This window comes from Variovorax sp. J2L1-78 (assembly GCF_030317205.1).
Lineage (GTDB): Bacteria > Pseudomonadota > Gammaproteobacteria > Burkholderiales > Burkholderiaceae_C > Variovorax > Variovorax arabinosiphilus.
In genome coordinates, this window is the sequence record NZ_JASZYB010000003.1 from 844,148 (window position 1) to 899,360 (window position 55,213).

The following is a 55,213-nucleotide window of genomic DNA, read 5'->3' on the forward strand; positions in this document are numbered from 1 at the left end:
TGTAAAGCGCCTGGGCGCAGACCTCGCCGACATGGTTCACGCGCATCAGGGCGCCGGCCTCCTTGCGATCGGCGTCACTTAGCCTGCCGGGAGGGCCGTTCGGCAATGGGGGCGGCCGATTGGCGTGCGGCTTGGCAAACAGGGTCCGCAAGGCGGCATCGGCGGCGATCAGCATCGAATCGGACGAGAAAGGCATGCCGTCATTTTGACCTGCGCGCGCCTGCCACCCGGGATGCATGGCTTTCCGCAGCGCCATGGGGCTGTCGCGGCGCTTGTTGCGACTCTGCAACGAAACCACCAGCCCTTTCGACATTTCAGGTGAATTCTTTTGCTCTGCTGCGACGGCTCTGGTGCAATAGCTACAACTTCCCAAAAGGAGGTTGGCCCGGGGTCCGGTGGGAGCACAAAGTGTCCAGCACAGTGCGCCCTCTGCACCGGAGCCCTATGTTTAACCTTGGAGAAACTTGCAATGAAAAAATCCCTAGTTGCTCTGGCTGCCCTGGCTCTCGCCGGTGCTGCCTCGGCTCAGTCGTCGGTGACCCTGTTCGGTATCGTTGACGCTGGCGTGAGCTACGTTGATGCAAAGACGAACACGGCCACTGGCAGCGTCAAGCAGAAGCAATACGGTCTGTCGAACTCGGGTTACAACTCGAGCCGTCTGGGCTTCCGTGGCACGGAAGACCTCGGTGGCGGTCTGGCTGCTGGTTTCTGGCTCGAAGCTCCCCTGGGCAACGACAACGGAACGATCTCCAGCTCTAACTACTTCAACCGCCGTTCGACGGTGAGCTTGTCGGGTGGCTTCGGTGAAGTCCGTCTGGGCCGTGACTTCACGCCGACCTTCTGGAACGACACCACGTTCGATCCGTTCGGCACCAATGGCGTTGGCACCAGCGTCATCAATGTCGCGCACAACACGCCTAGCGCCCTCGACCCGAACTACACGCGTTCGAGCAACAGCGTTGGCTACTTCCTGCCGCCGAACCTGGGTGGTTTCTACGGTCAAGTGATGTACGGTTTCGACGAAAACGTCAGCAGCAACACCGGCTTCCAATCGCAGCAAGGTCGTTACGCTGGCGGTCGCTTCGGCTATGCCAACGGCCCGCTGGACGTTGCACTGGCTTACGGTCAAAACAAGGCTGTTGATCGTGCGGCAGCTGCTGCTGTTGCGCCGACTCCCTTCGCATTGGGTATCCCGGCAGTGACCGCCCTCGAGAGCAAGGTTAAGACCTTCAACCTTGGCGCTTCGTATGACCTCGGCGTTGTGAAGCTGTTCGGCGAACTGTCGCAAGTTCGTGTCGAGAACGAAACCGCTGCTGGTACCACCAAGCCGAAGATCAACGGCTGGCTGCTGGGTGCCACTGCACCGGTCGGCCCTGGCCTGATCCGCGCTAGCGTTGGTCAAGCTCGTTACAGCTTCGAAGGCCCGGGCGACGACCCGCGCGCGACGAAGTTCGCACTGGGCTATGTGCACAACCTGTCGAAGCGCACCGCGCTGTACGCCACGGTTGCTCATACCTCGAACAAGGACGGTTCCGCTCTCGTTTCCGGTACCAACCTGAACCAAGGTAATGGTTCGCTCGGCTCCGCAGCTTCTGGTGCCTCCAGCGCGAATTTCGTGACTGGCGAAGCCAAGAGCTCCAACGGCTACGAATTCGGTATCCGTCACTCGTTCTAATGCCTGGCTGGCTTCGGCCAGCTTTGGTTGATGAACCCAAGGTCGCCCGGCGCAAGCCGGGCGACTTTTTTTATGTCTGCGCGCAGGTGACGGTGTGCTCCCACAATGGTGCATGCGCACCGCAACAGCTTGCGCTTGTCAACCGCGCTTGACCCGGGGGCGGGCATGGCGCTTGCTCGTTAGCATGCTTCTTTCTTCTCCTGCGACCACCCTTCTGAATGCTTGCTTTCGTTCTCCGTCGCCTGTTCCAGGCTGCGATCGTGCTGGTCGCGGTGGCATTCATCTCCTTCCTCCTGTTCCAGTACGTGGGCGATCCCGTGGTGTTCCTGCTGGGCCAGGACGCCCGACCTGAGCAGATCGCCCAACTGCGTGCCGATCTGGGGCTCGACCAGCCCTTCTTCGTGCAGTTTTGGCATTTCCTCTCGAACGCCGTGCAAGGCGAGTTCGGCCTGAGCCTGCGCCAGGGCGCCAAGGTGTCCCGGCTGATCGGGGAGCGCTTCCCGGCCACGCTCGAATTGGCGCTGGTGGCGGCCGTGCTGGCGCTGGCCGTCGGCGTCCCGATGGGCGTGTACACGGCGCTACGTCGCGGCACCTTCATGAGCCAGTTCTTCATGACGCTGTCGCTGTTGGGCGTGTCGTTGCCGACCTTCCTGATCGGCATCCTGCTGATCCTGGTGTTTGCCGTGCACCTGGGCTGGTTCCCCAGCTTCGGGCGCGGCGACACCGTGCAGCTGGGCTGGTGGAGCAGCGGGCTCTTCACGCGCGACGGCTGGCACCACCTGGTATTGCCGGCCGTGACGCTGGCCATCTTCCAGCTCACGCTGATCATGCGACTGGTGCGTGCCGAGATGCTCGAAGTGCTGCGCACGGACTACATCAAGTTCGCGCGCGCACGGGGTCTCAGCAACCGCGCCATCCACTTCGGCCATGCCTTGAAGAACACGCTCGTGCCGGTGATGACCATCACTGGGCTGCAGTTGGGCGGCCTGATCGCCTTTGCGATCATCACGGAGAGCGTCTTCCAGTGGCCGGGCATGGGCCTGCTCTTCATCCAGGCCGTGACCTTTGCCGACATCCCGGTGATGTCTGCCTACCTCTGTCTCATTGCGCTGATCTTCGTGGTGATCAATCTGGTGGTCGACCTGCTGTACTTTGTCGTCGACCCGCGGCTTCGCGTCGGCAAGGCCGGGGGGCACTGATGCAGGCCGCACGCATCCGACCGGCGGGCCGCGCGTTCGCCCATATCGCCGAGTTCCATTCCGAACTCACGGCCTTGCGGCGTGAGTTGCATGCACACCCCGAACTTGGCTTCGAAGAGGTCTACACCGCGGCGCGCGTGAAGGAGGCCTTGCGGGCCTGCGGCGTGGACGAGATCCACGAAGGCATCGGCAAGACCGGTTTCGTCGCCGTGATCCGCGGCCAGCGCGACACGCGGGGCGCCATGATCGGCCTGCGCGCTGACATGGACGCGCTGCCGATGACCGAGCACAACGACTTCACCTGGAAGTCGGCGAAACAGGGCCTGATGCACGGCTGCGGCCACGACGGCCACACGACCATGCTGGTCGGGGCCGCCCGCTACCTGGCCAAAACCCGCAACTTCGATGGCACCGCCGTGCTCATCTTCCAGCCCGGCGAGGAAGGCTTTGCCGGTGCCCGCGTGATGATCGAGGACGGGCTGTTCGACCGTTTCCCGGTGCAGTCGGTCTACGGCATGCACAACTGGCCATCGATGAAGCCCGGCACCGTCGGCATCAACATGGGCGCAATGATGGCGGCGGCTGACCGCGTCACCATCGACGTCACCGGCCGCGGCGGCCATGGCGCGCACGCCTACCAGACGGTCGATCCGGTGCTGGTGTCGGCGCACATCATCACGGCGGCGCAGAGCCTGGTGTCGCGCAACGTGCGGCCGATCGACAGCGCCGTGCTCAGCCTGGTCGCGATGCAGGCGGGCGACCTCGGCGCCTTCAGCGTGATTCCCGGCAAGGCGACCCTCGTGGGCACCGTGCGCACCTTCAACCCCGAAGTGCAGGACCTGATCGAACGCCGCCTGAGCGAGCTGTGCAGCGGCGTGGCGCTGGGCTTCGGCGCGAGTGCCAGCGTGCACTACGACCGCATCTATCCGGCCACCATCAACACGCCGCGCGAAGCGGCCTTCGCGGCCGACGTGGCCGAGCGCCTGGTGGGCGCCGAGCATGTCGATCGCGACATGGAGCCGAGCATGGGCGCAGAGGATTTCTCGTTCATGCTGCAGGTCAAGCCGGGCGCCTACCTGCGCATCGGGCAGGGCGGCGCCGGTGGCGTCGGCAGCACCTCGCTGCACAACAGCCGATACGATTTCAACGATGAGATCCTGCCGCTCGGCGCGGCCTTGCACGCTGGTCTGGCCGAGCAAGGCATGCCGCTCGAGGCGACTTGAATTTTCCTTTTTCCAACGCAGTCAGGAGTCTTTCCATGAAGTTCAAATCCACCGTGCTCGCCACCGCTGTCCTGTCTGCGCTGTGCGCGGCCAGCCTGTCGGTCGGTGCGCAGACCATCCGCATCGCCAACCAGGGCGACGCGCTGTCGCTCGATCCGCATTCGCTGCAGGAATCGCTGCAGCTGAGCACGACCAACAACGTGTACGAAACCCTGGTCGGCCGCAACAAGGATCTGTCCGTGGCGCCGGTGCTGGCCACGAGCTGGAAGCAGACTTCGCCAACCGTCTGGCGCTTCGAGCTGCGCAAGAACGTGCAGTTCCACGACGGCACGCCCTTCACCGCCGACGACGTGCTCTTCAGCTTCGCGCGCGCTGCCGGCGAAGGCTCGGACATGAAATCCAACACAACCGACATCAAGGAGGTGCGCAAGGTCGGCGACCATGTCGTGGAGATCGAGACCAAGGGCCCGTTCCCGATCCTGCCGGACGTCCTCACCAACCTCATGATCATGAGCAAGAAGTGGTGCGAAGAGAACAAGGCCACCATTCCGGTCGATCGCCGCAAGGGCATCGAGAACACGGCCTCGTTCAAGGCCAACGGCACGGGTCCGTTCCGCGTGCGAGAACGCCAACCGAACGTGCGCACCGTCTTCGTTCGCAACCCCACCTACTGGGGCAAGATCGAAGGCAATGCCCAGGAAATCATCTTCACGCCGATCGCCAATCCGGCCACGCGGGTCGCGGCTCTGGTGTCCGGCGAGATCGACGTGATGGAACCGGTGCCCGTGCAGGACATCGCCCGCATCAACGCGAGCCCCAATGCCCGCGTGATCGCCGGCCCCGAACTGCGCACCATCTTCCTGGGCATGGACCAGAAGCGCGACGAACTGCTGTACTCGAGCGTGAAGGGCAAGAACCCGTTCAAGGACAAGCGTGTTCGCCAGGCCTTCTACCAGGCCATCGACATCGTGGGCATCCAGCGCACCGTGATGCGCGGTGCATCGCGTCCGACCGCACTGATGGTCGGCCCCGGCATCAACGGCTGGAATGAAGCACAAGACAAGCGCCTGCCGCTGGACGTCGAAGGCGCGAAGAAGCTGCTGGCTGACGCAGGCTACCCGAGCGGCTTCGAAGTCACGATGAACTGCCCGAACGACCGCTATGTGAACGACGGCCAGATCTGCCAGGCCGTCGCGGGCAACCTCGCGCGCATCGGCGTGAAGATCAATCTCGCCACCGAGACCAAAGGCACCTACTTCCCGAAGATCCTGCGCCGCGACACGAGCTTCTACCTGCTGGGCTGGACGCCGGCCACCTACGACTCGCACAACGCGCTGACCGCGCTGATGGCCTGTCCGGACGACAAGACGGGTGCTGGTCAGTTCAACCTGGGTGCGTACTGCAACCCGAAGGTCGACGAACTGACCAAGAAGATCCAGTCGGAAACCGACAAGCCCAAGCGCGACGCGATGATCAAGGAGGCCTTCGATCTGCATACCGCGGATATCGGCCACCTGCCGTTGCACCAGCAGACGCTGGCCTGGGGCGTGAGCAAGAAGGTGTCGCTCACGCAGATGGCCGACAACTACATGCCCTTCAAGTGGATGAGCATCAAGTAACCACCTCCGATCCGGCTCACTGCGTGTAGCCGGTTCCCCCTCAAGGGGGCAACGCCAGCGGCCCGGCAGAGCCGGTTCCGCGGCGTTTCACGAACGGGCTTCGCTTCGCTTGCCACGAAGAAGCGGGCGCAAGCCCATCTTGTTTCTCACGATGATCAAAACACTCACGCGCTGGGCCGACAGCGACGTCGGTTACAGCTTCCGGACTTCGCCCGTCGCCATGGTGGCGGCGCTGATCGCGTTCGTCTGCATCTTCTGCGCGGCCTTCGCCGGATGGGTGTCGCCGCACAACCCGTTCGACCTGGCCAAGCTCGAGCTCATGGACGCCCGCCTGCCGCCCGCCTGGTACCCCGAAGGCACGCGCAAGTACCTGCTCGGCACCGACGACCAGGGGCGCGACATCCTCTCGGCCGTCATCTACGGCGCGCGCATCTCGCTGATCGTCGGCGTCGTGTCGGTGTTTCTCTCGGTCGCGGTCGGTACCTTGCTCGGGCTGATCGCCGGCTTTCGCGGCGGCTGGGTCGATTCGGCGCTCATGCGCCTGTGCGACGTGATGCTGTCCTTCCCGCCGATCCTGGTCGCACTGCTCATCTCGGGCGTCGGCCGGGCCCTGTTCCCGAACGCCGACACCACCGTCGCCTTCGGCGTGCTGATCTTCTCCATCTCCCTGACCAAGTGGGTCGACTACGCCCGCACGGTGCGCGGCTCCACCATGGTCGAGCGCAACAAGGAATACGTACAGGCCGCGCGCGTCACCGGCGTGGCGCCGATGCGCATCATGCTGCGCCACGTGCTGCCCAACGTGACCGGTCCGGTGATGGTGCTGGCGACCATCCAGGTGGCCACGGCGATCATCACCGAGGCGACGCTGTCCTTCCTGGGCGTCGGGGTGCCACCCACCTCGCCGTCGCTGGGGTCGCTGATCAGCACCGGCAACCAGTACCTCTTCTCCGGCGAATGGTGGATGACGGTGTTCCCCGGCCTGATGCTGGTGCTCATCGCGCTCAGCGTGAACCTGCTGGGCGACTGGCTGCGCGATGCGCTCAACCCGAGGCTCCGCTGATGACCCAACCCTTGCTCCAAGTCCAGAACCTGGTCGTCGAATTCCCCGGGCGCCGCGGCACGCTGCGCGCGCTCGACGACATCTCCTTCGACATCGCACCGGGCGAGATCCTCGGCGTGGTGGGCGAGTCCGGTGCCGGCAAGTCGCTGACCGGCGCGGCCATCATCGGCCTGCTCGAGCCGCCAGGGCGCGTCGCGGGTGGCGAGATCCGCCTCGAGGGCGAGCGCATCGACCAGCTCTCGCACGACAAGATGCGCCACATCCGCGGCCGCAAGATCGGCGCGATCTTCCAGGACCCGCTGACCTCGCTGAACCCGCTCTACACGGTGGGCCGCCAGTTGGTGGAAACCATCCAGGCCCACCTGCCGGTGAATGGGGCCGAGGCGCGACGCCGTGCCATCGGCCTGCTGCAGGACACCGGCATCCCGGCCGCCGAGCAGCGCATCGACCACTACCCGCACCAGTTCTCCGGCGGCATGCGCCAGCGCGTGGTGATCGCCCTGGCGCTGGCGGCCGAGCCCAAGCTGATCGTTGCCGACGAGCCGACCACCGCGCTCGACGTGTCGATCCAGGCGCAGATCATTCAGCTGCTCAAACGCATCTGCAAGGAGCGCGGCGCGGCGGTGATGCTCATCACCCACGACATGGGCGTGATCGCCGAAACCTGCGACCGTGTGGCCGTGCTCTATGCCGGCCGCATCGCCGAGATCGGCCCGGTGCAGGAGGTGATTCATCAACCGGCGCACCCGTACACGATGGGCCTGATGGCGTCGATCCCCGACATCGAGGTCGACCGCGAGCGCCTCAACCAGATCGACGGTGCCATGCCCCGCCTGAACGCCATTCCGCGCGGCTGCGCCTACAACCCGCGCTGCCCGCGCGTCTTCGAGCGCTGCACGCAGGAGCGGCCCGACCTGCTCAATGCCGGCGCCACGCGCGCGGCCTGCTGGCTGCACGATGCGCACGACCCGCACACGGCGCTGCACCGCACGGGAGCGCCCGTATGAGCACGACGACCTCGATGAACGCCGCGCAGGCCGGCGTGCCGCTGGTCGAAGTGCGCGACCTGGCCAAGACCTTCGACGTTTCGCCACCCTGGCTCAACCGCATGATCGAGCGCAAGCCGAAGCAACTGCTGAATGCGGTCGACGGCGTCAGCTTCGAGATCGAGCGTGGCAAGACGCTGGCGCTGGTCGGCGAATCGGGCTGCGGCAAGAGCACGGTCGCGCGCCTGATGGTCGGCCTGTACGGCCCCACGCGCGGTGGCATGCAATTCGACAACCAGGATGCGCACGCCGCCTTCAAGACGCCCGAAGGACGAACGCTGCGCCGCCGCATCCAGATGATCTTCCAGGACCCGTATGCGAGCCTGAACCCGCGCTGGATCGTGGAAGACATCATCGGCGAGCCGCTGCGCGAGCACGGCATCCTGCAGAAAGGCCCGGCGCTCAAGCAGCGCGTCGGCGAGCTGTTGCAGTCGGTCGGTCTGAGCCCGCTCGACATGTCGAAATACCCGCACCAGTTCTCGGGCGGCCAGCGCCAGCGCATCTCGATCGCGCGGGCGCTCGCCACGCAGCCGGAATTCCTGGTGTGCGACGAACCGACCTCGGCGCTCGACGTGAGCGTGCAGGCGCAGGTGCTCAACATCATGAAGGACCTGCAGCGCGAGCAGGGCCTGACCTACCTCTTCATCTCGCACAACCTCGCGGTGGTGCGGCATGTGGCCGACCAGGTCGGCGTGATGTACCTGGGCCGCCTGGTCGAGGTGGCCGACAAGCACATGCTGTTCGATTCGCCGCAACACCCGTACACGCGGATGCTGCTCGACGCCATCCCGCAGATGAAGCACACCGGCCGCTCGCGCACGCCGGTGCAGGGCGAGGTGCCCAACCCGCTCAACCCGCCGACCGGCTGCACCTTCCACCCGCGCTGCCCGCACGCCAATGCACGCTGCAAGGCCGAGCGGCCGCCGCTGCAGATGCTGCGCGGCGTGAAGGTGGCCTGCCACGCGGTGGAAGAAGGCCGGATCTAGCTCCGACCGCGCGGCGAGCTACTGCTCCTCGCTCCACGAGAAGCCGTCGCGCGCGATCATCGCGCTCGACGCGCTCGGCCCCCAGGTGCCGGCCGCGTACGGGCGCGGCGCGCCGTCGGACGACCAGCTGTCGATCAGCGGCTCGACCCAGCGCCAGGCCTCTTCCTGCTCGTCGCTGCGCACGAAGAGGTTGAGCCGGCCGTCGATCACGTCCAGCAGCAGCCGCTCGTACGCGCCGACGCGTTCGCTGCCGAAGCGCTTGTCGAAATCGAGGTCGAGCTGCACCGGCGCCAGCGGCTGCGTCGCATCGCCGTTGCTGCGCTTGCGGTTGTTCTGCGCCTGCGACAACAGGTGCAACTCGAGTCCGTCCTTGGGCTGCAGGTTGATCACCAGCCGGTTCGCGGCGCCGGTCGGCGCGCGGAAGATGGCGTGCGGTGTGGGGCGGAAGTTCACCTCGATGCGCGCGTCGCGCGAGGCCAGCCGCTTGCCGGTGCGGATGTAGAAGGGCACGCCGGCCCAGCGCCAGTTGGCGATCTCGGCGCGCAGCGCGACGAAGGTCTCGGTACGGCTCTGCGGGTCGATGCCCGCTTCCGACAGGTAGCCCGGCACCCGCTCGCCGTAGGCTGTGCCGGCCGTGTACTGGCCGCGGATGGCGTGCAGGCCCAGCGTCTCGGGCGTCCAGGGCTTGAGCGAGCGCAGCACCTTGAGCTTCTCGTCGCGCAGCGCGTCGGCATGCGCGTTGATCGGCGGCTCCATCGCGATCGCGCAGACCAGCTGCAGCGCGTGGTTCTGCACCATGTCGCGCAGCGCGCCGGTCTGGTCGTAGAAGGCGCCGCGCTTTTCCACACCCAGGTCTTCGGCGATCGTGATCTGGATGTTGGCGATGTGCTCGCGCCGCCAGATCGGCTCGAACAGCGCGTTGCCGAAGCGCAGCGCGAAGAGGTTCTGCACCGAGGGCTTGCCCAGGTAGTGGTCGATGCGGAAGACCTGCTTCTCGCTGAGCACCTTGCGCACCGCGTCGTTGATGGCGCGGTTCGATGCCAGGTCGTGCCCCAGCGGCTTCTCGAGCACGACGCGCGTGCGCGGCGTGTTGAGGTTGGCCGCCGCGATCTGCTCGACCACCTGCGTAAAGAGCGCCGGCGCCGTCGCCACGTACATCACCACCGTGTCGGCATTGCGGCGCTTGAGCATGTCGGCCAGCTGGGCGTAGTGGCCGGGCTTGGACAGGTCCATGCGTAGGAAGTACAGCATCGAGGCGAACTTCTTGAACTCCTCGGGGCTCGGGCGCTTGGCACCTTCGACCGCGGCGAAGCGCGACTCGATCAGCTCGCGGTACTGGTCGTCCGACAGGTCGTCGCGTGCCACGCCGATGATGCGCCCGCCCTCGGGCAGGCTGCCGTGGCGGAAGGCCTGGAACAGCGCGGGCATCAGCTTGCGCCATGCCAGGTCACCGGTGCCGCCGAACAGAACGAGGTCGAAGCTCATGGAAAAGGAATCCGTGGAGTTGGGGGAGGGCCGAGCACGAAGCTTGCCACCCGAATGGTACCGGCCGCCGGCCCATCGCACGGCGGCCCGACCCCCGCCGACGCGCCATGAAACAATCGCACCCATGAATGTCGTTTTCGATCTCGGTGCGGTGGTGGTGGCCTGGGAACCGGCCCGGCTCCTCCAGGCGCATTTCCCGGAGCGCGCGCCGACGGCGGAGGCTGCGCAGGCACTGGCCAGGGCCTTCTTCCACCACGAGGACTGGCTCGCCTTCGACTGCGGCATCCGCAGCGTCGACGAGGTGGTGACCCGCAGCGCGAGCCGTCTGGGCCTGTCGGAAACGGTGGTGCACGACATGATCGCGCCGCTGGGCGAACGGCTCGACCCGATCCCCGAAAGCATCGAACTGCTCGACCAGCTCCGCGCCCGGCGTGATGGTGGCGAGGACGTGCGCCTGTACTACCTGTCGAACATGCCGGTGCCGTATGCGCGGGCGCTGGAGCGGCGGCTGCCGTTCTTCCAGTGGTTCGACGGTGGCGTGTTTTCAGGCGACGTGAAGCTCGTCAAACCGAACAGCGAGATCTACGAACTGCTGGCCTGGCGCCATGGCTTCGATCCCGCGCAGACCCTCTTCATCGACGACACGGCCGCCAATGTCGAGGCGGCACGCGCGCTGGGGTGGCGGGCCATCCACTGCACGGCGCCCAAGGCATTGGGCGCGCAGGTGACGCGGCATCTGGCGCCGCCCGACCAGCCCTCCGTCTGAGCTCAGTTCGAGGTGCCGGTGCGCACCACCTTGTCGACGTCGAAACCCAGGCTGCGCGCATAGTCGAGGTAGGTGTCGAGCGTGGCCGCATCGAGCACCGGGTCACGTGACAAGACCCACAGGTAGTCGCGGTCCGGCGTGCCGACCAATGACACCTCGTAATCGCGGTCGAGCTTGAGGATCCAGTAGTCGCCCCAGGCCATGGGAAGCCAGCTGAGCCAGGATGGCGCGAAGCGCACCTCGAGCCGCCCGGCACCGGGCTGGCCCGCGACCGGCACCACGCGGGCGGTTCCCACCGCTTCCTCGAAATTGCCGTCGGCCAGGATGCAGCGGTTGCGCACTTCGATCGTCCCGTCGGGCAACGGCGTGTATTCCGCCGTGACCGGACCGGTGCATTGTTTCTGGAAGCGATTCGGCAGGCGCGCCTGCTCGTGCCACATGCCGGCGTAACGCTTGAGGTCGACCGGCGCGACCGCCTGCAACGGCGCCCGCATCAGTGGCGCACCGTCGGCCGGGCCGGCGAGGGCATGGGCACGCGCGCTGCGCGCCACCCCGAAGGCAGCCAGTGCCAGCACGCCACCCACGCAGAAGGCGGTGGCCAGCGTGCCGATCGAGGCGCTGAAGCGGCGGTCGTCGAACGGAGCGGGAGCGGGGGGCGTGCGGCGGCGATTCGGCATGGGGCTTCTCCAGAAATGCAGCCTCCGAGCGTAGGTGCCCCGGCTTGCCGCGCTCGTCAGCCATGGACCACACGGCCTGTAGTTTCCGGACGGGATAATGGCCGCATGAACCAACTCGATGCCCTCCGTCAATGGACCACCGTGGTCGCCGACACCGGTGACTTCCGCCAGCTCGCGCAGTTCAAGCCGCAGGACGCGACGACCAACCCGTCGCTCATCCTGAAGGCCGTGCAGAAACCGGACTACCGGCCGCTGCTTGACGACGCGGTGAAGACGCACCGCGGGCTCGCCGTCGACGAGGTCATCGATCGGCTGCTGGTGCGCTTCGGCACCGAGATCCTGTCGCTCATCCCCGGTCGCGTGTCGACCGAAGTGGACGCCCGCCTGAGCTTCGACACCGCCGCCACCGTGGCGCGGGCCGACCGCATCGTGGCGCTGTACCGCGCGGAAGGCATCGACCCCGAGCAGCGCCTGCTGATCAAGATCGCCGCCACCTGGGAAGGCATCGAGGCCGCGCGCATCCTGGAGCAAAAGGGCATCCACACCAACCTCACGCTGCTGTTCTCCTTCGCGCAGGCGGTGGCGTGCGGCGCGGCGGGTGTGAAGCTCATCTCGCCCTTCGTCGGGCGTATCTACGACTGGTACAAGAAGTCGGCCGGCAGCGCCTGGGACGAGGCCGCGCGCAGCGGTGCCAACGACCCCGGCGTGCAGTCGGTGCGGCAGATCTTCGACTACTACAAGCGCCACGGCATCGCCACGGAGGTGATGGGCGCGAGCTTCCGCAACACGGGGCAGATCGCCGCGCTGGCGGGCTGCGACCTGCTCACCATCAGCCCCGACCTGCTGGCGGAGCTGGCCGCCAGCGATGCGCCGCTGGTGCATGCGCTCGACGCCGAAGCGGCGAAATCGCGCGACATCCCGAAGGTCACGCTCGACGAGGCAGCCTTCCGCTTTGCGCTGAACGAGGACGCGATGGCCACGGAAAAGCTGGCCGAAGGCATCCGCGCCTTCGCCGCCGATGCCGTGAAGCTCGAGAAGCTGATGCAGGAGGTGCAATGAGCGCGCGCACCGGCGTGCGCTGCGACCGCACCGCGGGCTGGACGCAATTGCAGGCGCACTATGCCGAGTCCGGCCGAAGCTTCGACCTGCGCACCGCCTTCGAGACCGACGGTGATGCGCGCTTCGCCGCCTTCAGCGAGGCGGCGCCGCATGTCTTCGCCGACCTGTCGAAGAACTTGATCGATGCGCGCACCGAAGCGCTGCTGCTGGCGCTGGCGCGCGAATCGGGCCTGGAGGCGCACCGCGACGCGATGTTCGCCGGCCAGCCGATCAACCGCACCGAAGACCGCGCGGTGATGCATTTCCTGCTGCGCACACCGGTCGACGTCCCCGTGGCCGCGCACAACCAGGCCGCGCTGGCCGACGTGCATGCCACGCTCGACGCGATGCTGGCGTACGCGGAGCAGGTCCGTGGCGACCACACCATCACCGACGTGGTGAACATCGGCATCGGCGGCTCCGACCTCGGGCCGCAGATGGCGGTGCTGGCACTCGACGAATTCGTCGCGCCGGGCAAACGCTTCCACTTCGTCTCGAACGTCGACGGGCACGAGCTGGCCGGCGTGCTCAAGGGCCTGGCGCCCGAACACACGCTGTTCCTGATCGCCTCGAAGACCTTCACCACGGCCGAAACCATGGCCAATGCGCAGTCGGCCAAGCGCTGGTTCGCGCAGTCGGGCGGGGTCGACGTGGCGCGCCACTTCGCCGCGCTCACCACCAACGTCGAGGCCGCGCGCGCCTTCGGCATCGAGAAGACCTTCGGCTTCTGGGACTGGGTGGGCGGGCGCTATTCGTTGTGGTCGGCCATCGGGCTGCCGATCGCGCTGGCCATCGGCGCCGAGGGCTTTCGCGCATTGCTGGCCGGCGCGCACGCCATGGACGAGCACTTCCGCACTGCGCCGCTGGCGCAGAACCTCCCGGTGCGCCTCGGCCTGCTCGATGTCTGGTACCGCAACTTCCACGGTTTCACCAGCCGCAGCATCGCGCCGTACCACAGCGCGCTCAAGCGCCTGCCGGCCTACCTGCAGCAGCTCGAGATGGAAAGCAACGGCAAGCAGGTCGACGCCAGTGGCGAAGCGCTGACCTTCGGCACCTCGCCCGTGTTGTGGGGCGAGCCGGGCACCAACGGCCAGCATGCCTATTTCCAGATGCTGCACCAGGGCACCGACGTGACCCCGCTGGAATTCGTCGCGGTGCGCGATGCGGCGCACGAGCTGGAGGGCCACCACCCCAAGCTGCTGGCCAACGCGCTCGCGCAGGCGCAGGCACTGATGGTCGGCCAGGTGGATGCCGGCGGCCACAAGAACTTTCCCGGCAACCGGCCGAGCACCTTCTTCGTGCTGGAGAAGCTCACGCCCGAAGCCCTCGGTGCCTTCCTTGCGATGTACGAACACCGCGTGTTCACCAGCGGTGCGCTGTGGGGCATCAACAGCTTCGACCAGTGGGGCGTGGAACTCGGCAAGGTGCTCGCCAGGGACATCGAGCCGCGGCTGGCCTCGGGCGATACGACCGGGCTGGACGCGTCGACGGCCGGGTTGCTCACGCGCCTGCGCTGAGCGCAGGGAGCTCTTCGGGGCCGCCTGTCATCGGCGACCCGATCCCCGCCGATATGATGGCCCGGGGTCTTCCCGTGGGAACGAAAAAGAGGAGTTGTCATGAATTTTCAACAGGCCGTTGCGACCTGCTTTGCCAAGTACGTGGACTTTTCGGGCCGCGCGTCGCGCGCCGAGTATTGGTGGTTCTTCCTGGCCTATCTCGTGCTCGCGGTGGTGGGCAGCTTCATCCACCAGTACCTGTACTTCATCGTCGTGCTGGCGTTCATCCTGCCGATGCTCTCGGCCGGCGCGCGCCGGCTGCACGACATCGGCAAGAGCGGCTGGTGGCTGCTGATCGGGATCATCCCGCTGGTGAACCTCGTGCTGCTGTACTTCGCGGTGCAGCCGAGCGCACCCGAATCCAACGAGTACGGCCCGCCGCCGACGGTCTGAGGCGTTCTCCTGCCACCGAAGGGCCGCCGACGCGGCCCTTTTTCATGCGATTTGCCCTTAGACGCCGGTGCCGACCAGCGCGGGCTGGGCGCGGTACACCGCGGGGAACATGCGCTTGAGGTTGTCGACCTTCGGGATGTCGTTGATCACGATGTACGGATGGTCCGGATGCCGCGTCAGGAAGTCCTGGTGGTACGCCTCGGCGGGATAGAAGCGCTTCTGCAGTTCGATGGTGGTGACGACCGGACGGTTGCCGAAGGTCTTGGCCTGCGTCAGCTGCGCGATGTAGGCCTGCGCGATGCGCGCCTGCTCGAGGTTCTGCGCAAAGATGGTCGAGCGATACTGGGTGCCGGTGTCCGGCCCCTGGCGATTGAGCTGCGTGGGATCGTGCGCCACCGAGAAGAAGATCTGCAGCAGGCGTGCGTAGCTGATCTGCCGCGGGTCGTAGCTGATGCGCACCGCTTCCGCGTGGCCGGTGTTGCCTAGGCCCACGTCATCGTAGCGGGCCGTTTGCTCGGACCCGCCGGCATAACCCGACACCGCGCCGCTCACGCCCTTGACGTGCTGAAAGACCCCCTGCACGCCCCAGAAGCAGCCACCAGCGATGACGGCCACCTCGCTGGTGCTGCCAGGCGCCACCGCCGGGTCCGTGCCGGGTGCCGGCACCACCACCGCCGCTTCGGCCGCGGCCGATGGTCGTGCGGCCAGCCACACCCCGCCGCCGGTCGCCAGCGCCAGGGCCGCCAGCAGCGAACGGCGGCGTTGCAGTGCAGGAATCGGTGTGGCTTTCATGAGGTGTCTCCGTCGATGGGAAAGCGGCAGTGTCGTTCAACCGGAAGCGCCGTTCTCGCACGCATGAAAAAAGCCCTGCAGCTCGCGCTGCAGGGCTTCGGTTCGGATGCGTGATGCAGCCGCAGGGGCAATTACATGCCCATGCCGCCCATGCCACCCATGCCGCCCATGTCAGGCATGCCGCCGCCGGCGCCCGCTTCGTCCTTCGGTGCTTCGGCGACCATGGCTTCGGTCGTCAACAGCAGCGAGGACACCGAAGCGGCGTTCTGCAGCGCGGTGCGCGTGACCTTCGTCGGGTCCAGGATGCCCAGTTCGAGCATGTCGCCGTACGTGTCGTTCGCAGCGTTGAAGCCGTAGTTGCCCTTGCCGGCCAGCACAGCGTTCACCACCACCGAGGCTTCGCCGCCGGCGTTGTTCACGATTTCACGCAGGGGTGCTTCGATGGCCTTGAGCACCAGCTTGATGCCGGCTTCCTGGTCGGCGTTGTCGCCCTTGATCGAGTCGCCCACGGCTTGCTTGGCACGCAGCAGTGCCACGCCGCCGCCAGCCACGACGCCTTCTTCCACTGCAGCGCGGGTGGCGTGCAGGGCGTCTTCGACGCGAGCCTTCTTTTCCTTCATTTCGACTTCGGTGGCAGCGCCGACCTTGATCACGGCCACACCGCCGGCCAGCTTGGCCACGCGCTCTTGCAGCTTTTCACGGTCGTAGTCGCTGGTCGCTTCTTCGATCTGAACGCGCACTTGCTTGACGCGGGCTTCGATGTCACCAGCAGCGCCGGAACCGTCGATGATGATCGTGTTTTCCTTGCCCACTTCGATGCGCTTGGCTTGGCCGAGGTCGGCCAGCGTCACCTTCTCGAGCGTCAGGCCCACTTCTTCAGCGATGACCTTGCCGCCCGTCAGGATGGCGATGTCTTCCAGCATGGCCTTGCGGCGGTCGCCGAAGCCAGGGGCCTTCACAGCCACGACCTTCAGGATGCCGCGGATCGTGTTCACGACCAGGGTCGCCAGGGCTTCGCCTTCGACTTCTTCGGCAATGATCAGCAGCGGACGACCGGCCTTGGCGACTTGTTCCAGCGTCGGGAGCAGGTCACGGATGTTGCTGATCTTCTTGTCGAAGAGCAGAACGAAGGGGTTGTCCAGAATCGCGGATTGCTTTTCGGGGTTGTTGATGAAGTAGGGCGACAGGTAGCCGCGGTCGAACTGCATGCCTTCGACGACGTCGAGTTCGCTGTCGAGCGACTTGCCGTCTTCGACGGTGATCACGCCTTCCTTGCCGACCTTGTCCATCGCGTCAGCGATGAGCTTGCCGATGGTTTCGTCGCTGTTGGCCGAGATCGAGCCGACTTGCGCGATTTCCTTGGACGTGGTGGTGGGCTTCGATGCCTTCTTCAGCTCGGCGACCAGGGCCGTGACAGCCTTGTCGATGCCGCGCTTGAGGTCCATCGGGTTCATGCCGGCAGCCACCAGCTTGAAACCTTCGCGAACGATGGCTTGGGCCAGGACCGTGGCGGTCGTGGTGCCGTCACCAGCGTTGTCGCTGGTCTTGGAGGCCACTTCCTTCACGAGCTGGGCGCCCATGTTCTGCAGCTTGTCCTTGAGTTCGATTTCCTTGGCGACGGACACACCGTCCTTGGTCACCGTGGGGGCGCCGAACGAACGCTCGAGCACCACGTTGCGGCCCTTGGGGCCCAGGGTCACTTTGACTGCGTTGGCCAGGATGTTGACACCCTCGACCATGCGTGCGCGGGCTTCGCCGCCGAAGACTACGTCTTTTGCTGCCATGTTGAATTACTCCGAATGATTGATGGAATGAGCGGGAAGAAGGAGAAGACTTACTTCTCGACGACTGCGAACAGGTCGTCTTCCTTCATGACCAGCAGCTCGTCGCCGTCGACCTTGACGGTCTGGCCCGAGTACTTGCCGAACAGGACGCGGTCGCCGACCTTGACGGTCAGCGCGGTCAGTTCGCCCTTGTCCGTGCGCTTGCCCGGGCCGACGGCCAGGACTTCGCCTTGATCGGGCTTTTCGGCGGCTGCGTCGGGGATGACGATGCCAGAGGCGGTCTTGGTTTCGCTGTCAACACGCTTGACGATCACGCGATCGGCCAAAGGACGAAGTTTCATTGCATCTCCTGAATAGAAACGGGGGTTGGGTTCGGGCGCAGGCCAGGGGCCGGCAGCCCATCGACCGAAAACCGGGTTGTTAGCACTCGAGTTCGGTGAGTGCTAATGATACGGGCATTTGGGTGGGTTTCAAGGGGGGGTGGGAGATAGATCGGCTTCGTTGCTGCGCAATCTGAGTTTGGACGGAGTCATGCGGATCATCTATGCGCTGGCTACGGCAGCGATGTACGACGCCGAGGTCAAAGCAGAGAAACGGGCGCGTGGGGCGCTGATCAAGGCCCGTCAAACGATCGCCCTTGCAGCAGCATTCGGCGCCAAGATCGCGAGGTTGGAGTCGCCAGATCTTCAAACTAGACGCCCCTCTGTGCTGATTGACCTGCTTAGCGATGTCGCCAGCTCATCACACGCGACATCGAGCGATGCGAGCCTTGCCCAGTCGATGCTTGGCTGGCTGCTGGTCAACTCGCCGAGATCAACCTTGGCGTCGCGGCATGCTTCCCTGTCGCAAATGGAGCTGTTCTAGCGGGCGCCGACGATGCGATGAGAAATCTGGCTCTTCAAATCACCGGCCGAACGTGCACTACCTATGGAGAGTGATATGAAAAGAGAATTTTCAGGCATCAAGGCCGTGGCGTTCGATGTGTACGGGACGCTGGTCCAGATCAAGGATCCGAGGCGGCCCTACCGGAGGCTTCTGTCGACGCTGAGCGACATGGGCCGCCCGCCGCGGGCGGACGATGGTGCTCGGGTGATGTCCGCGGACGTGGGATTGGCCGAGGCCGCTGAACTGCTGGGCATGGTCTTGCCCAGTGATGTGCTCGGCAAGCTGCAGGCCGACCTGGATGCAGAACTTGCGAGCGTGAGCCTTTTTGAGGATGTGCTTCCCGCCATACGCTGGCTGAGAGCCTGTGGCATCCGGGTCGGCGTTTGCTCCAATCTGGCTGGCCCATATGCCGCCCCGGTCAAAGCGTTGTTGCCGAAGCTCGATGCGTACGCATGGAGCTTCCAAGTTGGGGCGGTGAAACCAGAACCTCGCATGTACGCTCATCTGTGTGAAGCCTTGGGCGCGCGACCCGAGCAGGTCGTGATGATCGGTGACACCTTGTTGGCAGACTACGAGGGACCGATCGCTTATGGGATGCACGCTTGCCACCTCGCCAGGACGCATGTTTCCGCAGCCAAAGTTCGGATTTTCACGTTGGCGGACGTAAAGCGTTTTGTATTCGCCACATGACTAGAAGGAAGCGGCACTGACCGCAAGATCCCCCGTCGACTTTTGGCCGAATTTCTGGGCGCCGCGCCGTATTCGAGTTGGCGTTGATGGGGCGTGTTCTATAGGCATGTCTACCGCGCTGAGCGAGCTTCTCCTTCCTTTTGAGTATGACGGCAGCCATGGCCCGTATCCGCGTGGGAATGCGTCGTGACGATGAACATCACCTGGCCGGCCAGTGCAGCGGCGCACTTTGCCGCGTGGACTCGCGAGCTGCTGCAGTGATCCGGGTGAACGCGATCTGGCTGGCCTGCGACGCTGGACATGCGTGCCGGCGGCGCGGCGGCGCTGGGCCGCGTGGTCAACCTATTTGATCAACCCCGAGACAGCCGCCACCGCAAATGTGGCGAACAGCCATCCGGCGGCGATGTGCAATTTCAGGTAGGCCGTCGTGCGAGGAGTCTTGGGCGTCCAGGCGCCGGCCACGCCGAAGTCGATAATGGGCACCAAGGTGTCTATGGAGTACCAGACCGGCGAGTAGTCCGTGGTTTGCTTGGGCTCGAGGCGCTGCGGCCTAAGCAGACCTGAACTTGAAGGTTGCTTCGGTGGCTTTGGCTTGGTGCTTTGCATGTGGTCGATATTGAATACAACCGCGCCCAACAGGGCGAAGGCGAACAAGGCGACGAGGCTCCTCTCCGGGGCTCGGCCAAATCTGATCAGCCAATCGGAGAGGTAGGAACCTGCCTTGGACGCGATGTTTCCGTCCAGGTCACGTTCGCGCCGTTTTCGTTCCACAAAGACTTCGTCAGCCCCTTCCTTGTCGCCGACCGATGAACGGTATCGCTCGTAAGCTGCATAGGCATCGGCATTGAAGGCAATTGCGTTGAGGAGGCCTACGGCTGTCAGTCCAGCGTGCTCCTCCTGCTTTCGGGCGAAGAGGCTGTTGAAGTCAACGCCCTGCCACACCATGGGAGTGAACTTGGGACTTCTTGTCGCGCCGACAAATGCCAGACTCTTGAAGTCGACTTGAGCAAAGCGTGCGATGTCGGGTAGAGGGCCCCTTAACTCGACTGACTTCAAGAACTTCGTGTCGGTGACCGTGAGGTAGCCGACGCTGGGAGAGACGATCAACATCGTTGCGATGTCGGAACTCCAAACAGCTATGTCTGGTGGTTCACCGTTCGGCGGCATGGGGTCGGGCCAATCGAGACCGTCGTCCACGAGACCACCTTCCGTAAGCAAGATAGTCAACCCATCCAGCGAGCTGCTGTTCACGCTGATGTTGGCACCGCGTGGGTCGGTTCCGACGAAGACGCGGCCGCGCTTCATGCGGTTCAAGAAAATCCTGGAGCCGGGGTCGCGAGAAATTATGGAAAGTCCATTGACGTCATCGGAGGCTTGTACAGTGATTACTACCCGTCCGGGAAACGTGCCCCGAATCCCCTGCGGCGCCCTGACTGCATCGAACAGGATGTCTACGTCGTTCCCCTCCACTGTCAAGTCATTGAAGTACACCTCTTTGCTGAAGGAGCTGTTCTTCACCGATAACTTCCCCGTAAGCTTGCCGCTCAGGACGGATAGCCCACCGGAGAAGGTCGTCGTCTCAATTGAAACTGGAACGCCGACGTTGCCGCTAATCTTCAAGTCTTTCAGCTCCGAATCGGAAATCGAGATGGCTGCTGTATAGGTGCAGTCTTCCAGCTTGAGATACGCGGCGGATCGAATGCCGTCGAGCACCAGTGCAGACGGAAAGGTTGAGCCGTGCACGCGGACGACGGGCGGGACTGCCGTGATTGGGTCGGATGGTGCGCCGAGGACCTTGCGGAGGAACTCAGGTCGCACGACGGCATCTTTCCCCGTGAGCGGCGCTGAGCGGGGCGGCCCGCCATACAAGGTCTCAAGGATGCGTTGTTCGGCGAGCGATTTGGGCTTGGGCGCGACCCAGCCCGTCAGTGAGGCCGCGTCGGCGGGCCCGGCGGCTAGACCGGTGCAAAGCAGGCAGAGTGATACGAACTTGGAAGCTCTCGTCATATGCGTCGTCCCTGAGCCGTTGGTCAGCGGGGACTATCTGCCGCGGGGACCGCAGGGGCAACCTAGCTATTGAGTAAGAACTCGAGGCGCTACAGTGACAGGGCCGACCGACAATGCCACACTTCGCGATCGGGCAATTGAACGAGGAGCGAAAAGTGCGTAATCAACATATCTTGATTGTTGCCAGTGCGTTTGCTGTGCTGTCGCACCCAGCGTTTGCCCAAGAGGTCGGCGCCGGGCTAGACGAGATGCAGAAGATGCTTACCGCTGAAATCTCTCGCTCTGCCAGTGCCGCGGAATGGGACCATTTCTGGGAAATCGCCACCAAGTCCGCTCTGTGGGTCACGGTCGTCGCCGTTGCCGCCTTAACGGCATGGATCACCCGGGCCAGCGCCGCCGCTACTTCCGATGCTTCAAACGGCTTTCAGTTGGCGAAAGCAGCGTTAGCCGGTGCCACTGCGCTCGTGGCCGTTCTTGGCGGGATCTCCGCCGCCGGTCTTGATTTCGCCAAGCGAAAGGAGACGTGGCAAATAAGAGAAAACCATCTTCAAACTTGCCTTTATGCGATCAAAAATCCAGCCCGGAAGGGCGAGAACTTTGACGCGGCGATCGAGAAGATCAAGGACTGGGGAGACTCCATCGTTGCCGACCGGAATGTTTCATGCGCTCCGAAAGCCTAAGGAGCACGTCGACCGGGGTAAGAAGGTGGGGCGCATCCGTACTGGTGGCGCAACGCATGCAAAGGGCGGCGACAGCGCTTCGCTTGGTCCACGAGCAGATATTTTGTCCGACACCAAAGAGCCCAGCGACGGGCAGAAGAGCTAAGTCTTTTGCAGCGTTGCTCTTCCTTCGGCGTGACGCTCGACGCTAAGCGCATCTTCCTGGGTACGTGCCAAAGAGCCGTGCACCAAACCGCTTATGCTGCGCCTGCGCACCACCGGTCGCAAAGAAATCTGCTATCTGCGGAAATCCGCAGATGCGGGTTGGACACACGGCAATCGCAAATGGTCACGCCGGGCGCTTGGCCCTCCCATGGGCAGTTAGCGCAGGAGCCGGAATTGCCAAACTTCTCCTATCGGGCGGCACCGGAACCGTACCGGTCATCAGCCGATTAGCACCACCGCCGACCGAGAGTGCTGGTCAGCAGATGTGTCAGCAACGATCTGATCGTCTGCGCTTCCATGCCGGCGATCGCTAAGGTGCTAATGCCACTGCCGGATCGCCAAGCAGGACAAGCGTCTGAATGTCGCGTGCAACCAGCGTGTGATAAAGCACCGCAGCCTTCCCGGCTTCTTGCCCGTCGAAGGTCAGTCGCGCCGCGTCCCAAGACGCGAAGTGGCTTGCCGCATTCGCATACCAACCGCGGAGTGCATGTCCAATCGGTGCAGACAGAAACAGCTCGTTATAAAGGCAATCGACCAAGGAGGAGGTCAGGAACTGGCCCGTCGCCGGCTGGCGTACGGTCCAGTCAAATGTGGGTTCGACGTGGCCAACAAACGCGCGCGCCGGCTTGGCCGCGCTGAGAAGTGCAAGTGGCAGGGGTGCCACCTGTCCACCTAGCTCGCCGACCGCCTGCAGCATCTGGCGCGCCGGCGAATCACTAAAGAGATCGCTGAAGACAGAACCGCTGTCCGCGCCGGCGGCACAACACGCATGGGCGTACCAAATCGCGCCGTCGGGCTTCCAAGCCGCCAGCAGCGCTGCGAGAGGTAGGGGCTGGAAGGACCGGTCGACCGGTAGGCCTAGCTGGGATGCCATTTGGTCGCGGTCGGTGAGAGGCCCCGTCATGCCGTGGCTCGTGGTGACCACGACACCAGGTCGGACCGATGCGAGAGCCTCGGTCAAGCGCGCATGCGTCGCATCGGCTGCCCCGACGTGCACCGCTTTGGCCTGTAGGTCCGTGTCGCCTGCGTATTTGCGGGCGAGTTCGTCGGCGATCGCCACACGTAGCAGGTGCGAGATGTCGTCCTCGCCGTGATCCACGCCCCAGACCACTGTCGCGTGCGGGTCGGCACCGGCACCGGTCCAGTCATCAAGACAAGCTTGCACGTACGGCGCAAGCAGCTGCTCATCCTTTAGTGGGTGAAAAGGCAGCCGCCCAACGTTGCGATTGAGAGCGAGGATGTACTGCAGCGTCCAAGGCAGCTCGCCTGCGGTGGGTCTTCCCACCATCAGCAGGTATCGAGGAATGTCGCCGACGTTCTTGCCGACCGGGCTACCGGCCAGATCGAGATCTTTGCGGTTCGAATAGTCTCGCAGCAGTGTCAGGCGGAAATCGGACGCAGGCCTGTAGCGAAGCACGACTCTGTTCTGACGCTTGTCGAGCAGCAATCGCAACAATGGACAGAGGTCCTCGTTGTTCGCGAACTGCTCAGGGGTAAAGCCCGGCTGCTCGGCGACTAGCAGGGCCCAGCCCACGCGGGGGTCCAGGAAATCGCGGGGATTCGCGGACGGCGGTGGTTTGAGGAAACGGGCGATCGGGCTCGGTGGCGTGCGCAGCGCCCAGCGCGAACTCGTTGCCGAGACAACACCCCGCGCGCAGGCGGTGCCGCCCGCGTATGCGTTGAGCGTGACTTCGCCGGGCCGCACGTTCGGCTCAAACAAGCTGAGCCTCCAGGTGCTGGATCTGAGCGTCGAACTCCGCGCGCATCTGCGCTTTCAGTAAATCGGACAGGGGATGCTGCATGGCAGCGTCACGTTCCTTCTTGAGTTGCTCAACCTCACCCTGCAAGCGTCGCCGCGTTTCGTCGGACAGCGCACCTTGACCACGGATGATGGTGAATGGCTCGGTACGCGCATAGAGGAGCGGGACCAACCAACGCTTCGTGTTGCATGCGGCAGCACTGCCGCCAGCGATATGCACCCGCACGCGCTGCAGAAAGCGTGCCCACTCAACCTCGTGGCGCGCACTGATCGGTAGGCTAGCCAACGTCTCGAAGGCGGCTGCATAGAAGTGCTGCGACATCTCGCGTGCCTCCACGGTCGTGACCGGCTCGCGCATGCCGATCACAGCTGGGAATCCCCAGCGTACCAGCCGATTCGCAAGATTCTTGGCATCGCTGCTCATGGACGCGCTGTTGCAGGCATTCAGAGCGATCGCCCACACACTTTCGTTCGGGTCACCTTCCTGGCGGAAGTCGCGCGCGTTCAGCTCAATCGAGCCTCCCTTGCCAGCCTCGACATCAGCGACGGTACTGATGCGCAACAGCGGAACCTCTTCACCGGAACCATGGGCAAACAGATGCAGCAAATGAGGGCGCGAGTCGCGGATGCGCTTCAGCAGAGCCAGCGCGTTCCCAACGATCGGCGCCCATGTCACGCTCACATTGGGAGGAAAGTTTGCTGTCTCAATCGCCGCCTTCAGGTCCGGGTCGCAGCCAAATACTGACACTGAGACGCCGAGGTTCTGAGCCTCAGGCGATCGTATCGCCGCCTCTAGGCTGCCCCATTCGAGGGCCTGTTCGCGCGCACCTCCGTCGTCCCACCAAGCACCAAGGACGCAAGTGATGCGCAGTGGAGGGGTGAATACGACTTCTCTCTTTACTGCGCCCTGCACTTGATCAGGGGGAAGCACGCGGGCGATCGGCGCGTTAGCGTCCAGCGCAAGAAAGTCCCCTTGCGTGTCGACAAGCGACTCCCACGGAAGCGCTTCCGCTGGCGAGGTATCGATTTGGAGGTGTAGCGACTGTAGCGGCCGATCCGCCATGTCAAGCCAAGCTCCGAGGACGGACTTCACCGCTTCGTGGCTGAGCAAATCGTCGCGCAGCCGCATCCCTGCCTTGCGCACATCAGGGCTGGGCAGCGGCATCAGGAACTCCGTGTCGCTGGGAAGACTTTTCAGCTTCACAAGGCGGCCGCCGTTCGCGACCCCCCGTGGCTCTTCGAGATGGAAGGAAACTTTTCCTTCTTCGTCCTCCTGAAACCGGATCAGTGTGCGACTCACAGGGTCCAACTATCGTTCGCCGTCGCGCCGGTAGCAGCGGCCTCCGCATTGAACACGGTAAGCACCATACCAACCTCGCCTACCCGCTCCACCGCGCTTACATCATCCGATTGCGCCGTATATTTGGCGACAAGGTCAGAGGTGAAGCGCAGTGCGTCAAGCACGCCAGCGTCGCGAGCTGAATCCCGGTCGGCCTCGGGCATCGAGGCAATTCCAGCGATGGTCTTTTCAAGCCGCCGCTGATGCGCGCTGACCCACGATGGTATGTCCTGGGGGGCGGGCAAGCTCCGATAGAGCCTTTGTGGCGAGCCGTCTTCGAGCAACTTTTGCATGCGTATGTCGAGGGCATCACCAACTGAGCGCGTGCCCCATGACGGATGGCTGGTGACGGTGAGTGCAGGCGAGTACGGAACGTTCGGCGGAGGCGAATAGCCGCGCGCGAAGATGTGCACGTATCCTTCACGCAAAGCCCTGGCCCAGGCGTCATCGCCTGAAGCCCGATCAGCGGCGATGTCGTGCAGGATTGACGGCACGTTCAAGCCGCGGCTGACCTCGCTGTACAACATGCGAAGGCCCAGAGGCGAACTGTTACCGGGCGGCGAGCTGAATGTGACGGCCCAAGCGCCGACCTGCTCCAGGAAGAAGTTAATCTCGCGCGAGCCGATCAACCGAGAGCCAGCATCTTCGAGCCCGGGCGTTTCCGAGCTGGCGAAACGTAAGCCAGGGCGGCTGCGGCCGAGATACCCTGCATTGATGAAATGAACAGCGTCGAGTGAGAGGTTGCCCAACGCGCCGCGCATCCATACAAGCCACGGATGCTCGAGCCGGTCAGCCACATCTATTCCGTTGCTCTCGCTTTCCACCGGGTTCGATTGCAGGTACAGCTGCGCTTCCTCCGCTCGGTAGAAGCGGATGGACGTGTCAAGGTCCACCAGCCCGCCGCGATCGCGCAGTGCCGTATGGAAGTCGGCATCGACGAAGATGTGGAGCCAAACCTCACGCAGCACATCGGTTGGGATCTGTGAGATCACATCCGCGAGGACCTGCTCGCGGTCGACGTCTTCGTGGGCAGGAAAGCTGCAGCAGATGCCGATATCGAGCCTTGTGTCGGATCGCACCGGACGCACCGGTGCTGCTCCGAGGCGCAACACTGGCCGCCCTAGCTGCTCCACGCCCAAACGCTCCCATGGCACGCCAGGCAGATAGCCGTACGGGGTTTCGAATGTGATGTAGATCGGCAGGTCCGGGTCCAGCGCGCTTCGGATGAAGTCGACGATCGAACTTGGCAGGCGATAGCCCTCGTCGCTGCCCTCGCGCAACTTGGCTTCCGCGTAGCCAAGCGGCACGCCAATCTCAGCCATCGGAACAGCGATCGACCCGAGGCTCTCGGTGCCAACCGAGAGCGCAAAGACGACACTTGCGCCAGGGCAGGCGGCATCACCCCGCAGGTCGAGCGAAATCCTGGCCAACGCCACAGGACGCCCATCCACTTCCAATTGATCGAGTGCGCGCATGGGTGTGTCCGTTCAAACCGGACGGGCGTCTTGTTCGGCGAGCGCCCAGCACGTAAAGGCGTTGGTGACGTCGCCGTGACTGGTGATGCGTTCGCCCGCTCCGTCTAAAGCGACAACACGCGCGGTGGCAGGATATTCGAAAGTGGCCTGTTCAACGATCGGGATGGTCGATGCGCTGCCGTTCGCCATGCCTTGGGGACCATAGCCTCCCAGTGCACAGTAGATGCTCGGAGGCGCCTCCGCTGCTAGTTCGGCCTCACCGAGATCCTTGGCACGCCGCAAGGCCAGGTGGAAGGTGTCGTGGAGTGGAAAGTCGTGTGGGGAAAAGGTGCTGTATATCGGCAGCTCGACCTGATCAATGGCCCTTGCAAAGCCGCCCGATCCTTGGGTGTGGGGAATGCTTCCGGCTTCGGCGAAACAGTATTGGTTCACCGCAGGCTGTAACAGCAGGGCCGAACGGGCCTTGTAGGGCAGGGTCGCGGTCGACAGAGCAGCCAGCATCACACGGCAGCCGTACGAGTGTCCGACCAGCCGCACGGAAGCGCCTGCACCGGTCAGGCTCTGGAGCAACGGGCCAACCAGGTTCGCGCCTATCGTGCCGGCGCGATCCTTCATCATGTACACGGTGGCGCCGCGGATCAGGTTGCGCGGGTCCAGCGCGCTAAGAAGTCCCGCCGCCTGCGCAGTGCCCGCTGCAGCAGCTGCGTCCGGCTCATCGGCGAAACCGAAATCGGGATTGACCGGCACAGATGGCCGACTAGCTTGGTCGAGAGCGCGCCAGGACTCGAGCAACTCGGCTTCGGTCGGCAATGTGTCCCTTGCAATCTCAGGCAGACTGCCACGCATGGCCGCACGGGCCAGACCAACTGCTTCCACCTGCTCAACGGCCTCAAGCGAGCCACGCCCGGCCAATTCGCGAAGGCGTGCAGCTTCGGCGTCATCGAGTTCGTCGCCGATCACGCCCAACGCGTGGTGCTGGAAGTCTCGATCGGCTTCAGCGTTGTTGCCACCGGCGATGGCCGGGCCCTTCTCCCATGGAAACACGAGCACGACGCTGGGCCACTGCACACCCACAAAGACCGGCTTCCAGTCGGCGCTGGGCACTCGGCGCTCGAGGAAGCCGGTGAAGAAGCGTTTGAAGAGATCGACGGACTCGTCGAAGTCGTTGTTCCAGCCATGTGCGAACACATAGACGTCATGGAAAGTGCCGTCGGTGACTTTGTCGACAAGCTCCCGATAGGCCTCAGGTGTCTTCAAAGTGCCGCTCTTGTCGCCCTGTATCAAGTACAACGGAACTGCGTGCCCTTGCGCTGTCACTGTGCTGAACGATGTGGTCATTGCACTTCCAGTGTTGACGACGAATGCGGATCATCGAGTAAGTCAGTTCGCCAAGCAACAGTTGCTGAGACATCGCGCATCCGCTTTTGGTGGTGCTCCTCCTGAGCCCCGTGCGCAGGATGCGATGCTCCTTAACGCCTGTCTATGGCCTATTTTGATTAAGCACCTGGGCGCGGCTCGTTCACGGCGAGCAGAAGTAGGCCCCGTATTGGTTACCAAACTCCGCACCGCAGCGCAGCGGGGCTTTCATTGATTGCCACCGCCGGCGCTAGCCTCGACCATGCGCATCCTTTCAAGGGAGGTCGGATGCAGCACTTGGCGAAACGCGTCATTTGCGGAGTGACGTTCGATAGCCGCCCAAAGAACGCTTGGAAGAGACCAAAGACCCTCTGCTCAGCATGCTGCTCAGGAATGGCGGGTTGGGCCGCTACGGGAGCTCCGGCGATAAGCGCGCAACGAGATGTGGGCTTCCCCCGGTTTCCCGGACGCTTTGCCTAGCCCGTTAAGCGCTGCCGCTCCTCGAATTGAACACGGCTGAGGTAGTTCAATTTTGAGTGTTTCCTGAACGGGTTGTAGAACCGCTCGATGTAGTCGAAGACATCGGCTCTGGCCTGCTCCCTGGTCTGGTAGACCGTGCGAGCGCAGCGCTCGGTCTTCAGCGTCGGGAAGAAGCTTTCCATCGCCGCGTTGTCCCAGCATTCACCGCGCCGGCTCATGCTGCAGGTGATGTTTTGGCTCTTCAACAACTGCTGGAACTCGTCGCTGGTGTACTGGCTGCCCTGGTCTGAATGGTGCATCAGCGCAGCCGGGTGCTGTTCCAGAGGGCGGCTGCCAGCTAGCACCAGACCAGTTTTTCAAGGTCTGCACTGGAGGCAAAGTTGCTCGCAAGTTCGGTGGCGCGAAACTGGCAAGAACGCACGTTGAATGGCGCGTTGCTCCAAACTACATTGGCGCATTCCGGGGAAACCCTCTATAAATCATAGGGTTAGCTATACGGTATCCCGTACGTTCGGTGGCTTTCCGCAACAGCTGCGGAACGCCAGTGGACTTTGGTGAGCGCGCCGCTGAACTTGCGGCTTTGACCCTGGACGCAACAGCGCGTGCACTACAACGACGCAGAGCGACGTGGCCGTCGGTGTGGGCAATCGCGATGAAGTTGGATTTGAGCCTTCATCACGGCGAGAGCCTTGCAAGCAACATCATCTTCTTGCTCGGTTGGTTCACTCTCAGGAGCTATGAGCGGGACATGCTCAACGCTGCTAAGGCCGTCCGACGATGGCGCGGGACGTTCGTGCGGCCAAGCGTAGTGCGCACCGGAATCGATGCTCGCCACGAACGCCGCAGCGACTCTACCGCTTAGAACGTGAAGTTCGGTAGTGCCCGCAACTTACGCTCGACCAAACGGTCGGCGAGAGTTTTGAGACCGAGCTCAGCGCACAGACTGCCAGGCTCCGAGGCGCTTTTGCCAAAGCTCGATGCGTACGCATGGAGCTTTGAGGTTGGGGCGGTGAAACCAGAGCCTCGCATGTACGCGCATCTTTGTGAGGCCCTAGACGCGCGACCCGAACAGGTCGTGATGATCGGGGACATTCTGTCGGCAGACTATGAGGGACCGATCGCGTACGGGATGCAGGCTTGTCACCTTGCTAGGAAAAATATTTCCGCGGCGAAAGCTCAGATTTCCACGTTGGCGCATCTCCAGCGTTTTGTGCCCGCAACATGATCTGGCGCAGGCGGCGCTGACCGCAAGATGCCTATCGGCTTTGACCGGATCTCCGGCCGTAGCGCCGCGCCGGCCTCGGGCTAGAGCCAGATCGGAGGTCACCCCTTGCTACCCGCATCACCGATTGCCGGCGCAATGGTGGAAACTCGAAGTGGCCAGGCAGATGACCAACCACTAGAGCGCTCGCACGGCAGGGCTCCATAGACAGAGGTGTTCTCTTGATGAGATCGAGCGCATTCGTATTTGAGCGGTGATTGTTACGATGTAACTAGGCTGTTACATTGCGGCTTCGTTGTAGGAAGCCCGATGCTTGAAAAATTGGAATGGATTGCGGCCGGCGCACGCTTTAAACCCGCCGGCCTGCAGTGGTCGAACGGTGAGCAGCGCAGGCACCTATGTGCTCGTCAGCGCGCTGGATGCGGCATAGCTCATCTTCTCAGCCTGATTGCGAGCAAGCTCCGCTTGATCGTTGCCGCATGTTGCCTTTTCGCTTCATATTCATTCGCGTCCCAGGTGACGGAGTATCAGGCGTATGGCAATGGATGGCTGGGCGGAATGGGCAGCGGTTGGCAGTCCACTCCTGAGGCTGCATGCTCTCGGATGGTCGGCGTTACTGTGGAAGTGAATTACGGCATCTACACGTATGTGAGCTCCGTATTGGCTGGTGCCGAACCGCAGTGGGTGTGTCACGCTATTGAGCGATACACCACCTCTGTCGGGCCTTCAGATAGCAATACGAGCCTCGTGGTGTACCGGCGGACGGTGGAGGTCGCGGAGCCTCCGGGGCCTCCGGAGCCTGCGCAGATGTGCATGTCTGGGGCCACAACTCCCAACCCCATACTCCCAGCAACAGGCGAAAAAATTCGCGTCGAGCCAGACTGGACAGACGCCGGCCCTGCTGCTCTATCTTTGGTCCGTACCTACCGTAGTCTCTGGGGCCCAGATGCCTCACGCCCAGTCGGCGTGCTCGGCAAGGCCTGGACGCACAACCACAGCACCTCGCTGAAAGTCACAGTCCGCGACGCTGCAGCATCTCCGCAGGCGGTGGCGATCACGACCGCCGAGGGCTACCTGCGCACCTTCTTCAAGCAGGCGCAGGCATCCAACTGGACCGCCACCAATGGCGCCGACACCTTGACCGGCAACGGCCCGTGGACCTACCACCGCGCCGAAGACGACGTCACCCAGTCCTTCGACACCGACGGCCGCCTGCTCACACAGACCGAGCGCAACGGTTGGGCCACCACCTACGCCTACAGCGGCGGTCACCTGGCCTCCGTCACCAACGCCTTCGGCCGCACGCTGAGCTTCCAGTACAGCGGCGATCAGCTGGTGAGCGTCACCACACCCGATGCCCGCGTCATCGGCTACGCCTACGACAGCACCGGCCGCCTGAGCACCGTCACCTACCCTGACGCCAAGACCCGCAGCTTCGTTTACGAGAACACCGACTTCCCCCACGCCCTGACTGGCATCTTCGACGAGTCTGGAATACGCTGGGGTAGCTTCTACTACAACGAAAAGGGGTGGGCGTCTGTCTCTGCATTGGCCGGCTCTGTCGAGCTCTACCAGGTGATCTACGATTCGAGCACTTCAACCAGGGTACGCGACCCGTTGGGCACCATACGCCAGTACAGCTACAGCCGCGCCCTCGGCAGACTGGCTGTTACTAGCAGCTCATGGCCCTCGGGCACCGGCGAGGCCGACGCCGCCAGCCGCGTGCAAGACGCCACTAATGGCCTCATCACCCGAGAGACGGACTTCAATGGCGTCCGAACCGACACAACGTGGAACGTCGCCCGCCGCCTGCCCACATCGGTGACCCGTGCCGCCGGCACCCCCGAAGCCCAGACCACCACCACCCAGTGGCACGCCACCTGGGCGTTGCCTGTGCTGGTCACCGAAGCCGGCCGCACCACGGCCTATACGTACGACACCCAGGGCCGCCCCCTCACGCAGACCGTCACCCACACTGCTGCCGGCAACAAGACCCAGACCACCAGCTGGACCTACACCCCACAGGGCCTGGTCGCCACCGAGACCGCCCCGAACGGCGCAGTCACCAGCTACACCTACGACGCGGCCGGCAACGTGCTCAGCGCGACCAACGCCCTGGGCCACGTCAGCAGCTACACCTACGACAGCGCCAACCGCATGCTCAGCCAGACCGCGCCCAACGGCCTGGTCACCACCTACACCTGGGATGCCCGCGACCGCCTGCTCAGCCAGACCGTCGGCGGCCAGCAGACGACTACGCTCACCTACACGCCCTTCGGCACCATCGCGACCCTCACGCTGCCCACCGGCCTGAGCCTTGCCTACACCTACGACGCAGCCCACCGCCTGACCGGCTGGAGCAACAACCGCGGCGAGAGCGGCAGCTTCACCCTCGACGCCATGGGCAACCGCACCGGCGAGCAGATCCTCAACAGCGCGGGTGCCGTCGCCTGGACCACCGCGCGCACCGTCAACAACATCAACCGCCTGACCGCCCAGACCGAAGGTTCGAACCAGACCAGCACCTTCGGCTACGACGCCAACGGCGAGCGCATCCGCGAGACCAACGGCCTGAACCAGAGCACCCAGTACGGCCTGGATGGCCTGCGCCGCGTCAAGACCCTGACCAATGCCGCCAACGCCAGCGCGGGCCTCAGCTACAACGCGCTCGACGCCGTCACCCAAGCCAGCGACTTCAAGGGCGTGGCCACCAGCTACACCCGCGATGCACAGGGCAACGCCACCGCCGAGAGCAGCAACGACATCGGCGCGCGCAGCACTGTCTACGACGCGCTGGGCCTGCCCAGCCAGATCGTCGATGCCCTGGGCCAGGCCACGACCATCCAGCGCGATGCCCTGGGCCGCCCGACGCAACTGAGCTTCGCCGACGGCAAGCTCACCACGCTGCGCTACGACCTCACCGGCGGCACCTACAACGCAGCAGGCGCAGCCAACGCCAGCATCGGGTACCTCAGCGAGATCCAGGACCGCGCCGGCACCACCAGCTACCAGCGCGATGCCTTCGGCCGCGTGGTGCGCAAGACCCAGGCGCTGGCCAACGGCGCGACCGGCACCGGCAGCTACAGCTACAACGCCGCCGGCCTGCTCAGCGCCATCCAGTACCCGGGCGGCGCCGACCACATCCTGCAGCACGTCTACGACGCCACCGGCCGGCTCACGGCCATGAACTGGAAGGGCCAGCCGCTGGTCACTGGCATCACCTGGAACCCGATGGGCCAACCGACTGGCTGGACCTGGGCCTTCGGTGCGGTCAGCGGCCTCAATGGCGTCAACCAGGCCACCACGCGCAGCTACGACACCGCCGGGCGCCTGACCAACGTCACCGCCGGTGGTCAGACCGTGCTGGGCTACGTCTACGACGCGGCCGGTCGCATCACCTCGCTGAGCCAGCTGCTGGCCGAGCCGGTGACGCCGAACGACCCGAACAGCGCCGTCACGACGACCCTTCGCAGCTGGCTGGCCGGCTACGACGCCACGGGCCGCCTGACCGCCTCAACCAGAGCGGCACCGGTGCCCCGGTCGACACCGCCGGCTTCAGCTACGACGCGAACGGCAACCGCACCGCCAGCACGCGCGTCGTCGGCGGCACCACCACCAGCCGCAGCTACAGCGTCAGCGCCAACCAGCTCACCGGCTTCAGCCAGGTCATCGGCGGCACGTCCACCAGCGTGGCCTACGGCTACAACGCCAACGGCGACATGACCGGCGATGGTCTGCGCACTTACACCTACGACGCCGAAGGACGCCTGAGCACGGCGACCACCGGGGCCACCGACTACAGCCCGACCACGCGCTACGCCCACAACGCGCTGGGCCAGCGGGTCTTCAAGACCGAGCCGCAGTACCCGCCGGCAGAAGGTGACGAGACCGATGCGGGCTTCATGCAGAGCCTGATCAGCTTCTTCAAGCAGCTGTGGAGCCCCAGCACGAGCCCGTCGGAAGCCTATGGCTATGTGTACGCCTATGACGAAGAGGGCCGCCTGATCGGTGAGTACGGCACGGGCGGGGCACACAGCGCGGGCAGCAAGCAGTACGTCTACCTGCCCACGGCCGCAGGGCCGATGCCGATCGTGGTGATGGCCGACGACACGCGCTATGCGGTCATGGCCGACCACCTGAACACGCCGCGCCGGGCCACCTACCCGGACGGGGATCTGCGCTGGCAGTGGGGCTACAGTGCCTTCGGCGATGAGCCGCCGACGGTGGCCGATCGGCGCTTCAACAAGACAACCCCGCTGGAGAGCGACTTCAGCATCAACCTGCGCTACCCGGGGCAGTACTTCGATGTGGAGTCCAACCTCCACTACAACAGGTTCAGGACGTACAACCCGACCGTCGGGCGCTATACCCAGGGGGATCCGATTGGGCTCGATGGGGGATGGAATAGGTTTGGGTATGCAGATGCCAACCCGCTGAGCTACGGCGACCCTCTCGGACTTTGGTCGGTCGAAGGTGGCGTCTATGTAGGGTTGGGGGCGTCCATGAGTCTCGGCCGCGATCCCGCGACCGGCGGCACATTTATGTCTTTCAAGTTTGGCAAGGGATTCGGATGGGGCGCGGCTTACGATCCACTCGGAGGTCGTGCCGGTGGCACAGAGGATCAGTCCTGTCGCGCCGGTGTCGGCGTCGGCTTCTATGCTGAAGCGGGCGGCAACGCGGGCCCCGTTTCCGGGAAGGTCGAGGCAAATCTTGGCCGCAATTTCTTCTTTGGTGGAGGCAGCGATATTTATGGCGGCGTTCAGCCCAAAGGATCCTTCGATACCAATATTCGCGGGATCAAGGGTGTTGCTGCGGCTGGAGTTGAGATCACATTTTTTGGTGCGAGACCGTCACGATGAAAACACCTCGAAGCATTACAGTTTCAGGTTTGAAATGGGCAGCCTTCATTGCCGTCGCCCTGCTGTTCTTGCCTCCGCTGCTGATTGGATTTTTGCCAGTGTGGGAACATGCGAAAAAGTTGGCGCAAAGTAATGAACAACTACGCGGGGTGTGTCCTTCGCATGCTTCGATAAAGCTGAGTCGGTGGTTCTACACGTACAAATTCTCCGGAGAGTCCGCGGAGTCAGCCTTCAACGGCACAGTGGCTAACAGAGATTGCAGTAGAAAGTTCAATATCAGATTCAAAAAGACAGACGAAATCTGGGCGATTGACCGGATAACGATCATCGATTGACGGCATCCTTGGCAACGAAAAAAGCGCCCACGACGTCTGCGTTTACGCGCAATTTTGCGGTGTTGCAGGTCCGCAGTTCGTTGCTTTTTGCGGTGTGTCTATTCCGCGGTGAAGGATTGCCATCGAGCGGAATATTACAGCCAAAGGTGCCACATGGTTCGGTGGTGCGGGATTCGTCGGCGCGGGACAAATGACCATCAACGATTCTGGACAGATCCAGGGCACGAGAGGTGGTGTTCGTGGGCAAGTTGGTGTGGGTGCTGGAGCCGGCTACGTTGACTGTGTTCAAAGAACTTGGTGTGCACGGAGATGACTATAAAAAACGAGATGGGGTTGTTTGTGCTGGCCGTGCTTGCGGTGCTCATCGTGCTGTCCGTCTTGCTGTACAGGAGGCGACACGCGGGAAAGCCGCAGGGCGGCCTTCATCTTCAAGCTTTAGGCATTACTTTGGCGTGGATAGGTGGCGTCCTGGCCTTTGCGATGGATCGCGTAGAGCTTGGCGCCAAGGCCGTCTTTGTAGGTTTCGCGATCGGTCTCGTGGGCCTGTTCGTGCAAACACGGAGTAAGGGCGATTAGCCACTTCAGACCAACGCCGCGGTACCAACGTGAGGCAGAGCGTCACCGGCGCCTGGTGGACACTGTCAACTTCAGCTACGACGCCATGATCCTGCGGCAGCTTTACGCAAAGCACGAAGCTCGATGCGCGCCGATTCGCGGATCTGCTCCCGATCGAGTTCCGCCACGGACGGATCGAACATGCCAGCGAACACGCTGTCAAGCCAAGGGTCGCGGGTGCTGAAACACTCGACCGCGTAGTCAAGCCAACTGGCATACCCAATCGGCGGTGGCAATGGTTTCTGAATGGTGAAGAGAAGTCTCCTTTATGACGCACGCTGCGGACCTGCATGGCGTCGTGCAGCCACGGCCTGCCTGCCTCATTGCGGCCTAATGATGATTCTTGATGAATACCGAGACAGCCAGCTACCCAGGGGTCGCTGCCTCAATCGCGGCCTTCTCGAACCGAAGGGGGACGCCCTGCTCGGTTCGTGGATCGGCATTGTCGTCCAAACGCCCCAAGAGACGCCATGACTTCACTCGCTGCAATTTGTACTGAAAGGCTTTGCAGGTTGCCCCGCAAACGCTGCGCCAGAGCGTGTCACGACCAGGTGCCGGCGCCGCAAATTCAACGTGTCTGACAGGCCAACATGCAATTCTATGACGTCGACATGGCGGTTTGAATTAAGCCAACCGGCCTCCGAGAATCCCGGGGCGATTCACTGTCTTCGTTGGAAGCTTAGTTACGTGCTGCATGACGTTATCCGCGTTGTAGGCGGACCACAGGCGTTCGTCCTTGGCTTGGAAACGGGACGGCTTGCTTGCTCTGAGCCGCCACAGCCGCCCTAAAACTGCTGAGAGCATCCTTCAAATGTGGGATGCGAGGCAGTGCATCGATCGGCTTAATGAAGGAGTCGGAAAGCGACCCATGAATGCGTTCTCTGACTAGACTAGGAGACTGTTGCATGCCGCTGCCCTCTTGCCTTGGCCGAATCGCATCGTTGGCGCTCCTGTGCGCACTATGCGGGTGCACCTCATTCTCCCAGACGTACCACTTTCAGTCTGGCGGCGCGGGGGGCGAGATTCCCAACTTTTACCGCGTGAAAGTGGAGGGCAATGCGCAGACCGCGAAGGCCCGTTTCCTTGCTGGGTTCTACGATGAGCGTGCGGTCGACCTGTACTTCAACGAGATCAAGTCAACAGGAAATGGCGAACTGCGCAAGCTATTCGAGAACGACCAGAAGGCACCAGGCGAGGATTCCACAATCAAGCCTTTGACTCCTGAGCAGGGCCGGGGCACGTTCGTCATGATCTTCAGCACCAATCCCAAGGCGGTGGCGGACACGATAGGGAATTTCGCCGAATCACAGGTCGTGGCCGACGCGTTGACCAATATTCTGAACAAGCGCGAAGTTGAGGCAGCCCGCATGCTCGGCGCTCGCGGCGCGGCGGGCGACCTGTCGTCCACCGCGCTTGCTGACGAGCTCGGTGCACTTTTGCCCGCCGATGCTGGCACGCCCGCCAGTGCCACTGTACTGGAACGCGGCTACCGCCGCGCGCTTGAGGCGATCTCTCGCCAGATCGGGGGGCCGCAAAGCTTTGCCGACTTTGACGCCGCAAGGGCGTGGCTCGGCCGCACGAACTGAGACAGTGCAGGAGGGAGGACTAAATGAGTAGCAAGACAATTTGCCTTCGGCTCGCGATGCTCGTCGTGGTGGGAGCGAGTCTGGTTGGCTGCGGAAATCTCACGGTGACCATGGGGGTGCTCCGACCAGATGTCGTGCGGGCCGAACTGGACAAGGAGCTGGTGTCGCGTCTGCTGCCCACGATCGTGGCATCGACGCCGGTTTCGATCTTTGAGGACGTGGAGAGGCTGCGATCCGCGCACCGGCAAGCTTATGCGGAGTTGCGCGTGCAGTACGAAGCCTCGGCAGCCAAGCTTCCTCAGCCAGCGCAAGGGGGGCTCAGGGGAGCCGCAGCCGACCTAACGGGCGACTTCGATCGGAATACCGGAGCTTTCTATAGAGATCTGACCTCAGACCTCAGAAAGTACCGTGCAGAATTGATCGCAAGGCTGGATGGGCGGTATACAGTCACGCCAGCGGAAGGAGTCTACTTTCCTACTGTGGACATTCTTCGTGTTTGGCAAAAGCGCGTGGCACAGGCGTCGTCGGCGATTCGCGGCGACATCGCCGCCAAGGTCAAGGACGCGGCCGAGGTGATCCAGAGGGCGGCTGCAGGCGCGCTTGTCGTGCCTGACCTGCAAGGATGGATCCGTGCCGAACAGTCGAAGGTCGTTGACTACGTGGCGCAGCTTTCCATACAGAGCTCGCCAGCTGCGTATGCGGTGGCCAACGCCGACGACACTGCCTGGGCGGAACGCTACAACTATGTGCTCGCTCGGAGCCACGGCGGGGCTTCCGACGTGGCCATCAAGCTCGACCCGGCCACTGGCAACTATTTGCTTAAGGGTCTGAGTTTTGACCCATCGGATGTGGCCGCAGTGGCGTCGAAGGTCACAACGCAGGCCCTGCTGGTGTCAGCGCAGATTGCCGGCGTGCCGATCAAGCAGTCGGCGGCGCCGGCGGATGGCGTTGCGGGAAAGGCCTTAACCGTGTCGTCCGGCGCGATGGTCGACGCGCAAATAGCTTTGGAGACGCGGCGCCAGCAGGAAGATGTGCGGAAGGCAGCGCTTGTCGCCCTGGCCAACGTGATCGTCAACGAAGAGAACGACTTCAAAAGCGCGACCGACGAGACGCGCAGGGCTGCCGTTGCGGTGATCCGCAATGCCTTCGACAAGCGCGCGAGCGTGATTCGTCCCACTGCACCTTGAGAGCGTCGCTATGGCCAGCAGTAAGCATCGCACCAAGCCTGCCGGCAAGCAGGCAGCCGTAAAGCCCTCGCGCAAGAATCTTGCCGAGCAGGCACCTGCCGGAAAGAAGGCGGGGTCGAACGCGAAGTCAGCCACGGACGAGACAGCATCGACCACCGAAACCGCCAATGGCCCAGGCGGCATTGACTCGGCAACCGTCATGGTGAATGCGCATAGTCCCGGCATTGGCGACGTCGTGATGTTGAACAACTCCGACGGCACCGTCCTGGGGCCCGGCCGCCTGTGCGCGGAGCGGCCAGGTTTCGGATCGGCATGTGTGCAGTTCGGCGGTGCGATTGGCTGTATCTCGGTAACCAGGTTTCGACTAAGCGTGGCCCCTCCGGGCTCTGATGCTCCGAGTTGCGAAGGTTGCGACAACTGTTAAGACACTGGAGCGAAGCCATGAAGGAAGCCGATCGCAAGAAGCGGACGGCGGTTCTGGGTCAGGATCAGAGTCGTGACGATCCGCGACTGTCAGGATTCCTCCGCACGTCAGATGCTTGGCTGGGGCGCAAGCTGAGATCGGCAACGCGAGAACCGAAGTTCTGGTGCTAACAGAACTACATTGCGTTCCCGCTGCGTTGTATCGATCGTCGAGGGTGGCGCTCTGGCGCGCGAATCAAGTGGACTCGGTTCCGGCCGGCGATGGGGACAGGCATGCACTAGCTGGTCAACTTACATGGCGCGCAGCGCGTCAAGCAATTGCGTGACCTTTTACCGGAGCGCAGCGGTTAGACGAAGTCAACACCGGTGCGGGGGATTGTATAGGGACGGCCAAGAGTGACACGTGAGGTCGAGTCGGCCATGCTCGCTTGTTGAGTGGCGCAAAGCCTGCACAACCGAATGTTTAGTGGCGCGCTTCCCGAAGATGCGCTGGCGCATTTTCCACCGAGCGATTGAAAATCAAAGGGTTAAGTGAACGGCATCCCGCATCTTTGGTGGCGTTCCGCAGCTGTCGAAGTGCGGAACGCCACTGGTGCGGAACGACCATTCAATCAATGGTTTGGATGGACCGCGACCCTAGGAGTTCAGCGCTCTGCCACACGACAGGGGAACGGCGCTGCAATGGAAGATACCGCTACGGCACCGATAGACCATCGGGCTCCCGGTAGTGCTCGAAGGTGCGCTTGACCAGCGCACGCAACCAGCTTACCGCGGGGTCACTGTGAAATCGGGGATGCCAATGTTGGCTCAACGCGAACTGAGGCAGCTCAATCGGCGGCTTCACGATCCGCAGCGTGCCGTACTTGGAAAACGCGTTGGCAAGTTCTTTTGGAACAGTAGCGATCAGATCCGGATGACGTTCGAGTAGCAGGGGCACGACAAGAAAGTGCGGCGTGGTCAGGAAAACGTTGCGTTCCAGACCCTGCTCTTCGACGAGCCTGTCGTACGCTGTGCCAAGCTTCCCCTCAAGGGAAACAACGACCTGGGGCATCCGTTGGAACTGCTCCAAACTCAAAGTGCAGCCCACTGACATGTTGCGAGCACTGATGACCGTCACGAAGGTATTCAAGAACAGTCGTTGGCGATAAAGGCCTTCAGGTGCTGACCTGATCGAACCTAGGGCCAGGTCCACTTCCCCTGATGCAAGGAGCCCTTCGATTTGCTCGATGGGAACCTGCACGGTCCGCACCGTGCAATGCGGTGCTTCCTTCCGCAACTCTGTAAGCAGCGGGGGAAGGAACACTAACTCTCCGACATCTGTCATCGCAAAGACAAACGCCCTGCGCGAGCGCGCGGGATGGAAGCCGGCCTCGGTCAGGATGTGTTGCCTGACGGTAGCCATGATGTCGACGACGGGCTGACGCAGCAGTTCCGCTTTGCGTGTACCGACCATGCCCTGCGCCGATTTCACAAAGAGGCCGTCATCGAAGAACACCCGAAGACGGCTAAGCGAATGGCTGACGGCGCTTTGAGTCATCCCAAGCGCCTCTGCAGCGCGCGTGACGCTTTGCTCGCGCAACAAGGCGTCGAGGACCTCCAGCAGGTTGAGGTCGAGTTCTTTGAGGCTCGGATCGTTGGACGGCATAGGCCCTGAGCGTGCCGCAGCGCAGCATGAAGGGCGTTCATTCTAGGCATGAACGTCATCGCATTGCCTCATGGTTAGCGCGCACGTATCGTCCGCCGGTCACCTCCAAAGCAGATCAAATGAGACAAACGCCCGCCTTCAGCATGGCACCACAGAGGCAGAGCACCAAGCTGGCCGAAGTTCCCGTCGCCATTGGGGTCGAGACGGACTACCAGGCGCTGGAGTTCCGCTTCAAGCGGTCCCCAGATCAAGACCTTTCAATTCCCGCGCGCAGGCCGGTGGTGGTGGTTGGCGCGGGGCCGGTCGGTCTCAGTCTCGCGATCGATTTGGCGCAACGCGGCGTCCCGGTCACCTTGCTCGATGACGACTTCCGGTTGTCTGCTGGCTCGAGGGCTATTTGCTTCGCCAAGCGGACCCTCGAGATTTTCGATCGACTGGGCTGCGGCGATCAAATGGTTGGCAAGGGCGTGTCCTGGAACCTGGGTCGCGTTTTCTTCGGAGACGAGCAGATTTACCAGTTCGATCTCTTGCCAGAGGAGGGCCATGAAAGGCCAGCCTTCATCAATCTCCAACAGTACTACGTCGAGGGGTTTCTGTGCGAGCGTGCAGCGCAGCTGCCACTCGTGGACCTTCGCTGGCGGAACAAGGTGTCTGGCGTGGAGCAACGTGGTGATCACGTCATGCTCAGCATTGATACGCCCGACGGCCCTTACCAGCTGGCAGCAGACCATCTTGTGGCGTGCGACGGATCGAGGTCGACCGTCCGCCAACTGATTGGCGAGGAGAGCAAGGGAAAAGTCTTTCGCGATCGATTTCTGATCGCCGATGTGAAGATGAAGCTTGAGCAGCCCGCGGAAAGGTGGTTCTGGTTTGACCCACCGTTCCACCGCAACCAGAGCGTATTGCTGCACATGCAACCCGATGGCGTCTGGCGCATCGACTTTCAACTGGGCTGGGATGCTGACCCGATCGAGGAGAAGAAACCAGAAAACATCATTCCGCGCGTGAAGCAGATGCTGGCGCACACCTCGTTGAAGGATGCGGAGTTCGAGCTTGAGTGGGCCAGCGTCTACACCTTTGCCTGTTTGCGCATGGACAAGTTCAGGGTCGGGCGCACGATCTTCGCGGGTGACGCTGCGCATGGTGTATCGCCCTTCGGTGCTCGTGGCGCGAACTCTGGCGTGCAGGACGCTGAAAACCTGGCCTGGAAGCTTGCGGCCGTGATGCAGAACCGCGCGCCCGATGCGCTGTTGGACACGTACGCGATGGAGCGCGAGTACGCCGCGGACGAGAACATCCTCAACTCAACCCGAGCAACTGATTTCATCACCCCAAAAAGTGAGGTGAGCCGCCTCTTTCGCGATGCTGTGCTCGATCTTGCCAGGACGCACACCTTCGCCCGTTCGCTGGTCAATAGCGGACGACTCTCGACCCCGACCACGCTCGCCGAATCGCCGCTCAACACACCGGTTCAGGATGGCTCGTTTGAGCGGATGGTCCCGGGCGCGCCAGCGACCGATGCCCCGGTACGACGCTTTGACGGAGAGCATTCCTGGCTCTTGCGCGAACTCGGGCCCGACTTCACCGCACTCGTCTGTGTGGATGACACCCAAAGCGCAGACGTGGCTCGATTTCAGGAGGCCGCTCGCGCGGTGGGTCAACTTAAGGTGCTCTCGGTCGCGCGGAGTGCCGGTGTCGCCGCAGACCTGATCGATGCCGAAGGGCTGCTGGCCAAACGTTATGAGATGCAGCCAGGATCGGTCGTTTTATTGCGCCCTGATCAGCACGTATGTGCACGAGGCAATCTTTCAGAGACGAATTGGTTGGGCTCCGCGCTGCACCGCGCGCTGGCCGTGAACTGAAGGTTCCGCCCCATGCCGCTCAATACCACCCCGAACCTGACCGCACCTGACGAGTTCTACCAAGCGCTGATCGACGCACATGGCGACCTGTCACCCCCGGAGAGCAACGCCCTGAACGCGCGGCTTGTCCTGCTACTCGCAAACCACATCGGCTCGCTCGACATCTTGCGGGAGGCGCTTCGAGCCGCACGCGGCCAGGCCGAATGATTTCGATAAACCACAAGGAGACAAAATGAATCAAGTACGAATCTCTCGCCGCGGCTTGCTGCAGGCGGCACTTCTCACCGCCGCGATCCCCTCGAGCGTGTTCGCGCAGGAGAGTCGGCCGATCGAATGGGTCGTTGGCTACGCCGCAGGCGGCGGTTCGGACGTTCTCGCACGGACCGTCGGCGATGCCATGGGTAAGTCTCTTGGTCAAGCCATCGTCATCAACAACAAGCCGGGTGCGGCAACCAACATCGCTGCTGGATACGTTGCGAACTCGAAGGAGTTTGGCCACCTCCTGTTGACCGCCGATTTCGCGACGCTGGCTGTGAACCCCTGGTTGTTTTCAAAGTTGCCGTACGACCCCGCGAAAGATTTCCGTCCCGTCGGGATGCTGGCGCGATTTCCCATGTTGTTGGTAATCAGCCCGAAGGTGCCGGCAAAGAATCTTGCCGAGTTTCTGGCGTGGGCCAAAGAAAACGGACCGGTCACCTATGGCTCGGCTGGTGTCGGAAGTCCACATCACCTGACGGCCGAACTTTTCCGGGAGCGCACGGGGTTGAACTTGCAGCACGCGCCGTATCGCGGCGCCGCTCCAGCCGTACAGGACCTGATGGGAGGTCAGATCCCATTTGCCTTCATCGATACGGCCAGCGTGCAGCAATACATCACGACGGGAAAGCTTCGTGCACTGGGCGTCGCCAGCCCCGGCAGATTGGCCACGATGCCGGAAATTCCAACGCTGAGCGAGCAGGGCGTGAAGGACTTCACTGCTTACGCATGGCAAGGGTTGGTGGTACCGGCAGGTACCTCGCCCGATGTCGTGTCGAAGCTGAGCAAGGCGCTGCAGGAAGCCCTCAACTCCACGCAGGTGAAGGCTCGATTCCAGACGCTTGCGTTGGAGGGGATGCCAGGCACGCCGCAGCAGATGACCGCCTACGTCGATGCGGAGCGTGAACGTTGGGGCAAGGTCATCAAGGCCAACTCCATCAGGATCGATTGACTCGGCTCTGACCAAAAATAAACATAGGAGACAAACATGACGATGCTTCCGACTGGACATCCAGTACTCGTACCCGGAAGGATTTCCCGGGCCTGTTTCATCGCTGCGGCGGCGCTGCTCGCCGGGTGTGGTGGGGGTGGTGGTAGCGACGCGCCTTCAGGGGGAGGAGGGGAGTCGTCGACGGCCGACGTCTCACCATCCATCAGCTGCGCTTCACTGGCTGGACAAACCGTCGGGAATGTTCAGGTCACCGGGGCGGTGCCTGTAGCCGCCACAGCCGAGGTGCCTGCTTATTGCAAGGTGAACGGCACCCAAGTTGGGACGCAGCACGATATCGAAGTCCGCCTGCCCGACGTTTGGCAGCGCCGCTTTGTCCAGCAAGGCGGGGGCGGATTCGACGGCTCAATTCCTCCTGTTGGGGCGAAGAACGTGGCCCTTGCGCAGCATGCGGTCCTGACGGCCAACAATGGTGGCCACCGTGACCCCAGCGGTGCCGTCCTCCTCAACAATCAAGCCGTCGTGCAGCTGTACGCCCACACGGCAATCAATGTTGCGACCAAGTTCGGCAAGGCGATTGCTGAGAGGTACTACGCAAAGACGCCGAGCTATTCCTACTATCAGGGCTGCTCGAACGGCGGGCGAGGCGCGCTGAACGCGGCGGCGAAATATGGCTCGGAGTTCGACGCCGTCATTGCGGGGGCACCGACCCGAAATCTGACCGGCCAGATTGAGCAGTGGACACGGGCTTCTGCGCTCGCAGTACCTTCGCCGACCAAACTCACGGCAATCAATAGCGCTGCGGTGGCCAAGTGCGATGTGCTGGACGGCGCGAAGGACGGAATCGTTTCCAACTGGTCGGCATGCCAGTTCGACCCCACAACCGACGTTCCAGCGAGTGTCGGGCTGACGCCTGAGGAGGCATCTGCAGTCAAGACGCTCATGACGGACCTGCGGCTCGCTGACGGCAGGACGATCTATTCGGGCTTCGGGATCGGAAGCATGAGCCAATGGGGGCCTGCCTACGCCTCGTTGGGAGTGGGTCACATGAGGAATATCGTTCTCAACGACGCGAGCTGGGCGCCAAGCAGCTTCAGTGTGGACGCCTACTACCCCACCATTTCCGGAGTGATCGACGGCTCTTACGACTTCAGTGCGTCGGTGAGCGGTCTCTCCGACTACCTCAAGGCCGGCAAGAAGATCGTGGTTTGGCATGGTTCCGATGACTCTTTGCTGTCGCACAAGGACACCGTGCGCACCTGGGAGCCAGTCGTCTCCACTGCAGGCACGGCAGCGCAGGCCAACGCGCGGCTGTACATCGCTTCGGGCGTGAGCCATTGCGGAGGCGGGCCCGGCGCTGACACCTTCGATCTTCTAACGCCCACCATGGCTTGGGTCGAGAAGGGCGTTGACCTCGGAACGCCAACAGCGTCGAAGGTCGGCGCTTTGGGCGAGACGCTGTTTACACGTCCGCTTTGTCAGTTCTCGACGTACCCGAAGTACAACGGCGTCGGCGATCTGAACAGTGCCACCAGCTATCAGTGCAGCGCAACATGATGCGTCGGTCGTTCGCACTGGGCGCAGATGCCGGCTAACCGATGCGTAGCCGGGGAAGCGCTGAAGTCAGCGCGCTCGGCATGACTCGGTCGGAGCCGCTTCAAGCTTTCCAACCTCCGATCTCGGCTCTAAATGGAACACGAGACGCAACCTGTTTTCCGGGGTGAGGGGCTTTTCCTCCTCCCCCTTCGATCGACTCAAAGGACATTCGATGACGCCAACCAAAAAGTTCGCTAGCCAAGCCGACCTCGAAGAAAAGAAGGTCACGTTCAGCCAGATTTCGGAGCACGCGTGGGCGTACACGGCAGAAGGCGACCCCAATTCCGGGATCATCATCGGCGACGATGCTGTCCTGGTGGCTGATACCCAGGCAACGCCGGCGATGGCCGCCGACGTCATCCGCCGAATCCGTGAAGTGACGGACAAGCCTATCAAGTACGTGGTGCTCACGCACTATCACGCGGTACGGGTCCTGGGGGCGAGTGCCTACAAGCCTGAGCAGATCATCGCGAGCCAGGATACGTATGAACTGATCGTTGAACGAGGCGAGCAGGACAAGGCCAGCGAGATCGGTCGCTTTCCAAGGTTGTTCAGCAATGTCGAGACGGTCCCTCCGGGGTTGACATGGCCGACCATGACATTCACCGGGAAGATGACCTTGTGGTTTGGAAAGCTCGAAGTGCAATTGCTGCAGCTCGGCCGCGGCCATACCAAGGGTGATACCGTCGTATGGCTTCCCGGAGAAGGTGCGTTGTTGTCAGGCGACTTGGTCGAATTCGGGGCCACCCCTTATGCGGGGGACGCCTACTTCAACGACTGGCCCACCACACTAATGAACGTTGCGGCACTGAAGCCAAATGTTCTGGTACCCGGCCGTGGTGCGGCGCTCACCACGCCAGAAGAGGTGACAAAGGGACTGACTGAAACGCGCGAGTTCATTGCTGACGTCTATGCCAACGTCCAACGTGGCGTTGATGCAGGCAAGGACCTGAACGCGGTCTACAAGGAAACCTATGCCGCTCTCAAGCCAAAGTATGGTCATTGGGTGATTTTTGACCATTGCATGCCATTCGACGTGACGCGCTGCTTCGACGAGGCTACCAAGCACGTCCACCCGCGAATCTGGACTGCTGAGCGCGACGTGGAAATGTGGAGAACCCTGGAAGGATGATTTCCACAAACTGAACCGACTCAAGTCACCTTGATGGCCGCCGAGCTTGCAAGAAGTCATCTGTCCACCGAGATTGATGCCGATCAGGCTGGTTCCGATGATTCCGATTTTCCTGTGAGTTTTCTTGTTTAAGGGCTTGAAACAGCGGCCGTCTTTTGACAGCGCATCTGCGTCGATCGGGAGGCAACATACTGCCACTCACGATCAGACTGAACAGAGTCAACTCGGTGCAGTGACCTTGCGATTGCGGGCAACGATCTGTTCGTGGCTGAGAGGAGCCTTCTCCGCCATGAAGCTCTCGATCAATGCGTCGCGGTCAACCGGTGCACGCGACTTGTCGGCTGCTGCCAGCGCATGGCGGAGGTCAGACAGCGTCAGTTCGGTGCAGTAGGCCGGTGTGCCCGGCTGCTGGCGCCAGGAATTTGCAAGCTCTCCCGCATCGAGCGTGTCGAATCCGGTGTCGTTCACCAGCTCGCTCGCGATCGCCTTGGCATGCTTATCATCGCCCGCGACAGGGATCGCGATCCGGTGGACCGAACCCTTTGCAGTGCCGCCATTGGCGAGCGTTTCGGCGAGCAGCGCATTGAACGTCTTGACAACGGGCCGACCGAGTTGCTCGCTCGACCAGACGCTTTCCGGCTTGCCTTCGTCGACCTGCGCGATGTTCCCGTCACGGAAGGGATAGTAGTTGGAGGTGTCGATCACGATCACGTTGGCCGGTACGTCCGCAAAGACGCCGCCGACCTTGGGAATTTGCGCGAACGGTATCGAAAGCATGATCGTCTCGACGTCCTTGACTGCATCTTGCGCTGTGACCGGCACAGCGCCGATCCTCGCCGCTTTGTCGCGGATCTCGTCCGGTGCGCCCGAGCCGGCCAGCTTGATCGAATGCCCGGCCGCCGCCAGCTTTCGTGCGATCGTCCCGCCGATGTTTCCTGCGCCGATGATGCCGATTTTCATGTCGTTTCCTTTGGATAATGGTTGATTGAGTTCACAGTGCGAGGCGCGGATCGATGCCGTATTGGGTGGGAGCGCCCAGGTGATGACGCAACGTGGCGCCGTCGTACTCTCGATGAAAAAGCCCGCGCGCTTGAAGGATTGGCACGACGCCCTCGACGAAGGCGTCGACGCCATCCTCGTAGATGTCAGGCGACACCCAGAAGCCGTCGACTGCTCCGGCCTCGAACCATTCCTGCATGTGGTCAGCGGCATGGACAGCCGGTCCGACGATGACGGGGTGGTAATCGATCACACCGTGCGCGAGCACGTCGCGGAGCGTCCAGCCTTCGCGCGCGATCTTCAATGCCTGGACCGAGCGCGGGTCGCCCGGTGACGGCCGCGCTCCGGCCAGCTGCTCCGGCGAAAGTGGCTCGTCGAGCCGTGCAGGATCGAGACGCAGGCCGAGCATTTGTCCGAGATAGGACGCGCGCTGTGTAAATGTTCGTCCGCTCAGCGTGATCCGGCGATCGAGGCCTTCACGCCGACTGTTTGCGATCGTCGTCATCAGGCCGGCGAAGAACTTGATCTCATCCGGGTTGCGCCCTGCGCGCTCGGCCGATGCACGAAATGCGGCGCGCTGCGTACGTGCGTCGTCGATCGTGAAAGCTGCACCGATGACGCCGCTGGCGAAGCGGCCGGCGAGTTCAAGCGCATTCGGACTGCCTCCGGCGTGGAAGAGGACGGGTTGCCCCTGCTCGGAGGGAGGGATGTACAAGGGCCCACGCGAGGCCACGAACTTGCCGCTCATATTGACGGGAGCGACCTGCTCTGCGTTCGCGAATCGGCCGCTTGCCTGGTCATGCACCCAGGCATCCTTGCCCCAGCTGCCCCAAAGCGTCTGCACCAGCTGGACCGTCTCATGTGCCCTCGCATAACGATCCGCGCTGGACGGCAGGCGTCTGCCGTAGTTCGCCGCGACGTCCTCACCGCTCGATGTGACGGCGTTCCAACCAGTCCGTCCATGACTCATGACATCCAGCGCCTTGAACTGCCGCGCTAGGTTGAACGGCTCATTGAACGTGGTCGATCCCGTAGCGACAAGGCCGATTCGCTTCGTTTCTCGCGCGACGGCCGCGAGCGTGACCATGACATCCAGATTGAAGTGCGGCGGCTCGTTCGCGAGATCGCCAACATGAGTGGGACCGTCAGGCAGAAAGAGGAATTGAAGCTTCCCGCGCTCGGCCGCTTGCGCATGTCGAACCTTTGCGTCGAAGCTCGTGTAGCTTTGGGGGTCGACCGACGGGGCCCGCCAAGCGCCCGGCAAGTTTCCATAGCCGTTGCCCAGATGCATTCCGATGATCATTTGTCTGGCGGCCATAGTCGTGCTCCACGCTGGAGACAGCGTGTTCAAGCGCTGAAAGGTTACAATTCGGAGGGTGTCTCCGTTTAGTTGTGGATTATACGGAGGATCTCTCCGGTATCAAGGGGTCAAGGCTAGACATGGTTCAATCGTCGACCGCACAGGTGTCCCGAAGGGACGCACAACACAACCGCGCGCGTATCCTTGAAGTGGCGAGTCAAGCGTTTGGAGCCGACGGAATCGACGTCTCGATGGATGCCATCGCCAAGCTGGCTGGGGTCGGGCCAGGTACGCTGTATCGCCACTTTCCGAACAAAGACTCGCTGCTGGCGGCACTGCTAACTCTTCATTACGAACGCCTAGACCGACGTCGTTTGGAGATTGAAGCCCAGGCGTGCGACGCGGGCCGCACGCTTGAGCTTTGGATCGAAGCGCTTGGCGACTGGATGCAAGCCTACGATGGCCTTCCCGAGCCTTTGAAGGCGGCCTGCCAGGTCGATTCGCCATTGACGCCAGCCTGCCGTGATGTCATCGATACGACAGAGATCTTGCTGAAGGTAGCGCAAGACAAGGGATTCGCACGGCGAACGATGACAGGGCGAGACATCTTTCTTGGAGCTCTCGCGATAGCGTGGGCGGGGGGCGCGAAGGCCGCAGCGGAAAACACGCCCGATGTGCTTCGCGGTGTCCTGAGGGACGGATGGAGAGAGCCAAAGGCAGGCGGGTCTGTCCCACGTTAATCGGCCTACTCAATTGCTAACGGTCACCGGGAGCGCTTGCTGCTCATCTGCGGGTTCACATGATCCGGAATGACGGCGCCCCTGCGCCGCTCCTCGTGCTCCGGCACCGTTCAACTGGCGTGTTCCAGATTAGGCTGGGGCCTTGATTGCCGACAACATTGCGAAGATGTCTCCATAGTTGCCATTCGCCTCCGCAAAACGTAAGAACTTGGCGCGTTCAACAACGATCTCCGATGGCGTCGGCGCGCCATGCAAGAGTGAGAGCGATTCATCTAGGAAGTCTTCCAAAGGCATGGCTTGGTCGTCATTTTCTTGGCCGAACAATGTCGTACGAACGCCTGGCGGAACAATCTCAATCACGCGCACAGACGTGCCGGCCAGCTGATAGCGCAGGCTTTCGGTAAATGAATGAATAGCCGCCTTCGTGGCGCCATAGGTGATGGCGGAAGGGAAAGGGACGAATGCCAGGGACGAACTGACATTGATGATGTAGCTGTCGGCCACCTTGGCGAGTTGGGGCAAGAATGCATGCGTCATGCGAATGGTGCCCAGGAGGTTGACAGTGACGGTCTCTTCTGCAACCTCAAGGGAGCCAGCATCCCGAACATTTTCAGGCAGCATGACTCCTGCGTTGTTGATCACGACATTCAGGTTCGGAAAGCGAGAGGCGATTTGCTCGCTCGCTGCCACGATGGAGTGCGCGTCTGCGACGTCCAACTCGAGGGACTCAATGCCCGGATGATCGCTCGTGATCTGCTGGAGCATGGCCTTGCGTCGACCTGCGACGATGACCTTGTTGCCGGCTGCGTGAAAGCGCAGTGCCAGACCAAGCCCGATGCCTGAAGTGGCGCCGGTGATGAGGATGGTGTTGCCAGAGGTGTTCATATGCTTTGAAGATTCGCTCACTGTTAAACTTTAAAAGCGGACGGTTGTCCACTTACCCCTGACGTTAACGGACAATTGTCCGTTTGTCGCGGTTTGACCATATTGGGAAGAGGGCTAGTGACACAAGCAAGGAAAACGGATCGTCCAGCACGTTCTGACGCGCTACAAAACCGAGAACGCATCCTGAAGGTCGCCCTTGTCGAACTGGCGCGGTCAGCCGACGTGCCGCTGAGTGCCATCGCCAAGCAGGCTGGCGTGGGCCAAGGAACTCTTTACCGCCACTTTCCGACTCGGGAAGCGCTGGTGATGGAGGTCTATCGCTACGAGATGGGTCAAGTCGTGCACTTCGCCGAACTGCTGCTTGCGAAGTACCCACCTGATCAAGCCCTGGAGCGCTGGATGCATCGTTTGGCCGAATACGCGATGACCAAAGCAGGTTTGGCTGACGCGATTCGAACCGTCTCGAGCGTGCGAGAGTGGCCGGGGAACGGTGGCTACGCACCCGTTATCGCGGCGGCACAACTGCTGCTTGATGCGAATGAACGAGCGGGTACTCTCCGTGCAGGCATCACGACTGACGACTTTTTCCTGGCGACCGCGGGCATCTGGCAGATCGATTTCAGCACTGACTGGGAACCCAGACTTGCTTGGCTCATCAATTTCGTGATGCAGGGACTACGCGCTGGGGCGCCCGTGAACTCTGTTTCGTCGTGAGCCGCACGTGTCTAGACCGTGCGCGACCATGTTGGAAGACAACGCAGAGGTGATGAAGCGTTCATTGGCGGTAGCGATCGGAGTTCTGGTGATGGGCACGGCGACGAGCGGCCTGGTGTCGGCGCAAACAATCTTGCCTGGCTACACGAACGGTGCGCAGGCGATGCATGTCGAAGTGAGTTCGGGCCAGATCGATACCATCGGTGGCGTGATATTCGCAGGTGAAAACGGCTCGCGCGGTCCGCCAGCTCAAGATGACCGTGTTGGTGCCCCGCACGAACGACCTGAAGCCGGCTATCGTCTACTTTCCTGGCGGCCGTTTCATTTCAGCCGACTACGAGAAGTTCACCGAGATGCGCGTGGCATTGGCGCAGGCGGGTTTCGTCGTCGCCGCAGCGGAGTACCGCGTCGTGCCGGACAAGTTCCCGTCATTGGTCGAGGACGGAAAGGCGGCTGTCCGCTATCTGCGCGAACACGCGGGCGAATACGGCATCGACCCGGCACGGATCGGCGTCATCGGGGATTCGGCCGGAGGCTATGTCGCACAGATGCTCGGCATGACCAATGGCGAACGGGCCTTTGATAAAGGCGCTTTTCTCGACAAGTCCTCGGATGTGGAGGCGGCGGTAACGCTGTACGGGATCTCCGACCTGCGCAGCATCGGGGAAGGCTTCCCCGACGCAGTTCAAAAAGTCCACCAATCCCCTGCCGTGACTGAAGCCCTGCTGTTGAACGGCCCGGCGTTCGGGACATTTGTGGGAGCGTCGATCGGCAGTGATCCAGGAAAGGCGCTCGCAGCCAGTCCGCTAGGACATGTCGAAGGCAGCAAGCCCCCTTTCCTGATCATGCACGGCACCGCCGACACGCTGGTGTCTCCGATGCAGAGCGCCCACCTTTACGAAGCCCTCAAAGCGGGGCAGAACAAGGTCGACTACATCCTGGTCGAAGGTGCGGGCCACGGCGATCTCCACTGGTATCAGGCGCCTGTCATTGATCGGGTGGTGAATTGGTTCAGGCAGAGTCTTGGAGAGCCGATCAGGGGAGCAGCCAAGGCAACGAACCGCGACGCCAACTTGTAGCCCCATCGGCTGCTGTTTTCGGGAGGCGACCGGCATCCGTCGCCGCGTTGTCCACGCTGCTCGAGAACCCTCTGGCGCAGTGCGGGCGATCGAGCACTCCGTCAACTGGAACGGCCTGGATGCCAACCGCTGACTCACGAAGCTGCAACTTGCCCGGCACACAGCATCCCGCTAAGCTCCCGGTGCATTGACTGTTCGATGTGAGTCATCATCTACGCCAGTGCACCTTTGCCATTTCCATCGGCGAGCGCACGAAGGAATTCCAGGTACTTGCGCATGGAGGGAACAACCTGAACCGGGCGCATGGAATCCGCGTCGTATCGAATCAGGCGAACATGCAAGCTGTTGACGCGATAGATTTCCGTCAAGAACTCGTGCCGATCGCGTCCACCATCAAATCGTACAGACCCCAATCCACGGCCTGGGCATCGCCCTCGAGGTAGTCGTCCGGCAGGGCTGCATCGCCCGCGTCGAGATGGCTTGGTGTTGCTCGATCAGTCGACAGTCGTGCAAGCAAGCTGCAGCTTTACGGAAACTATGGCGGCGACCGAATAAACTTCGACATGGCCGCTGAAATGCTCGAACTCGAAGGCATGGCCACGGTTTCGGTGCGCATGTGTGATGACGTGGCCAGAGCCACGGCCGCGCAGTGCGACAAGCGCCGCCGCGCAAGCGCGCTGGTGTGCCGCCATGCACGACGCGATGTCAGACTCAACGCACTGGATGGCAAGCCTTGGAAACGCCGATCTCGGTGTCACGCTCGACAAGTGCGCCACGCTGGTCGAACAGGCGTTGCCCGAGATGCCCGGCACGTTGGAGGCGTGTTCAAGCGTTGCGCGCAAGCGACCGCCGAGGCATCGGGCTCCAGCTTAGGGACGTTGCTCACCGTTGCACTGATGACTGGTGCGAAGCGCTGCGCCGGTATGACATCGCTAGGCCGCGCTAGGCCGCGCTAGGCCGCACTAGGCTTGCAGATCCGTTAGCCGGGGTCGTGTAGTGCTGGTGGCGCCTGGCGCTGCTGTGCTGGGGGACGAGACGGCGCTTGATGGGCTGCAGGCCATCGCACAGGCGCTTGCGACAAAGCCGCAGGATGCTGCGCTCCTCCCGGTCGCACGTCGGGCCGCACGCGATGCTCTCGACGCCTTACGCGAGACGCCCAACCCCATAGGCCGCGCCTGCATGTTAGACGACAAGGCCATCGGCCTAGATGACCTCGGCGTAGTCGCCTTGCAGCGCATGGTGGACGCTGTCTGATCGGTCAGTACACGCAGGTTTCAAAAGTACGACTTTTTAATCCCGCTTCGCCCCCCGGAGAGCGTCCGCTCAGTAGCGCGCCTGATCACGTGAAACGACTCGTCGGCACACCGTGCCAGGAGCGGCGCCCGGTAGGTCTAACCCTTGAATGTCATTCGGTGGACATTCGCCTATGAACACGGTGCCTAAGGTCGCCGAGCCCCATCCGGATGGCGAGGGGGTCTACCTTCCAGGAGAATTAAATGAGACATGTAGTTGGCGATTTTAAAACCCCAGAATCTGGTCCCCTGGCGCCTCTGGAGCGGACCCGTCGTGCAATCCCGCCCCCCATAGTGCCGCTGCTCGTTGTACTTGCACTTGCAGGTTGTGGTGGCGGCGGAGGCGATCATCAGGAAACTGCGCCTCCGGTGACGGCCAAGAGCCGGTGCGACGCGTTTCTTGGCCGCACGTATGAAGGGGCAACTGTCACACGCGCGCAGCTCGTGCCGGCAACCGATGCCGCGCTGGAACATTGCATCGTGCGCGGCGAGATGCAGAAAGATCTGGACTTCGATGTTCGCATGCCGACGGAGTGGAACCATCGCACGGTCTTCAGAGGAGGTGGCGGCTTCGATGGCTTTCTCGACCTCCCGCAGATCAGCGATCCAGCTGTCAGCGCCTCTGGCAGCCCGAATCTTGCGAAGCTCGGTTACGCCACGATTGCAACCAACCATGGGCACAACAGCCCTGGTGCCTCGTTCGCTCTTGATGAGGACATGTTGGCCGACTATGGGAACCGAGGTGTGCCCAGGGTGCTGGCGCCTGCCAAGGCCATCCTGCGCGAGCGATACGGCACTGCGTTTCCGAGCACGAAGATCGTGTACGAGGGCTGTTCAGGGGGCGGCCGCCAAGGCTTGATTGAAGCGCAGCGCTATCCAGACCTTTTCGACGGCGTGATCTCGCGCGCGCCGGCAAACGCCTACACGCCGCAGTTTCTCCACTACCAGCAACTTGCGAAGCAGCTTGCCGAGCCCGATGCAGCCCTGAGCCCCGCGAAGGTCCAGACGATCTCGGACGCAGTGCTCGCAAAGTGCGATGCTCTCGATGGCCTAAAAGACAACATTATCGGTCGGCCCCAGGCCTGTAGTTTCGACCCCGTCGAACTCGCGTGCACGGGCGCTGAAACCGATGCTTGCTTGACCCCTGCTCAAGTGAGGTCGGCGCAGGCGTTTTACGCGCCGACTTCGGTGGCGAACGGGCGGTACACATGGCCCGGCTTTCCGCCGGGTGGTGAGGCAGTAGGCTGGGGCCCAGCAAATCTACCTTTTCTGAACAGTTTGGGTGAGGGCTACATCAAGTACATGGTCGCCCAGGATCCATCGGTAGATTGGCTACGACTTGATCCAGCAGCCTACACCAGCCGACTCGACCAACTCGTCTCCATCATCGATGCGGTCGATCCGGACCTCAGCCGCTTCAAGGCCCGCGGTGGAAAGTTGATCCTGTGGACCGGCCTCACAGACTGGTTGATCACGGCCAACAACGCCACTGGCTACTATACGAACGTCGTTCAGAAGAACGGAGGCCAAGCAGCCGCCGATGAGTTCGTCGAGTACTACACCTCGCCCGGTGTGCAGCACTGTTCAGGTGGGGCAGGTGCGGACAAGCTCGACTTGGTCGGGCCGATGTTTGAATGGTTGGAGAGGGGCACGAAGCCTTCGAGCAACGTCATTACTGCGACGCAATGGACAGTCCCTGAAGGCGCCAAGCCGGTCAACCGACCGGTGTGCCGATATCCAGCCTTCCCTCGCTATGTGGGAGGAGACCCGAACGCCGCAGCCAGTTTCGTCTGCGCGGCCTCGTAGTACTTCGGCCGAAGAGGCAGGAGAAATCTGCTTCTTCTGGCCACGGCTTGAGGAGGCTAGTAGAGCTCCAAGCCCATCGCAGTGCCCTCACCGCCGCCGATGCACAGCGTGGCCACGCCACGCTTCTGGCCGCGCGACTGCAGCGCATGCATAAGCGTGACCATGATGCGCGCGCCGCTGGCGCCGATCGGGTGGCCCAGCGCGCAGGCGCCGCCATGCACGTTGACGATGTCGTGCGCCACGCCCATCTCCTTCATCAGCGCCATCGGCACCACGGCGAAGGCCTCGTTCACCTCCCACAGGTCGACGTCCTTCACGCCCCAGCCGGTCTTGGCGAAGAGCTTCTGCACGGCGCCGACCGGTGCGGTCGAGAACCACTCGGGTTGCTGCGCGTGCGTGGCGTGGCCGACGATGCGCGCGAGCGGCTTCGCGCCGATCTTCTTGGCGTGCGATTCGGTCATCAGGACCAGCGCCGCCGCACCGTCGTTGATCGAC

The 55,213-nt window shown here is 62.7% G+C and carries 48 protein-coding genes and 2 pseudogenes (1 of these 50 only partly in view); 33 read left to right on the top strand and 17 right to left on the bottom strand.

The window, feature by feature from the left end:
* Positions 1-196 carry the beginning of a 2-polyprenyl-3-methyl-6-methoxy-1,4-benzoquinone monooxygenase gene (gene coq7, locus QTH86_RS22405; RefSeq protein ID WP_286648420.1) on the bottom strand. It extends 434 nt beyond the left edge of the window, so 196 of the gene's 630 nt are visible here — the first part of the coding sequence; its start codon is at positions 194-196; its stop codon lies off the left edge, out of view.
* A gap of 273 nt (positions 197-469) precedes the next feature.
* On the opposite strand from coq7, the gene QTH86_RS22410 reads away from it, so the two are divergent.
* The 7 genes from QTH86_RS22410 (at position 470) to QTH86_RS22440 (ending at position 8,811) form a co-directional block, all read left to right on the top strand.
* Positions 470-1,675, top strand: a complete 1,206-nt coding sequence (locus tag QTH86_RS22410) for a porin (protein WP_286648355.1) — start codon at positions 470-472, stop codon at positions 1,673-1,675.
* 218 nt (positions 1,676-1,893) lie between these two features.
* Entirely contained in the window at positions 1,894-2,874 is a 981-nt protein-coding gene (locus QTH86_RS22415; RefSeq protein ID WP_286648356.1) for an ABC transporter permease, read from the top strand.
* Positions 2,874-4,097: a M20 aminoacylase family protein gene (locus QTH86_RS22420; RefSeq protein WP_286648357.1), complete on the top strand. Its 1,224-nt coding sequence runs from the start codon at positions 2,874-2,876 to the stop codon at positions 4,095-4,097. Before QTH86_RS22415 ends, QTH86_RS22420 begins: the two co-directional genes overlap by 1 nt.
* Before the next feature lie 35 nt (positions 4,098-4,132).
* Positions 4,133-5,716 carry an ABC transporter substrate-binding protein gene (locus tag QTH86_RS22425; protein ID WP_286648358.1) on the top strand — a complete coding sequence of 528 codons (1,584 nt, stop codon included), beginning with the start codon at positions 4,133-4,135 and terminating at the stop codon, positions 5,714-5,716.
* A 151-nt stretch (positions 5,717-5,867) separates the two neighbouring features.
* Positions 5,868-6,779, top strand: a complete 912-nt coding sequence (locus tag QTH86_RS22430; protein WP_286648359.1) for an ABC transporter permease — start codon at positions 5,868-5,870, stop codon at positions 6,777-6,779.
* Complete coding sequence (locus tag QTH86_RS22435; RefSeq protein ID WP_286648360.1) at positions 6,779-7,786, top strand: ABC transporter ATP-binding protein; 1,008 nt, start codon at positions 6,779-6,781, stop codon at positions 7,784-7,786. Before QTH86_RS22430 ends, QTH86_RS22435 begins: the two co-directional genes overlap by 1 nt.
* Positions 7,783-8,811: an ABC transporter ATP-binding protein gene (locus QTH86_RS22440; protein WP_286648361.1), complete on the top strand. Its 1,029-nt coding sequence runs from the start codon at positions 7,783-7,785 to the stop codon at positions 8,809-8,811. The genes QTH86_RS22435 and QTH86_RS22440 overlap by 4 nt, the downstream gene beginning before the upstream one ends.
* An 18-nt stretch (positions 8,812-8,829) precedes the next feature.
* On the opposite strand, the gene zwf is transcribed toward QTH86_RS22440, so the two are convergent.
* Positions 8,830-10,296, bottom strand: a complete 1,467-nt coding sequence (gene zwf, locus QTH86_RS22445) for a glucose-6-phosphate dehydrogenase (RefSeq protein ID WP_286648362.1) — start codon at positions 10,294-10,296, stop codon at positions 8,830-8,832.
* Positions 10,297-10,420: 124 nt separating this feature from the next.
* On the opposite strand from zwf, the gene QTH86_RS22450 reads away from it, so the two are divergent.
* The gene (locus QTH86_RS22450; RefSeq protein ID WP_286648363.1) at positions 10,421-11,062 is read left to right on the top strand and encodes an HAD family hydrolase; all 642 of its coding nucleotides are present in this window, start codon (positions 10,421-10,423) and stop codon (positions 11,060-11,062) included.
* 2 nt (positions 11,063-11,064) lie between these two features.
* On the opposite strand, the gene QTH86_RS22455 is transcribed toward QTH86_RS22450, so the two are convergent.
* On the bottom strand, positions 11,065-11,739 hold the full coding sequence (locus tag QTH86_RS22455) for a lipocalin family protein (protein WP_286648364.1): 675 nt from the start codon (positions 11,737-11,739) through the stop codon (positions 11,065-11,067).
* A gap of 105 nt (positions 11,740-11,844) precedes the next feature.
* Between QTH86_RS22455 and tal the strand changes: the two genes are divergently transcribed.
* The 3 genes from tal to QTH86_RS22470 all read left to right on the top strand — a co-directional run bounded on the left by tal (position 11,845) and on the right by QTH86_RS22470 (position 14,786).
* Positions 11,845-12,798 (top strand): transaldolase, encoded by a 954-nt coding sequence (gene tal, locus QTH86_RS22460; RefSeq protein WP_286648365.1) that lies wholly within the window; start codon positions 11,845-11,847, stop codon positions 12,796-12,798.
* On the top strand, positions 12,795-14,354 hold the full coding sequence (gene pgi, locus QTH86_RS22465; RefSeq protein ID WP_286648366.1) for a glucose-6-phosphate isomerase: 1,560 nt from the start codon (positions 12,795-12,797) through the stop codon (positions 14,352-14,354). The genes tal and pgi overlap by 4 nt, the downstream gene beginning before the upstream one ends.
* Before the next feature lie 99 nt (positions 14,355-14,453).
* Positions 14,454-14,786 carry a DUF805 domain-containing protein gene (locus QTH86_RS22470; protein ID WP_286648367.1) on the top strand — a complete coding sequence of 111 codons (333 nt, stop codon included), beginning with the start codon at positions 14,454-14,456 and terminating at the stop codon, positions 14,784-14,786.
* Between the two features lie 57 nt (positions 14,787-14,843).
* Here the strand turns inward: QTH86_RS22470 and msrA are convergent, their stop codons facing one another.
* The 3 genes from msrA to groES all read right to left on the bottom strand — a co-directional run bounded on the left by msrA (position 14,844) and on the right by groES (position 17,703).
* The gene (gene msrA / locus QTH86_RS22475; protein WP_286648368.1) at positions 14,844-15,578 is read right to left on the bottom strand and encodes a peptide-methionine (S)-S-oxide reductase MsrA; all 735 of its coding nucleotides are present in this window, start codon (positions 15,576-15,578) and stop codon (positions 14,844-14,846) included.
* Positions 15,579-15,709: 131 nt separating this feature from the next.
* Positions 15,710-17,362, bottom strand: a complete 1,653-nt coding sequence (groL, locus tag QTH86_RS22480; RefSeq protein WP_286648369.1) for a chaperonin GroEL — start codon at positions 17,360-17,362, stop codon at positions 15,710-15,712.
* Between the two features lie 50 nt (positions 17,363-17,412).
* Entirely contained in the window at positions 17,413-17,703 is a 291-nt protein-coding gene (gene groES, locus QTH86_RS22485) for a co-chaperone GroES (protein ID WP_093125512.1), read from the bottom strand.
* A gap of 190 nt (positions 17,704-17,893) precedes the next feature.
* Here groES and QTH86_RS22490 point away from each other — a divergent pair, with 190 nt between their 5' ends.
* Positions 17,894-18,226 (top strand): hypothetical protein, encoded by a 333-nt coding sequence (locus tag QTH86_RS22490; RefSeq protein ID WP_286648370.1) that lies wholly within the window; start codon positions 17,894-17,896, stop codon positions 18,224-18,226.
* Between the two features lie 75 nt (positions 18,227-18,301).
* Entirely contained in the window at positions 18,302-18,937 is a 636-nt protein-coding gene (locus QTH86_RS22495) for an HAD family hydrolase (RefSeq protein ID WP_286648371.1), read from the top strand.
* A gap of 342 nt (positions 18,938-19,279) precedes the next feature.
* On the opposite strand, the gene QTH86_RS22500 is transcribed toward QTH86_RS22495, so the two are convergent.
* On the bottom strand, positions 19,280-20,944 hold the full coding sequence (locus QTH86_RS22500; protein WP_286648372.1) for a hypothetical protein: 1,665 nt from the start codon (positions 20,942-20,944) through the stop codon (positions 19,280-19,282).
* Between the two features lie 113 nt (positions 20,945-21,057).
* Here QTH86_RS22500 and QTH86_RS22505 point away from each other — a divergent pair, with 113 nt between their 5' ends.
* A complete protein-coding gene (locus QTH86_RS22505) occupies positions 21,058-21,624 on the top strand; it encodes a hypothetical protein (protein ID WP_286648373.1) in 567 nt (188 codons plus the stop codon).
* Positions 21,625-22,138: 514 nt separating this feature from the next.
* Here QTH86_RS22505 and QTH86_RS22510 read toward each other — a convergent pair.
* The 5 genes and pseudogenes from QTH86_RS22510 to QTH86_RS22530 all read right to left on the bottom strand — a co-directional run.
* Positions 22,139-23,548, bottom strand: coding sequence for a hypothetical protein (locus tag QTH86_RS22510; protein WP_286648374.1), 1,410 nt, complete (start codon positions 23,546-23,548; stop codon positions 22,139-22,141).
* Positions 23,541-24,887 carry a CHAT domain-containing protein gene (locus tag QTH86_RS22515; protein ID WP_286648375.1) on the bottom strand — a complete coding sequence of 449 codons (1,347 nt, stop codon included), beginning with the start codon at positions 24,885-24,887 and terminating at the stop codon, positions 23,541-23,543. The genes QTH86_RS22510 and QTH86_RS22515 overlap by 8 nt, the downstream gene beginning before the upstream one ends.
* The gene (locus QTH86_RS22520) at positions 24,884-26,401 is read right to left on the bottom strand and encodes a hypothetical protein (RefSeq protein WP_286648376.1); all 1,518 of its coding nucleotides are present in this window, start codon (positions 26,399-26,401) and stop codon (positions 24,884-24,886) included. The genes QTH86_RS22515 and QTH86_RS22520 overlap by 4 nt, the downstream gene beginning before the upstream one ends.
* 12 nt (positions 26,402-26,413) lie before the next feature.
* Positions 26,414-27,739 (bottom strand): hypothetical protein, encoded by a 1,326-nt coding sequence (locus QTH86_RS22525; RefSeq protein WP_286648377.1) that lies wholly within the window; start codon positions 27,737-27,739, stop codon positions 26,414-26,416.
* A gap of 494 nt (positions 27,740-28,233) precedes the next feature.
* A pseudogene (locus QTH86_RS22530) lies at positions 28,234-28,548 on the bottom strand (integrase core domain-containing protein); the annotation flags it as partial.
* Positions 28,549-29,102: 554 nt separating this feature from the next.
* Between QTH86_RS22530 and QTH86_RS27070 the strand changes: the two are divergent.
* The 8 genes from QTH86_RS27070 (at position 29,103) to QTH86_RS22565 (ending at position 38,465) form a co-directional block, all read left to right on the top strand.
* The gene (locus QTH86_RS27070) at positions 29,103-29,462 is read left to right on the top strand and encodes an HAD family hydrolase (protein ID WP_353505996.1); all 360 of its coding nucleotides are present in this window, start codon (positions 29,103-29,105) and stop codon (positions 29,460-29,462) included.
* Between the two features lie 810 nt (positions 29,463-30,272).
* Positions 30,273-33,182, top strand: coding sequence for a DUF6531 domain-containing protein (locus QTH86_RS22535; protein WP_286648378.1), 2,910 nt, complete (start codon positions 30,273-30,275; stop codon positions 33,180-33,182).
* Positions 33,149-34,318, top strand: a complete 1,170-nt coding sequence (locus QTH86_RS22540; RefSeq protein WP_286648379.1) for an RHS repeat-associated core domain-containing protein — start codon at positions 33,149-33,151, stop codon at positions 34,316-34,318. The genes QTH86_RS22535 and QTH86_RS22540 overlap by 34 nt, the downstream gene beginning before the upstream one ends.
* Positions 34,315-34,653 (top strand): hypothetical protein, encoded by a 339-nt coding sequence (locus QTH86_RS22545; protein WP_286648380.1) that lies wholly within the window; start codon positions 34,315-34,317, stop codon positions 34,651-34,653. Before QTH86_RS22540 ends, QTH86_RS22545 begins: the two co-directional genes overlap by 4 nt.
* 333 nt (positions 34,654-34,986) lie before the next feature.
* Positions 34,987-35,229 (top strand): hypothetical protein, encoded by a 243-nt coding sequence (locus QTH86_RS22550; protein WP_286648381.1) that lies wholly within the window; start codon positions 34,987-34,989, stop codon positions 35,227-35,229.
* Between the two features lie 944 nt (positions 35,230-36,173).
* Complete coding sequence (locus QTH86_RS22555; RefSeq protein ID WP_286648382.1) at positions 36,174-36,854, top strand: hypothetical protein; 681 nt, start codon at positions 36,174-36,176, stop codon at positions 36,852-36,854.
* Between the two features lie 23 nt (positions 36,855-36,877).
* Positions 36,878-38,041 carry a hypothetical protein gene (locus QTH86_RS22560; RefSeq protein WP_286648383.1) on the top strand — a complete coding sequence of 388 codons (1,164 nt, stop codon included), beginning with the start codon at positions 36,878-36,880 and terminating at the stop codon, positions 38,039-38,041.
* A gap of 10 nt (positions 38,042-38,051) precedes the next feature.
* Positions 38,052-38,465, top strand: coding sequence for a hypothetical protein (locus QTH86_RS22565; protein WP_286648384.1), 414 nt, complete (start codon positions 38,052-38,054; stop codon positions 38,463-38,465).
* Between the two features lie 693 nt (positions 38,466-39,158).
* On the opposite strand, the gene QTH86_RS22570 is transcribed toward QTH86_RS22565, so the two are convergent.
* Positions 39,159-40,109, bottom strand: a complete 951-nt coding sequence (locus tag QTH86_RS22570; RefSeq protein WP_286648385.1) for a LysR family transcriptional regulator — start codon at positions 40,107-40,109, stop codon at positions 39,159-39,161.
* Positions 40,110-40,228: 119 nt separating this feature from the next.
* Between QTH86_RS22570 and QTH86_RS22575 the strand changes: the two genes are divergently transcribed.
* The 5 genes from QTH86_RS22575 to QTH86_RS22595 all read left to right on the top strand — a co-directional run bounded on the left by QTH86_RS22575 (position 40,229) and on the right by QTH86_RS22595 (position 45,903).
* On the top strand, positions 40,229-41,971 hold the full coding sequence (locus tag QTH86_RS22575) for an FAD-dependent oxidoreductase (RefSeq protein WP_286648386.1): 1,743 nt from the start codon (positions 40,229-40,231) through the stop codon (positions 41,969-41,971).
* 12 nt (positions 41,972-41,983) lie between these two features.
* Positions 41,984-42,178: a DUF2783 domain-containing protein gene (locus tag QTH86_RS22580; RefSeq protein WP_286648387.1), complete on the top strand. Its 195-nt coding sequence runs from the start codon at positions 41,984-41,986 to the stop codon at positions 42,176-42,178.
* A 25-nt stretch (positions 42,179-42,203) separates the two neighbouring features.
* Complete coding sequence (locus tag QTH86_RS22585; RefSeq protein WP_286648388.1) at positions 42,204-43,178, top strand: Bug family tripartite tricarboxylate transporter substrate binding protein; 975 nt, start codon at positions 42,204-42,206, stop codon at positions 43,176-43,178.
* Positions 43,179-43,214: 36 nt separating this feature from the next.
* On the top strand, positions 43,215-44,732 hold the full coding sequence (locus QTH86_RS22590; protein ID WP_286648389.1) for a tannase/feruloyl esterase family alpha/beta hydrolase: 1,518 nt from the start codon (positions 43,215-43,217) through the stop codon (positions 44,730-44,732).
* A 211-nt stretch (positions 44,733-44,943) separates the two neighbouring features.
* On the top strand, positions 44,944-45,903 hold the full coding sequence (locus QTH86_RS22595; protein WP_286648390.1) for an MBL fold metallo-hydrolase: 960 nt from the start codon (positions 44,944-44,946) through the stop codon (positions 45,901-45,903).
* Between the two features lie 219 nt (positions 45,904-46,122).
* Here the strand turns inward: QTH86_RS22595 and QTH86_RS22600 are convergent, their stop codons facing one another.
* Both QTH86_RS22600 and QTH86_RS22605 read right to left on the bottom strand, forming a co-directional pair.
* Entirely contained in the window at positions 46,123-46,863 is a 741-nt protein-coding gene (locus QTH86_RS22600) for an NADPH-dependent F420 reductase (RefSeq protein WP_444814034.1), read from the bottom strand.
* Between the two features lie 31 nt (positions 46,864-46,894).
* A complete protein-coding gene (locus QTH86_RS22605) occupies positions 46,895-48,220 on the bottom strand; it encodes an NtaA/DmoA family FMN-dependent monooxygenase (RefSeq protein ID WP_286648391.1) in 1,326 nt (441 codons plus the stop codon).
* Positions 48,221-48,342: 122 nt separating this feature from the next.
* Here QTH86_RS22605 and QTH86_RS22610 point away from each other — a divergent pair, with 122 nt between their 5' ends.
* Positions 48,343-48,942, top strand: coding sequence for a TetR/AcrR family transcriptional regulator (locus QTH86_RS22610; protein ID WP_286648392.1), 600 nt, complete (start codon positions 48,343-48,345; stop codon positions 48,940-48,942).
* Between the two features lie 129 nt (positions 48,943-49,071).
* Here QTH86_RS22610 and QTH86_RS22615 read toward each other — a convergent pair whose 3' ends face one another.
* Complete coding sequence (locus QTH86_RS22615) at positions 49,072-49,827, bottom strand: SDR family oxidoreductase (protein ID WP_286648393.1); 756 nt, start codon at positions 49,825-49,827, stop codon at positions 49,072-49,074.
* Between the two features lie 117 nt (positions 49,828-49,944).
* On the opposite strand from QTH86_RS22615, the gene QTH86_RS22620 reads away from it, so the two are divergent.
* From QTH86_RS22620 to QTH86_RS22635, 5 genes are all read left to right on the top strand, one after another.
* Positions 49,945-50,541, top strand: a complete 597-nt coding sequence (locus tag QTH86_RS22620; RefSeq protein WP_286648394.1) for a TetR/AcrR family transcriptional regulator — start codon at positions 49,945-49,947, stop codon at positions 50,539-50,541.
* A 221-nt stretch (positions 50,542-50,762) separates the two neighbouring features.
* Entirely contained in the window at positions 50,763-51,620 is an 858-nt protein-coding gene (locus QTH86_RS22625) for an alpha/beta hydrolase (RefSeq protein WP_286648395.1), read from the top strand.
* Between the two features lie 518 nt (positions 51,621-52,138).
* Positions 52,139-52,576 (top strand): dihydroxyacetone kinase subunit DhaK, encoded by a 438-nt coding sequence (locus tag QTH86_RS22630; RefSeq protein WP_286648422.1) that lies wholly within the window; start codon positions 52,139-52,141, stop codon positions 52,574-52,576.
* A gap of 40 nt (positions 52,577-52,616) precedes the next feature.
* Positions 52,617-52,874: a DAK2 domain-containing protein gene (locus tag QTH86_RS27075; protein ID WP_353505994.1), complete on the top strand. Its 258-nt coding sequence runs from the start codon at positions 52,617-52,619 to the stop codon at positions 52,872-52,874.
* A gap of 407 nt (positions 52,875-53,281) precedes the next feature.
* Positions 53,282-54,718, top strand: coding sequence for a tannase/feruloyl esterase family alpha/beta hydrolase (locus tag QTH86_RS22635; RefSeq protein WP_286648397.1), 1,437 nt, complete (start codon positions 53,282-53,284; stop codon positions 54,716-54,718).
* A gap of 56 nt (positions 54,719-54,774) precedes the next feature.
* On the opposite strand, the pseudogene QTH86_RS22640 reads toward QTH86_RS22635, so the two are convergent.
* Positions 54,775-55,213 (bottom strand): annotated as a pseudogene (locus QTH86_RS22640) (acetyl-CoA C-acetyltransferase); the annotation flags it as partial.

Excerpts from the sequence above, each read along its gene's own strand:
- QTH86_RS22410 (WP_286648355.1), top strand. The coding sequence starts at position 470 with ATGAAAAAATCCCTAGTTGCTCTGGCTGCCCTGGCTCTCGCCGGTGCT.
- QTH86_RS22415 (WP_286648356.1), top strand. The coding sequence starts at position 1,894 with ATGCTTGCTTTCGTTCTCCGTCGCCTGTTCCAGGCTGCGATCGTGCTG.
- QTH86_RS22420 (WP_286648357.1), top strand. The coding sequence starts at position 2,874 with ATGCAGGCCGCACGCATCCGACCGGCGGGCCGCGCGTTCGCCCATATC.
- QTH86_RS22425 (WP_286648358.1), top strand. The coding sequence starts at position 4,133 with ATGAAGTTCAAATCCACCGTGCTCGCCACCGCTGTCCTGTCTGCGCTG.
- QTH86_RS22430 (WP_286648359.1), top strand. The coding sequence starts at position 5,868 with ATGATCAAAACACTCACGCGCTGGGCCGACAGCGACGTCGGTTACAGC.
- QTH86_RS22435 (WP_286648360.1), top strand. The coding sequence starts at position 6,779 with ATGACCCAACCCTTGCTCCAAGTCCAGAACCTGGTCGTCGAATTCCCC.
- QTH86_RS22440 (WP_286648361.1), top strand. The coding sequence starts at position 7,783 with ATGAGCACGACGACCTCGATGAACGCCGCGCAGGCCGGCGTGCCGCTG.
- zwf (WP_286648362.1), bottom strand. The coding sequence starts at position 10,296 with ATGAGCTTCGACCTCGTTCTGTTCGGCGGCACCGGTGACCTGGCATGG.
- QTH86_RS22450 (WP_286648363.1), top strand. The coding sequence starts at position 10,421 with ATGAATGTCGTTTTCGATCTCGGTGCGGTGGTGGTGGCCTGGGAACCG.
- QTH86_RS22455 (WP_286648364.1), bottom strand. The coding sequence starts at position 11,739 with ATGCCGAATCGCCGCCGCACGCCCCCCGCTCCCGCTCCGTTCGACGAC.
- tal (WP_286648365.1), top strand. The coding sequence starts at position 11,845 with ATGAACCAACTCGATGCCCTCCGTCAATGGACCACCGTGGTCGCCGAC.
- pgi (WP_286648366.1), top strand. The coding sequence starts at position 12,795 with ATGAGCGCGCGCACCGGCGTGCGCTGCGACCGCACCGCGGGCTGGACG.
- QTH86_RS22470 (WP_286648367.1), top strand. The coding sequence starts at position 14,454 with ATGAATTTTCAACAGGCCGTTGCGACCTGCTTTGCCAAGTACGTGGAC.
- msrA (WP_286648368.1), bottom strand. The coding sequence starts at position 15,578 with ATGAAAGCCACACCGATTCCTGCACTGCAACGCCGCCGTTCGCTGCTG.
- groL (WP_286648369.1), bottom strand. The coding sequence starts at position 17,362 with ATGGCAGCAAAAGACGTAGTCTTCGGCGGCGAAGCCCGCGCACGCATG.
- groES (WP_093125512.1), bottom strand. The coding sequence starts at position 17,703 with ATGAAACTTCGTCCTTTGGCCGATCGCGTGATCGTCAAGCGTGTTGAC.
- QTH86_RS22490 (WP_286648370.1), top strand. The coding sequence starts at position 17,894 with ATGCGGATCATCTATGCGCTGGCTACGGCAGCGATGTACGACGCCGAG.
- QTH86_RS22495 (WP_286648371.1), top strand. The coding sequence starts at position 18,302 with ATGAAAAGAGAATTTTCAGGCATCAAGGCCGTGGCGTTCGATGTGTAC.
- QTH86_RS22500 (WP_286648372.1), bottom strand. The coding sequence starts at position 20,944 with ATGACGAGAGCTTCCAAGTTCGTATCACTCTGCCTGCTTTGCACCGGT.
- QTH86_RS22505 (WP_286648373.1), top strand. The coding sequence starts at position 21,058 with ATGCCACACTTCGCGATCGGGCAATTGAACGAGGAGCGAAAAGTGCGT.
- QTH86_RS22520 (WP_286648376.1), bottom strand. The coding sequence starts at position 26,401 with ATGCGCGCACTCGATCAATTGGAAGTGGATGGGCGTCCTGTGGCGTTG.
- QTH86_RS22525 (WP_286648377.1), bottom strand. The coding sequence starts at position 27,739 with ATGACCACATCGTTCAGCACAGTGACAGCGCAAGGGCACGCAGTTCCG.
- QTH86_RS22535 (WP_286648378.1), top strand. The coding sequence starts at position 30,273 with ATGTCTGGGGCCACAACTCCCAACCCCATACTCCCAGCAACAGGCGAA.
- QTH86_RS22545 (WP_286648380.1), top strand. The coding sequence starts at position 34,315 with ATGAAAACACCTCGAAGCATTACAGTTTCAGGTTTGAAATGGGCAGCC.
- QTH86_RS22555 (WP_286648382.1), top strand. The coding sequence starts at position 36,174 with ATGCCGCTGCCCTCTTGCCTTGGCCGAATCGCATCGTTGGCGCTCCTG.
- QTH86_RS22560 (WP_286648383.1), top strand. The coding sequence starts at position 36,878 with ATGAGTAGCAAGACAATTTGCCTTCGGCTCGCGATGCTCGTCGTGGTG.
- QTH86_RS22565 (WP_286648384.1), top strand. The coding sequence starts at position 38,052 with ATGGCCAGCAGTAAGCATCGCACCAAGCCTGCCGGCAAGCAGGCAGCC.
- QTH86_RS22570 (WP_286648385.1), bottom strand. The coding sequence starts at position 40,109 with ATGCCGTCCAACGATCCGAGCCTCAAAGAACTCGACCTCAACCTGCTG.
- QTH86_RS22575 (WP_286648386.1), top strand. The coding sequence starts at position 40,229 with ATGAGACAAACGCCCGCCTTCAGCATGGCACCACAGAGGCAGAGCACC.
- QTH86_RS22580 (WP_286648387.1), top strand. The coding sequence starts at position 41,984 with ATGCCGCTCAATACCACCCCGAACCTGACCGCACCTGACGAGTTCTAC.
- QTH86_RS22585 (WP_286648388.1), top strand. The coding sequence starts at position 42,204 with ATGAATCAAGTACGAATCTCTCGCCGCGGCTTGCTGCAGGCGGCACTT.
- QTH86_RS22590 (WP_286648389.1), top strand. The coding sequence starts at position 43,215 with ATGACGATGCTTCCGACTGGACATCCAGTACTCGTACCCGGAAGGATT.
- QTH86_RS22595 (WP_286648390.1), top strand. The coding sequence starts at position 44,944 with ATGACGCCAACCAAAAAGTTCGCTAGCCAAGCCGACCTCGAAGAAAAG.
- QTH86_RS22600 (WP_444814034.1), bottom strand. The coding sequence starts at position 46,863 with ATGAAAATCGGCATCATCGGCGCAGGAAACATCGGCGGGACGATCGCA.
- QTH86_RS22605 (WP_286648391.1), bottom strand. The coding sequence starts at position 48,220 with ATGGCCGCCAGACAAATGATCATCGGAATGCATCTGGGCAACGGCTAT.
- QTH86_RS22610 (WP_286648392.1), top strand. The coding sequence starts at position 48,343 with ATGGTTCAATCGTCGACCGCACAGGTGTCCCGAAGGGACGCACAACAC.
- QTH86_RS22615 (WP_286648393.1), bottom strand. The coding sequence starts at position 49,827 with ATGAACACCTCTGGCAACACCATCCTCATCACCGGCGCCACTTCAGGC.